The sequence below is a fragment of the Streptomyces sp. NBC_01384 genome, from assembly GCF_045040035.1.
Classification (GTDB): Bacteria; Actinomycetota; Actinomycetes; order Streptomycetales; family Streptomycetaceae; genus Streptomyces.
The window spans coordinates 7,798,036-7,855,706 of the sequence record NZ_CP109559.1 but is presented as its reverse complement, the minus strand read 5'-3'; the positions used below and the strand labels follow the sequence as shown (position 1 = coordinate 7,855,706).

The following is a 57,671-nucleotide window of genomic DNA, read 5'->3' as shown; positions in this document are numbered from 1 at the left end:
TCTCGGCGAAGACCTGCCCGACGCCGGTCTCGGCGTCCCAGAGGCCGACGCCGCGCAGGCCGGGCGTGTCGATGAGGACACCCCCGCCGGGGAGCGCGAGGAGGTTACGGGTGGTCGTGGTGTGGCGGCCCTTGCCGTCCACGTCACGCGCGGCCTGCACCTCCATCACGTCCTCGCCGAGCAGCGCGTTGGCGAGGGTCGACTTGCCCGCGCCGGACTGTCCGAGGAGGACGGACGTGCCGCCCGACAGTACCGCCGCGAGCACGTCCAGTCCCTCCCCCGCGTTGGAACTCACCGGCAGCACCGGCACGCCGGGCGCCGCCGTCTCCACGTCCTGCACAAGGTGCCCGAGTGTCGCCGCGTCCGACACCAGGTCGGCCTTGGTGAGGACGACGAGAGGCTGCGCGCCGGACTCCCAGGAGAGTGCCGACTTATGCAGCAGTGCCTCACCAGTCGAACAGGACATCGCAAGCGCGAGGAACCGCTCGATCCGCCCGAGGTCCAGTTCAAGCGCGAGCGACACACAGATGACGACGTAATCGATGTTAGTGGCCAGCACCTGACCCTCGGAACGCTTCGACGACATCGATCGTACGAAGGCGGTACGCCGAGGCAGCAACGTCCTCACATACCGCGGATCGCCACCTTCAGAGTCGACGGCAACCCAGTCACCCGTACATACGACCTTCATCGGGTCACGGGGCACAACGAACTCGGTATCGGCCCGGATGACGCCTGCCGGAGTGACGACATCGCACAGACCACGGTCGACACGTACGACACGACCGGGCAGCAGACCCTGCTCGGCATACGGGGCGAACTCGGCCTCCCAGTCCGCATCCCAGCCGTACAGGGCGAGAGGATGCGAAGAAGGAAGCTGAAAGGAAGAGAAAGACAAGGGGTGACCCTTCACAAGGGTGGCCCCGGCACCGCGCTCACTGGCGCGGGAAGAGAGAGGTCAGCCGGAGACCACGGAGGTGGACTTGATGAACTTCCGGATGCGGGCAGCGCCCATCTCAACGACAGCCATCAGTCACACCTCCTCAGTCACGCTCAGCCAACACCGGCAGCCACTGGCCGCCTCGGGACAAGGTAACCCTAGCCGCACGTCTCGGCGGAAGACCAACTCTTTTCCGCCGAGGAGCCCCGGTGCGCAGCGAAACCTCACGCTGCGAGGCGGACGTCTTCCTGTCCTCCAGGCACGCTCCCGGCGACCTCGACCACGGGCTTTCGGTAACTCGCCTCTACCCCAGAGCGCGTAGTGAACTCCACCAGTTCATAGCGAAGTACACACAGCGCTGGGCCGCCCGCCTGGGCCACCACCCAGCTCCTCGACCACGCCGTCCGCGCCGCCGCCGCACGCACCCGCGTCCACCACGAGGGCGAACCGCCGAAGCAACTGCAGCCCGCCGGACACGTCCCCGCGTCCCAGCCCCAAGACTCAGATCGGGCAGAGCGGTTGGTGTTCCGGTTCGGGCGACAGATCGACGTCCGGGCAATCCGCGGCACCGACTTCACCGGAGACGGCCCCGTCACCGACCGGCACGTCGCCGCCTACATCGCCAAGTACGCCACCAAGGGCGCCGAGACCACCACCGGCGCCCTCGACCACCGCCTCCGCCTCCTCGCCGAACTCGCCACCCACGACATCACCAACCACGCCCGCCGCATGATCCACACCGCCTGGCACCTCGCCACCAGGCCCCAGCACGCCCACCTCCGCCTGCGCCAATGGGCCCACATGCTCGGCTTCCGAGGCCACTTCTCCACCCGCACCCTCCACTACTCCACCCCCCTCGCCCACCTCCGAGCCGAACGCACCGCCTGGCGAACCGGTCAACCCGACACCCAGACCCCAGCCCCAGCGTCGGCTGAGCCCCAGGCCAGCCAGACGGACGGCAGTCCGGTCGATGACCGCGCCGGACACCCCACTGACCTGGCCCCCGGTCACCGCAACATCGCCGGTCAGCGCGTGGACTCGGACACGACGCTGGTCATCTCCCACTGGCAGTACGCCGGAACCGGCCTCCTGCCCGAACTCGAACACCTCGCCGACCTCCTGGCCGCGAAACGGCAGACCCGACCCGAGCAACCAACCCGAACCCGGCGCTCGAAGCGCTCCGGCGACCGCGCCGGTCACCCGGTCGGTCACTCCACTGATCGGCTGACCAGTGCTGTCCGGCCGAGGGCCGTCGCGTGACCGCCGGCACCGAACTCCTCACCGTCCCCCAGGTCATGGAACGCCTCCAACTCGGCCGCACCGCCGTCTACGACCTGATCCGATCTCGTCAGCTCACCTCCCTCACTCTCGGCCCAGCCCGCCGCATCCCCGCCTACGCGCTCGCCGACCTCATCCACACCCGACTCGAACAGGAAGCAGCCTGATGACCACGCCCCGCAACACCTCCGCCGCCTCGCGCCGTGTCCGTGCCAACGGCACCGTCCACCAGCGCAAGGACGAACACTGGGAAGCCGCCGGCTACGTCCTCGCCCCCGGAGGCACCCGGAAGCGCATCCGCGTCTACGGCACCACCCGGAAGGAGGCGCTGGCCAAACTGACGGAGAAGAACGCCACCAGCAAACGCGGCGTCCCCGTCGTCACGGCCCAGGGCAGCCTCGCGGCCTTCCTGACGTACTGGCTGGAGAACGTCGCCGTCCACCAGCTCCGTGAGACCACCCACACCCGCTACACCGCCGTCGTCGAGCAGTACCTCATCCCGGGCCTGGGCCGGAAGAAGCTCGCGAAGCTCAACGCCAAGGACGTCTGCACCTGGCTGAACGAGCTGCGGACCGTCTGCCAGTGCTGCACACGCGGCACCGACGCCGGAGGTGATCCCAACGCCCAGGCAAGCCGACGTCCGCGCTGCTGCGCGCTCGGGAACTGCTGCCGCAAGCGGCTCTCGCCGCTGACGCTCGCGTACATCCACTCCGTGCTCAAGTCCGCCCTGGAGCATGCCGTGCGTGAGGAGGAGATCCCCCGCCACGTGGCCCGCAACGGAACGCCCCGCCCACGCCGCTTTAACCCTCTCACCACCGACGAGGCCCGGCACTTCCTGGCGGCTGCCGACGGGCACCGGCTCGCCGCGCTGTTCGAACTCGCCATGCGCACCGGACTGCGCAAGGGCGAACTCCTCGGCCTGCACTGGGAAGACCTCGACGTCGGCACCGCCACCATCCGCCGCGCCCTCCAGCGCACCCGTACCGGCGGTCTGACCACCCTGCCGACCAAGACCATCAGCTCCGAATGGCGCATCGCACTGCCGGGCTCCTGCATCGCCTCCCTTCGCGCACACCGCGCCCGGCAGGCACAGGAGAAGCGAAGCGCCGGAACCGACTGGTAAGGCAGCAGCCACGTCTTCACGCGACCCGACGGGCACCCGATCGAACCCGCCACCCTCACCCGCCACTTCAACGCCCTGCTCCGCGACGCCCGCCTGCAGCCCATCCGGTTTCACGACCTCCGCCACTCGACGGCTACGTTCCTCCTGGAACATGGCGTCGAAAAATGGAGTACGCGCGGGGTACTGCATCTTCCAAATACCAGTACCAAAATTTCCTGCGCACTTCAGGGTTCCCGGATTCTTCCCACGCGGCACCACCAGCTATGGCCACTGAAGCGAAAAAAGACGGTTCCCAGTCCTCGGAATCCATGTCCATTTCGCTCAGCTCGGGATCGGCCAAAAATCCTCCGGCAAGCACATCCCGGTTTACTGCCCAACAAGCAAGGCCCGCTGCAACTGCCGGGAAGTACTCATGCCCCAACCTCATCTTGTTATCAAGAAACGTGTTGAGAACATTCAGCTCACCTCGATGTTCAGTCAAGGACAGCGCCGGGTTCTCTAGGGTGGCCTCGGGGCAAGGTGAAGCAAATGGGAGATCTTCTGTGAAACGACTCCTCCAGACTGGCCACGCTTTGACCGCACAGGCAGCAGACAGCCTCGTATATGACCGCCACTGGTCTTGGCCCACAGCTCGCTGAAGCTCGTCGTGAAGTTGACGCCTCAGCGGATGCTCCAGCTCTCCGTCAGTGGAAACTCTGTCAAGGTACGGGCGGCAGATGTCTTCCACGATCCTGTCAGGCATACAATTCCCCTACGGTTGCGTCCAGTTCCCGTCGGTGTCGAAGCGATTTAGGCCGCTGGGATCTGTTACCTCCTGAGGCACCCCTCGGTGTTTAGCCAACGCCCTGAACCAATCGATACAGTCGTCGCACATATCTCGGTCGACCTCAATTGGCTCATTCGGGCGGGCGACAGCAGCCTGCCTCTCTGCGCGAGAGGCGAAGTATTGGCTGTCCACCCCATGGTCCCTGAATCCAGCCGGCGTACGCGCTGCCCCAATCTCGTCTGTAACCTCAAACACCTTCTCGGGTGCCACCCTCGTATAGCTCGGGCCTACCTTGGGTTTAGTAGCCCATCCGCTCAAGAAGCTAGCGTCATCCGCGTGTGCTGATGTCTTGCCATCCGGGACACTTGGTCTAGGGCCGGCACCGGGGATATTCCCGTTGTTGTTGTGGACCAGGACCGGTGTGTCCCCGGCCTCCACATAGTACGTGTGCTACGCGACCCCTCCCCACCTGCGTTTTCGCAGGTCATCGGCGGTTTCGTGCTCCGCTGGCGTCCGTGGCTGTGCCCTGGTGTCCGTGGCTGTTGCCGTCAGCGCTGCCGTCAGAGGTGCAGACCACCACGAAGCAGCGGGGCGGCCCGGCAACTCCTGGGCCGACGGCGGCTGCGGACCCTACACTGAGCGCATGACCGTACGCGAGGAAGCACACCGGCTGCTCGACGCGGTGCCGGAGGACCGGCTGCCCGACGCCATAGAGCTGCTGCGGCAGTGGGCGGAAGTGGAGCGCGGCGAGCGCCCCCGCCGCCGGTTCCGCACGACCGGCGTCTTCGACGGCGATCCCGACCTCGCGGTCCGCTCCAAGGAGATCGTCCGCGACGCCTGGGCCAGTGAGGAGCCCCGGAGCGCGTGATCGTCATCGACACGGGCCCCGTGGTGGCGGCCGCCAACCGCAAGGACGACTACCACCTGCAGTGCGTCGACCTGCTCCAGAACTTCCCCGGCCCGCTCCTGCTGCCTGCCCCACTGCTGACCGAGATCGGTTACATGCTCGCCAGTCGTGCCGGGGCCAAGGCCGAGGCCGATTTCCTGCGCGACGTCGCGGACGGCGTCTACGAACTGGTGCCCGTGACCTCCTCCGAGGTCAGCCGGGCCGCCGACCTGGTCGAGCAGTACGCGAGCCTGCCCCTGGGCACCGCCGACGCCTTCGTCGTCGCGGTCGCCGAGAAGTACCGCGCGGTCAACATCGCCACCCTGGACCGCCGCCACTTCAGCGTGGTGCGCCCGAGTCACCTCCCAGCATTCACTCTGCTGCCGTAGCCAGGCCGCCGCGCTGACGTGCCCGATCGCGCAGGGGTCGGCCGGGTCTTGGACCGGTGTCCTGTCCGGTGCTTCCCCCGGCGACCCGTTCGCCGGGCAGGCCGTCCTCGGGCGTCGGGGCGGGGTCGGTGCGCTTGCCGGTCCGGCGGCGCGGAGGCCGGGCGGGGAGGGGTCTGCCGGCGGCGGGCCGCCGGGGGCATCGCTCCCCGCTGGGGGCGGGACCGGTCGCCGCCCCCAGCACGCCTGCGCGACGGACGTGAAGGGTCGGCCCCCGGTCGGCCCTGTGCCTGCGATCCGGCCGTAGGACGGTCGTAGGCGACAACTTGCTGTGCGACGCGCAAGGACTCCACGCCCACAACTTGCTGTGCGACGCGCAAGGACTCCACGCCCACAACTTGCTCCCGGTGGCAACGGGTTGAGCCTCGCTCGCGCCCGGGTCCGGCCGCCCGCCAGCACCTCGCACGGGCGTCGGCTGCTCGCCCGACGGTGGTTCGGTCGGCAATGTTCGGTCAGTTCAGACGGGCGGGTACCGCCTTGAACCTCGTAGAGAAAATCTGAACGCACCGCCCTGACCAACGTCCCGGCACGGCGGGTCAGCGGCCCCGCTCGCCGCCGCCCGACTCCAGGGCCTCGACGCGGCCACGAAGGTCGGCAATCTGCTGAACAGCTACGGCCAGTTCCCGTTCCAGCGCCTCGACGCGGGCCGCCGCGCCGCCGACGGGTGCGGTCGCCTCCGGGCTGTCGAGGTCATCGGCGGCGACGTGGTCGTGGTGGGCGACGAAGGCGCCCTTGCCAGGGCGGGAGACCGCCCACCCGTCCTGCTTCAGCAGGGCCATGGCCTTCTGCACGGTCAGGCTCGCCGCCCCGAACTCCCGCATCAGCACGGCCTGCGTCGGCAGCGCGTCCCCCGGCCGCAGCCCACCGGAGCGGATCCGCTCCCGCAGGGCCTCGGCGATGACCTCGAACGTCAGCGGCACCGCGCTGCCTGCCGGCCTGCGCCCGCGCCGCCCCACAACCGTCACCGCAGTTCACCCCGCCCATCGCGCCCTCTACCACCGAAATCCGGCCCGTCCAAACCCGGAAACCGGCCCCACACTACCCGCGTCCCGCCACCCACCAGAAAGGAATCAGGAGGGATGCACTTGAATGCGCCCGTGGACCGATGTTAACGTCACGCACCCGCCGGTGATCACCACCGCGCCCCGCCGACCAGGCCCGCCCGGCCCCGGCCCCCGCGCCCAACTTCGAGGCGCTCCCGTTCCCCTGTGAGCCGATCACTTCGGCCTGCCCACCGCCCCGCGCCGTACCGCTTCCGCGCTCCCGCCGAAAGGCCCCTTCCCGCATGCCCGCACAGATCCCACTCCCGTACTCCACGACCGTTCCAGCCGCCCCGCGTCCCTCGTCTTCGGCGTTCACGACGCCGCCGTGTCCGGCGGGCGCCACCGTCTCGACGGCGGCGGGGCGGTCAGCGCTGGAGCGCCGCGCCAGGCTCACCGCCAAGCTGGCGAAGCTCGCCGCCACCGGCCAACTCGCACCCCTCGCACGCCAGATAGCCGGACTCGGTGGCTGCGCGCACCCGATCCGCCTCACCGGACACCGCACCCACCTCGACACCGCGACCGGCGAGATCCTCGACCACTTCGACTCCGGTCAGTTCCCGGCGGGCGAACTGCTGGTCCGCTGCGGCAACCGCCGCGCCACCCGCTGCCCCGCCTGCTCCACCGTCTACCGCTACGACACCTACCAACTCATCGCCGCCGGACTGCGCGGCGGCAAGACCGTCCCCACCAGCGTCGCCACGCACGCGCGCGTGTTCGTCACCCTCACCGCGCCCGGTTTCGGGCCCGTCCACAACCAGCCCGACACCGGCCGCTGCCACTGCGGCCACACCCACCTCGATGCCGACCCTGTCCTCGGCACCCCGCTCTACCCCGAGCGGTACGACTACGCGGGCGCGGTGCTGTGGAACGCGCACGCCCCGGCCCTGTGGGCCCGCTTCACCACCCACCTGCGGCGCGAGATCGCCAAAGCCGCCGGGCTCACCCAGCGCGCGCTGCGGCACCACGCCACGCTCTCGTACGCCAAGGTCGCCGAGTACCAAAAGCGCGGCCAGGTCCACTTCCACGCCGTCATCCGACTCGACGGTCCCACCGGCCCCGGCAGTACCCCGCCCGCCTGGGCCACCGTCCAGCTCATCGACCACGCCGTCCGCGCCGCCGCCACACGCACCCGCGTCCGCCCTGAGGGCGAACCGCCGAAGCAACCGCAGCCCGCCGGGGTCGAACCCGCCTCCTCACCTCAAGACTCAGATCGGGCGGGTCGGTTGGTGTTCCGGTTCGGGCGGCAGATCGACGTCCGGGCGATCCGCGGCACCGACTTCACTGGAGACGGCCCCGTCACCGAGCGGCACGTCGCCGCCTACATAGCCAAGTACGCCACCAAGGGCGCCGAGACCACCACCGGCACCCTCGACCGCCGCCTCCGCTTCCTTGCCGAACTCGCCGGCTACGACATCACTGACCACGCCCGCCGCATGATCCACACCGCCTGGCACCTCGCCACCAGGCCCCAGCACGCCCACCTCCGCCTGCGCCAATGGGCCCACATGCTCGGCTTCCGAGGCCACTTCTCCACCCGCACCCGCCACTACTCCACCACCCTCGCCCACCTCCGAGCCGAACGCACCGCCTGGCGAACCGATCAGCCCGGCACCCAGACCACCGCCTCAGCCTCAGCTGAGACACAGTCTGGCCAAACGGGCGGCAGTCCGGTCGGTGACCGCGCCGGACACTCCACCGACCTGGTCGCCGGTCACCGTCACGTCGCCGGTCAGGGTGCGAACTCGGACACGACGCTGGTCATCTCCCACTGGCAGTACGCCGGAACCGGCCTCCTACCCGAACTCGAACACCTCGCCGACCTCCTGGCCGCAAAACGGCAGACCCGACCCGAGCAACCGACCCGAACCCGACGCTCGGAGCGCTCCGGCGACCACTCCGGCGACCGCGCCGGTCACCCGGTCGGTCACTCCACGGATCGGCTGACCAGTGCTATCCGGACGGGGGCCGTCGCGTGACCGCCAGCACGGAACTCCTCACCGTCCCCCAGGTCATGGAACGCCTCCAACTCGGCCGCACCACCGTCTACGACCTCCTCCGCACCCGCCAACTCCCCTCCCTCACCCTCGGCCGAGCCCGCCGCATCCCCACCCACGCCCTCACCGACTTCATCCACACCCGCCTCGAACAGGACGCCGCATGACCACACCCCGCGACACCCCCGCCTCCCGCCGCACCCGCGCCAACGGCGACGGAACCGTCTACCAGCGCAAGGACAGCCGCTGGGAAGCCGCCGGATACGTCCTCGCCCCCGGCAACACCCGCAAACGCGTCCACGTCTACGGCAGCACCCGCAAAGAAGCGCTGGCCAAACTCACCGAGAAGATCGCTGCCAGCAACCGCGGCCTCCCCACCGTCAGCAACCAGGGCAGCCTCGCGGCGTACCTGACGTACTGGCTGGAGAACGTCGCCGTCCACCACCTCCGCGAGACCACCCACACCCGGTACACCGCCGTCGTCGAGCAGTACCTCATACCGGGCCTGGGTAGGAAGAAGCTCGCCAAGCTCACCGCCAAGGACGTCCGGACCTGGCTGAACGATCTGCGGACCGTCTGCCAGTGCTGCGCACGCGGCATCGACGCCCGACGCGACCCCCGTGCGCAGGCCGGCCGCCGCCCGCGCTGCTGCGCCATCGGCCAGTGCTGCCGCAAGCGGCTCTCACCGCTGACGCTCGCCTACATCCACTCCGTACTCAAGTCCGCCCTGGAACACGCCGTCCGGGAGGAGGAAATCCCCCGCAACGTGGCCCGCAACGTCCGCACCGGAACCCCTCGCCCCCGCCGCTTCAACCCCCTCACCACCGACGAAGCCCGACACTTCCTCACCGCCGCCCAGGGCCACCGGCATGCCACACTGTTCGAACTCGCCCTGCGCACCGGCCTGCGCAAGGGCGAACTCCTCGGCCTGCACTGGGAAGACCTCGACCTCGACAGCGGCACGGCCAGCATCCGCCGCACCCTCCAGCGCACCCACAGCCGTGGCCTGACCACCCTGCCCACCAAGACCATCAGCTCCGAGCGGCGCATCGCGCTGCCGGTCTCCTGCGTCGCCTCGCTTCGCACGCACCGCGCCCGGCAAGCACACGAGAAGGAGCAGGCGGGCTCGCGCTGGCAGGGCAGCAGCCGCGTCTTCACGCGACCCGACGGGCACCCGATCGAGCCCGCCACCCTCACCCGCCACTTCAACGCCCTGCTCCGCGAAGCCCGCCTGCGGCCGATCCGGTTTCACGACCTCCGCCACTCGACGGCGACCCTGCTCCTGGAACAGGGCGTCGAACTGGTCGTCATCAAGGAACTGTTGGGCCACGCCCACATCGGGGTGACCGCAACGGTGTACGCCCACGTCCGACTCCGCCTCCAACGAGACGCCATCGACCTCCTCGGCGACGCCCTCCGAAGCCCTGCCGAGACCATCGAGCAGCCCGACGACGGCGACGAACCACCACTTTGTGCAGCACCTGTCCGCTGACGTTGCCGTCAACTACTGCCGTCACCCCACGCCGAAGCCCCGCCAGGACGTACCTGACGGGGCTTCAAATTTGCACAGCTTACCATTGCGCCAGGCTAAGTAACAGGACCGGGAATGGAACTCGACGGGGAGCATTGGCCCCCATGACGCCGACGATGCATCCCGCCGAAACTCTACCCCTCAGTGACGTTACGGCCTTCTATCGTTCGGAGGCCCATAGTTGGCGGTCAGGACTGCGGCGTACGTGTCCGGAACAGGGCGTCCACCGAAAGCCATCGGAAGATACGACTCCAACGCGCCTGACACGCCCAGGAAGGGCCCAAACCGAGCGCACCATTCACTGCGCGCAGCTGCGTCGGGAAATCCCTGGAATACCGCCACCTCGGGATCCCTTTCACCCCAGCACCCCCACTTCGCGGATGCTCCGGTCAGCGCGACGACATTCGCCGAGATCGCTATCGACCCCAGGGCGTCGCCGTCCGGTTCGAAGCCGATCGCAGCCCAGTATTCGTCCTCACCGGCCTCGACAGACAGAGACACCACGGGGTATCCCAGGCCCTCAGGGACATAGAAATCGTCACATTTCGGCTCGAGAACTAGCAGTTCGACATGATCGTCTCCGTGCCATCGGGCCATCATGCAGAGCGCTGGCCAGATTTCCGGAGCGAGAATTACGTCGAACTCACAGAACAACGAGTCTCCCGCGCGCTCCCTAAAAACCTGGTCAGGGAATCTGGCATCAAGATCGAAGGTCACCGCGCTGCGGGAGCGGATGGCAATATATCCGTCACGGTCCGGCATGAGCGGACCCTCGCCTAGCATCACTCATCCCCCAGCCTGATCTTGATGTCGGCCTTCTTTGATCCCGGCCTGTAGTAGTCCGCTGTCCACCCGTCGACAGTCTTGGCCTTGCTCCGCAGGAAGTACCGTGCCCCATCCTTCTGATATTCAATGTTCGGCCCCCTTTCGAGGCGGGCCCATCCGTTGGCCTCAAGGTTCTCTCCGAATTCCGTGGGACCAACATCCGTCCGCACATTCTTCATGCGGGCCTTGGGCTCTGTCGTGTCCTCGTATTTCGATGCGGTCCGGCAGTTGCTGTTGTGAACGAGAACCGGCGTAGCCCCCGCCAGCACATAGTACGTGTGGAGGTCACCGATCGTCAGGTCGTACGTCGTCGTGTGTGCGTGGTAAAGGCGGACCGCGGTGACCGTTGCCGTGCCGGTCGGGGTCTGGAGGGCGTCTTTGGGGTGGAGGTCCTTGGCGTCGACGAAGGCGGACCGGGTCTGGTCGTAGAAGGGGTGGTGGTAGGTGGTGGTGAGGGTGCCCCCGCCGGAAGAGGTGGCGGACGGGGCCTCGGCCACGGTGGCGGCGGTCAGTTGCTGGCGGTCGGCGGGGGTGTGCGGGTGGGGGATGCCGGCGGCGGTGGTGATGACGGCCGCGGAGGCGGCGAGGCCGAGGGCCGCCCTGGTCAGGATTCGCTTGCCGAGGCCGGACTTGGGCTTCGGCGCCGGCTTCGTGGGCACGATGGTGACGTCCACGAAGTCGTGGTCGGTGTGGGTGACGATGACCCGCGTGACGGTGTGGGACTGGGTGCCCTTCGCACCGGGGACGGAGTCCTTGATCTTGTCGCCGGCCTTGACCTTCTCGATGGGCCGCGTGGAGCCGTCGGCCATCACGACCTCTGTGGTGCCGGTGAAGCTGTGGGTGGCTCCGCAGCCACTGCGGCCGAACAGCTTCCCGCCCGCGGTGGCGAGGACACCGCCCGCGGCACCGCCGATGGCACCGGACGCCGCGCCGTCGGCCGTGGCGGCCGTCGCGCCGGACCAGGAGCAGTCGGCGTGGGTCTCGGAGCAGGTGAGGCCGTAGTCGGCCGCGCCGGTGGCACCGCCGGATATGCCGCCGATGGTGGCGCCTTCCAGGGTGTTGGTGACGAGTTTGGGCAGCGCGTCGCCGAGCGCGGACTCCGCGAGCTTGCCGCCGAGGGCTCCGCCGATGCCGCCACCGATGGCACCGCCCACGGCGCCCAGCACGGTGGAGGTGGCGAAGGCGCTGACCGAGCAGGCCCCCTTCTGTCCGCCCATGCACTTGCTGCCCTGGTCGACGAGACCGGCGGCCGCTCCGGCGAGCGCGCCGCAGGCGACGGCGCCGGGGATGGCCAGGCTTCCTCCGCTGCCTGCGGTGACGGCGGCTTCGCAGCCGGCGAAGACCACCGTGGACACGGCGAACGACGCGATGGCGGCGGCGTGGTTCTTGAAGTAGGTCGTGGCGGCGTTCACGCGCTTGGCCACGGCCTGGTAGGTGCTGTGGGCGGCGTGGCTCACGAAGTTCGACGCGGTCCGTCTGAAGCTGGAGACCTTGCGTTTGATCGCGGCCTTCGCGTCGGCGATCTCCCTGTTGAGCTGGGCGATCTGCCGGTTGAGGCTGGCGATCTCGCGGTCCAGTGAGGCCATTTCCCGGTCGAACGCGCGCGATGCGGAGTCATAGGCGTCGCTGGCCCATCCGCTCACGGTGTCCCAGGCGTTGGAGAGCTTGTCCGAGACCCAGTCGTATGCCTCGCTGGCGTAGTGGGTGGCGGCGTGCCAGCCCGAGCTCACCGCGCTGGTGAATCCGTTCCAGGCATGACTCGCGGCGTGGCTGACGCTGTTCCAGGCGTCGCCGAGCCAGCTCTGGCCCGTGGGGTCGGTGCGGGTGAGGGGGTTGTCGTCGACGTAGGCGAAGGGGTTGGCGGCGGCCGAGTTCGGCACGGGGTTCAGGGACGCGGTGTCCTTGTTCATGAACTGGCCCGTGGCCGGGTTGTACCAGCGGGAGGCCATGTTGACCTTGCCGGTGGCGTTGTCGGTCCAGCCCGACTGGTAGCCGAGGTTGCCGCTCGGGGTACCGGTGGTGCCGGTGACGTTGCCGAGGGGGTCGTAGCCGGTGGATGCGGTCAGGGCCGAGCCGGTGCCGGTGAAGTCGCCGACCACGTCGCCGTGCTGGTCGGTGTAGGCCAGAGCGGCCGTCGCGGGGGTGCCGCCCGGTGTGCCGATGCCCACCAGGGCGTCGCCGGGTGTCCAGGTGTAGGTGCTCGTGCCGTCGGACGCGAGGTTGTTGCCGGTGCCGGAGTAGGTGAAGGTCCTGGTCGCCCCGCCGTTGGCGGTGTTGGTGATGACCCGGCCGAGGGCGTCGGTGAGGTAGGTCTGGCTGCCCTGGGTCAGTTGCTGGTCGAAGGCGTCGGAGGCGAAGTCGGTCGCGCCGGAGGTGCCGGACTGGTGGGTGAGGGTGCCCCGGGCGCTGTAGGTGTAGGTGTTCTGTCCGTCGCCGGTGAGCTGGTCGCGGGCGTCGTAGGTGTAGACGTCGGAGCCGACGCGGATGCGGTTGCCGGAGTCGTCGTACGCGTACGCGGTGGTGGTGCTGCCGTTGTTCCAGGAGGTCAGACGGTCCGCGTAGTCGTAGCTGTAGGTGTTGTTCGTGGCGCCGACAAGTCCGGTGGTGGTCTTGCTGGTCTCGTTGCCGTTGGGGTCGTATCCGTAGCCGATGGAGGCGACGGTGCTGCCGCCGGGGGTCTTGAGCGTGTCGCCGGTCAGCCGGTGCAGGTGGTCGTAGCCGTAGGAGCGGGTGTCTCCGCCCGTTCCGTACTGGATGCTCGCCAGTTGGTTGAGGGTGTTGTAGCCGTAGGTGAGGCGGGTGCCGGTGGCCGGGTCGGTCAGGCCGGCGAGCCGGTCGTTGTTGTCGTAGCCGTAGGACGTGGTGCCGGCGGCATCGGTGCGCGCCGTGAGAAGTCCGTCGCCGTTGTAGGCGAAGGAGCCCGTTCCGGCCGATCCGCCGGTGGTCAGCAGGTTGCCGCGGTCGTCGTAGGTGAAGTTGTCGTCGGTGGCGGCGGTGGTCGTGCCGATCGCGGCGGTGACCGCGCTGCGCATCCGGTTGTCGTGGTCGTAGGTGAAGGTGCGGTCGGCGGTGGCCGCCTCGGCTCCGGCGCCGGACTGGGAGGTGACGTTGCCGACGTTGTCGTAGCCGGTGGTGACGCTCACTCCGCCGGGGGCGGTCCGGGTGACCGGGCGCCCGTCGGCGTCGTAGGCGGTGGTGAAGGTCGAGTCGGCCGCACCGGTGTAGCTGTAGGTGGAGGTGGTCACCGCCGGTTCGACGGTCGACTCCGGCAGGTTCCACGGGTTGTAGGTGTAGTAGGTGCTGTTGCCGCGGCCGTCGGTGAAGCGCGTGCCGTTCCCGGCGGCGTCGTGGCCGAACGAGGTCGTGATGGAGTGTCCGTCGTCCACCGGCTGGGTCTCGCCGGTCACGTGTCCGAGCGCGTCGTAGGTGTAGGTGCTGGTGTGCTGACGGGCGTCGGTGGCCGACAGCAGCAGACCGGCCGCGTCATAGGTCGCCGACTGCGAGGACAGGACCGTGCTGTGGTCGGTGTCGAGCGAAGCGACCCGCACGGGGTTGCCGAGCTGGTCGTAGGTGACGGTGTTCTGGGTGTTGTCGGGGAGGGTGACGGCGGTCTTGCGTCCCTGGCCGTCGTACGCCGTACGGGTGGTGTTGCCGGCGCCGTCGGTGACCTGGGTGCTTTCGCCGACCGCGTCGTAGCCGTAGCCGGTGGTGACGCCGTCCGGGGTGGTGGCAGAGGCGAGGAACGCGCCGCCGGGGTTCAGGGAGGAGGCCGTGTAGGAGTTGTTGGTGGTCAGGGCGGTCGCCGTCGGGTACCGCTCCAGGGCGGTGGCGGTCAGGGGCCGGCCCAGGTAGTCGTAGGTGGCCTGGGTCTGGCCGCCTTCGGGGTCGGTCCGGGACTGCACCTCGCCGTTGGCGTCGTAGACCGTGTGGGTGACGCCGTTGTTGGCGTCGGTGGTCTGGGCCAGATCGCCGAGCTGGTCGTAAAGGTCCGTGGTGGTGTGCTGGAGCGGATCGGTGACGCTCTTGACGTTGCGTGCGTCGTCGTACTGGTAGGACGTGGTCGCGTCGTTGATGACGGTGGAGCTGCCCGGCGGGGTGTAGTCGGGGAGTATCCGGGAGTTCACACGGCCGACGGCGTCGTAGGTGGTGGTGACGGTGGTGTCGATCCCGTTCGGGCCCTCGGCCTCGGTGGGCTCGCCGAAGGTGTCGTAGCCCGTGTAGCTCGTGGGGTGGACCAGGCCCGGCGCGCCGCCGTTGGACTCGGCCTGGACCGCGGGGGCGGTGGTGACGGCGAGGTTGCCCGCTTCGTCGTAGCTGAAGTAGGTGGTGTTGGTGTCGGGGTCGGTCATCGACAGCGGCAGGCCGCGCTGGTCGAGCTGCCAGCGCGTAGTGGCCTGGTCCGAGGAGGACGTGGTGCCGCCGTTGCGGCCCTCGGAGTACAGGGCCGAGATCTCGCCGGCGGACAGGGCCCGCTGGTAGACCTGCACGTTGTCGACCGAGCCGGCGACCGCGTCGGTGACGGTGCCGCCCGCGGTCTCGGTGCCGCCGATGGAGAGCGGGCCGGTCCCGCTCCACGGCGAGGGGTCGCTCGTGGTCGCGGCGAGGGCGCCGTTGACGTACAGCTTCAGCGTTCCGGTGCTCGCGTCGAGCTGACCCACCAGGTGCGTCCAGGTGTTCAGCGCCGCGTGTGCCGGGGCGACGGCGTCGTAGAACGCCGAGGGCGAGGCGAGGTCCTGGCTGGCCGCGTGGAGGCGGAAGCTGTTGTCGGGCAGCGAGTACTGGAGGTAGAACGACGCCCGGTTGGTGCCGCCCTGGGCCACGAACGTCCGGTACGTGGAGGCGTCGGAGAGGTTCACCCAGGCGGAGACGGTGTAGGAGGAGGCGGTGTTCAGCACGGGCCCGTTGGTCGCGATGACACTGCCCGAGCCGCCGGCCGATCCGTTGAAGTGGGCCGCCCCGTCCGACCAGGTGATCCCGGAGCCGGCGGTGGCGGTGTTGCCGTTGCCGGAGTTGTCGGAGACCGAGCTGCCCGAGTTCTGGTCCAGCCTCCACCAGGCGTTGGGGTGGCTCACGCCGTCCTCGTGCACCGACTGGCTGGTGAGGTTGCCCATCGGGTCGTAGGTGGAGCTGGTGGTGTGAGTGGTGCCGGTGCCGTCGGTGAGGGTGGTGGTGGCCACCTTGTCGTCGGGCGTGTAGGAGACGGTCGTGGTCCTGTTCACGCCGGTGGGATCCACTGTCGTCGCGGTGACCCGGTCGGCGGCGTCCACTGCCGAATTGGTGGTGGTGGCACCGTTGTTGATGACCTGCGAGGTCAGATTGCCTGCCGCGTCATAGGTGTTGGACTGCTCGACGAAGTACTGGTGCCCGGTCGGGTCGCTGCGGGTGACCGTGGCCGTCAGGCCGTTGTCGGTGTAGGTGTACGACGTGACGTTGCCCATGGCGTCCGTCAGGGACTGCAGCCGTCCCGACGGGTCGTAGGCGCGGGAGGACTCGACGAGGTCGCGCGCGGCGGACGGGTTGACCGGGTCGCCGATGTAGTTCTTCAGGGTCTGGGTGAGCAGCTTGCCGTTCGGGTCGTACCCGTAGGACAGCACGTTGCCGGCCGGGTCCTGGACCGTCGCCTGGTTGCCGTACCCGTCGTAGGTGTACGTCGTCATGCCGCCGGCCGCGTCCGTGCTGGTCTTCACCTGGTCGTACGGGGTGTACGTGTACGACTGGGTTCGTGAGGCGTCCCCGCCGCCGAGGTCGGCGACCGTCTGGGAGGAGATCATGCCGTCGGCGTCGAAGACGGTGCCGGTCGACTTCTGGTGGGTGGCACTGGTGACCCGGTTGGTGACCGCCGGGTCCACCTCGCCGGTGATCTGGGAATCGCCGTCGTAGGTGTAGGTGGTGGTCAGGCCCGCCGGGTAGCTGTCCGAGACGGCCTTCTTGGTCAGCATCCGGCCGAGGTTGTCGTAGGTGAACGACGTGACCTGCCCGTCGGGGTCGGTCATGGAGGCGATGTCGCCGTTCTTGAAGTACGAGATCGTGGTGGTCGCGCCGCCCGGGGAAACCGTCTTGTATGGAAGGCCCTTGGGGGCGAACCCGCCGTCGGCGGCCGCGACAGTGGTGCCGTCGGTGTACGCGATCGAGGTGCTACGGCCGTGCGGGAATCCGGGCACCGCCGGCGTGGTGACCCCCGTGCTGTTGCCCGCGGCGTCGTAACTGTACGACGTGAGGTAGGTGTTGTCGGAGCTGGACGAGGAGCGTGCGTCGCGCACCGTGCTCGGCAGGTCGTTCTGCGGGTTGGGCGTCAGCTGCGCGCTGGTGTCGTCCGGAAGGTAACTGGTGTACGTCGTCGAGCACTTCAGGGAGGCGAGGTTCTGACAGGTGGCCCTGGACACTTCGTTGCCGCGCACATCGTGGCCTATCGCCGTGACGTTGCCGTCCGGGTCGATGACCATGTGCTCGAAGCCGCCGGTGTCATAACCGTACGTCGTCTTGTTGCCGAGGCCGTCGATCTGCGCGACGGCCCGGTAGCCGTTCAGCGGGTCGTACTGGTAGGTGACCGTCTTGCTGCCGGGGTCGGTCACCCGCACCGTCTCCAGCGGGGCCGTCCCCGAGGAGTTGCGGCCGGCCGCCCAGTGGGCGGCCACGTCGTCACCGGAGAGGGCGTGCTGGTAGAGGGTCACTTCGGCGATCGAGCCGGTGAAGTAGCTGACGTCGCCGGGTGAGGCGATCCACGACTTCGCGAAGCCGGCCCCGATGTAGAGGTGGTTGTTGCCCTGGTCGTTCGGGGCGCCGGAGTAGGTGCCCTGCTGGTTGCCGTCCAGGTAGAGCGTCTGGGTGCTGCCGGACACGGTGAGGATCACATGGTGCCACTTGTTGTCGGTGACGGTGCTCGTGGAACCGAAGGCGGTCGCGCCGCTGCCGCTGCCACTCCAGAAGTGGCCGTGGACCTTGTTGTCACTGCCGACGTAGAGGACCGGGGACCAGCTGCCGGAGGCGCCGGTCGCTCCCGCGACGGCGACCGACTGGTCACCGACGAGGACGCCGGGCGTGCTGGTCTTGAACCACAGCTCGACGCTGCGCTCCGTGTAGGTGTGTAGCAACTGCACGGGCAACTGCACATAAGAGGATGTGCCGTTGAAGGACGCCGCCGTCTGGTCGGAGAAGGGGCCGCTCACCCCGAGCGTCGTGTTCGCGTACGTCCCTGATCCGGAGTTCTCCTCGTCGACCGCCTCGGAGGCGCCCGCCGACTCACCGAGCCGGTAGTAGCCGACGGACCCTGAGCCCAGAATCGCGGCGCGGTAGACCTGGCTGGATCCGGTCACGGCCGGCGCCGCCATGGACCAGGAGCCGCCGTTCTCGTCGACCAGGTGCGTGGCGGCCGTCGTCGTGGGGTCGTACGTCACCGACGCGTAGGTCTTGCCCGAGGGGCGGGTGACCGTGCTGAGCAGGCTGGCCGGCGTGGTACCCGCCTTGTAGAGGGTGGTGACGTCCGCCTGGACCAGGGGGCGCCCGAAGAAGGAGGCGTCGGCGATCGACCCGTTGAAGTAAGTGCCGTAGATGGTCGACGAGTTGGGGTGCGGCTGGTCCGGCCAGGTGGATCCGAGGTAGCCGGTGCCCAGGTAGGCGTGGGTGAACAGCCAGGGCATGTTGCCGGTGAACCCGAAGGAGCCGTAGCCGGCCGAGGTTCCGACCTGGCTGCCGTCCAGCCACATCGTCTGCTTGGTCCAGGAACCGGAGAGGACCACGTGGTGCCACTTGTTGTCGGCCACGGAGGCCGACGTGGTGATGGGTGTGGTCGTCGTGCCGTACCAGAACAGGCCGTTGAGCTTGCCGTCGGTGCCGACATACAGCGACGGCGTGAAGTCGCCCACGGTCGCCGTGGCCTGTACGGGCATGTCCGAGGAGGAGAACAGCACGCCCGCCGTCGCCTTGGCGGTCTTGAACCACAGGGAGATCGTCTGGGAGCTGGAGTTGCCGAGGCCGAGGTCCGGGAGCTGGACGTACGAGGACGTCCCGTTGAAGCCGGCGGCGGTCGAGGTGCTGCCGGCCAGCGGACCGGCCTGGCCCAGGGTCACATTGCTGTACGTCGCGTTGTCCACGCCCTCGCGGGGCAGGACGGCGCTCGCGGCCGTGGTGCCGGAGGCCTCCGACAGCGGCCAGAACGAGTTCGGGTCCAGGTCCAGGGTCTGGCTGTGCTCCTGCGAGGCGCTCGTGTAGCCGTACCGGGTGCAGCCGGTCCCGTTGGCCGTGTCCGTCGGCGAACAGACCTTGGTCAGCTGGTCACCGGTGTACGAGTACGCCCAGGTCAGCGTCCCGGACTGCCCCGCGGTCACCGGGTCGGTCGCCACGGTGGCGACGTGCGGGCTCGTCGCGCCCGAGGGGGTGTTCCAGGTCAGGTGAACGGCGCGCTGCGAGACCGCCGAGGCCATCGCGGTGATCTGGCTGCCGGTCCAGGTGAAGTTCTCCGCACGGCCGTTGGCGTCGGTGATCGACGCGATGCCGTAGGCGCCGGAGCCCAGCTGGTGGGTGAACGTGTAGACGGTGGCGTTCTTGTCGGTGAGCGTGTAGCCGCCGCCGCTCACGCTCTTGAAGGTCGCGAACCGGCCTTCGGGCGGCGAGAACGACCCGTCGGAGTTCTTCCCGTACCAGATGGCCGAGCCGTCGGGATAGGTGACGTACACCGCGGTCACGGCGCCCGTCGAGTCGTACTGCTCGGTGGCGCGCGCGTCGAACACGCTGGACCAGCCGGCGCCGAACGCCCCGGCGGTGCGCGGGTCACGGGAGTTGTAGTCGCGGATCACGGTCAGGGACGGGCCGGGAGTCGCCACGTTCGCGTCGGTCGCCGACGTGGTGTAGTTGCCGACGGCCGGGTTGTAGCCGTGGCCGTCGGTGTTCTGGGAGAGGCCGGAGGTGACCACCGGCTGGGGCACCTGCGTGGTGAACTGCTGCCACTGCGGCCCAGGGGAGTAGTTGGTGCCGTCGTAGGCCTGCACTTCCCAGTAGTAGGCCTTGCCCCAGGTCAGCTTGTTGGCCGGCACGTTGTAGTAGTTGGCCGTGATGTTGCCGGAGTCGGCGAGCTTCGTGCCGGAGGTGTTGTAGACCTGGAAGTCGTACTTCTGGGTCGTCGTCAGGTTCGGGTCGATGTGCGCCACCGCGGACAGCTGCGGGGTGAGCGTGGTGACGGACGCGTTGTTCACCGGGCTGGCACTGACCACCTGCGGCAGCATGGCGCCGGTGTAGGTCAGCATCAGGCTCGGGGCGTACGTCGCATCGTAGATCGAGCCGAACTGCTTCCAGTGCAGGGCGTCCGAGGTCGACGCGTAGACGGCGAGCCCGTGGTCGCTCGACGCGCCGGCCGCCGAGGCCCAGGTGTTGAAGGTCGACGCGGACAGCGTGACCGTCACCCAGTCGCCCTTGCTGAGGTCCCCGCTGCTGTTCGCGCACCCGTTGGGCGTGTTCGGGGTGGCGTTGCCGATCGACGAACCGTGAGAGGGCCCCGGGTAGGAGGTGATCGAGGAGGGCGTCCAGGCCGAACTGACCGGCGCGACGTCGAACCGTTCGGCCGTGCAGGTCGATGACCACACGTCGTACAGGCTCAGCGAGGCCGCCGAGACCGAGACCTGCGAGCCGTCCAGTCCGAGACCGGGGAACTGGAGGTAGGACACGGCGGAGTGCGGGCCCGAGTCGTAGGAGCCGACCTTGATGGCCTGCTCCATCGAGTGGTCGCCGGGGCTGCCCGACTCGGCATAGGTGGTGATCGCCTGCTCGTTGTCGAACGAGGGGTCCACGGTGACCGGGAAGACCCGGCCGGGGGCGTGCAGCCACGCCGCGTCCAGCGTCACCCGCAGCACGGGACGGTCATCGGAGGTCGTCAGGGTGTAGTGGACGGCGTGCGTGGTGGCTCGCTCGCCCGAATGCCGGTCGACGTGGGAGTCGTAGGCGTAGGCCGGGGGGATCTCGCCGGCGTTCTTGCCGGAGGAGTCGCGCAGCGCGATCGAGCCGTCCTTCAGCTCGACGGGGGTGAGGCCCTTCAGGTCGAGCGGGAAGTCCCATGAGTGGGCCGCCCGGGAGGAGGCGAGGACGATCGACTCCTTCAGCCCGGTCGCGGTCGGCTGAAGGTTCAGGTCGGTGTCCGGCAGCACGTCCGGGTAGGAGACGGTGGATCCGGAGACCTGAGGCGCGACGGGCTTCGCTCCGGACAGGCCGTAGGACAGCTGCCGTCCGCCGCTCATGGTCAGGCGGGCCAGTGCGGCATCGGAGCCGGTGGCGGCGAAGTCCGCCGCGGGCGAGTTGGCCTTCTCCGCCCAGCGACCGTGCGCGCCGCGCACGACGTGGGTGTCGATGGGCTGCCAGTCCCCGGCCGGGTCACGGTAGTTGACCGGGAGCAGGGAGTAGCTGCGGCTGTAGGAGCCGTCCGCGTTCTTGAAGTAGTTCGACGTCGCGGTGGACTTGGCCGCCACTCGCCTGCTGGTCCTGGCGTTGAACCCGAGCCGGGTGGCGCTCGGGCCCTTGGCGACCTTGCGCGTGTAGGGCTTGGCGGGGGGGAGTTCACCTCTGCCGTGGCCGGGCTTGTGTCCGACGCCGCGGTGGGCGCGGGTCGAGGCCGCCGACGCGTGGTGGCTGCGCCCGGCGGCGGACCCGGACCGCTGGCGCGGCAGATGCCCCCAGTGCGGGGAGGCCGGGTCCTTCAGCCAGCCCAGCACGTCGGAGAAGCTGGGCACCGACAACGGGGGAAGCCCGCGGCCGTCCGCCACCGCCGACTCCCCGGTCAGCGCCATCGCCAGGCAGGCCAGCACCAAGACGGTGGCGGCGCGAACGACCCTGCGGTGCAGGCGTATCCGCCGGGCGGAACGACGGAAACGACGAGAGCGCATCACAGCTCCTGACGAGAATCAGCACATGATCACCAAGCGGGCCGACTCAACAGCATCGGGAGCGGTAAGCACTAGATCAGCTGGAACTCCATTGACTGTTTTTTAGATTCACCTGGGGATAACGAGAATCAAAGACATCAACAGGGTTACAGGCGGGTGAATTCATTCCTTCGATGATGCATCGACCGCGGCTTCCATCGCTCTCGCCACGGCGGTACGCGTCTTTGAAGTGGCGGCGATGAAACTGACGTTGTGCAGGGTGGATCCGGAACCGACGGTGATGAATCGGGATTTGGGCGAACTCGGCGCCAATTTCCGTACCGCCGAGGCGGGCGCCTTGCCCACCGCCAGGACGAGGTCGCAGCGATGCTGGATCAGGGTGTTCGCGTAGGCCTGCGCGTTGGCCTCCGTCTCCGGCCCGGCGACCGCCAGGTAGCCGGCCTTGGCGTGAGTCGCGAGGGACGCGTCCTGCATGCCGGCCCACACCGGTGCAGCCTGGGGGCCGGTGATCCCCTTGGCGTCCGTGAGCAGGCAGGCGGCGAAGGACGTGTACTGACGGGCTCTCGGCGCGGGGGTGGTGTCCCCGCCCCCGCCCGACAGGCCCAGGGCCACCACCGCCCCGGCCACCGCCGCCGCCGCGGCTCCGCCGCCCCAGGCCCAGAGCTTCTTCCGCATGCGCACCCACCCCTTCGTACCAGCGCCGACCGGTCGTCGCCGCAAATGGCGCGAGCATAAACCAGCCTGCCGGTGACCGGAATTGCGAGGACCGGCATGGCGGGGGGCCTGAATCGCATGCCGCTGTTCTTCAGAAATTCACCGGACGACGGGTTTCACGCAGAGGATCCGCATAAGTGAGCGGCCGGGCACCCGCTACCGATGAATGCCCGACCACTTCCGTTCACCTGTTCCGACGAGAACGAGATGTTCAGTGCCCGGCGGACCCTTCCGGGCGTGCGTGGCGCCTTCGACAGCCGCGCGGAACCCGCCCTCCGCAGCCTCCTGTCCCGGCACCCGGTGCACCTCACCGACGACGACCACGACCTCACCACGCTCGCAGAGCACCTGAGGTCGGCCAGACAGCCGTCGGGCTGCCGCGCGCACGCATCGCTGACCCCGGCCGGCCGGTGCAGACCATGCTCGTCCCGGCCACCGTGAAGGTCCGCGGCTCCGGCGAGGTGCGGGCCTGATGTCCAGGGGCCACTGCCCCATGCGGGCCTCTTGACAGACGCCCAGGGCGGCGAAATCGTTCGCAATAGCGTTATTCGAGGCGGGCTGGGGGCGGTCGCGACGAGCGGCCTTCTGAACGTGCACCGAGGCCGGCTTCTGTGACGGCGCGTTCGGTCCGTGGATTCGTGTGTGGTCCCGGACGGGTGTCGGGGTGGCACTACTGGTGAGTCCACGGGCCATGAGGTCGGTCATCGCGAGGCGGATCAGGGCTTCGGAGCGGTGGGGGTGGGTCTCGTGGTCGCGGGCAAGGCGGCGGTGACGCATCGGCCGGCCGAAGGTCCGCTCGATGGTTCAGTGCCTTGGGATGACCATGAATCCCTTGGTGCAGGGGGCGTTGGACCACCAGGACGTCGATGCCCGGGCGGGCGCCGTGTCCCGGTACGGGGGAAAGGAGGGGTTCCGGTATGGGGGAAAGGAGGGCTTGGGGTGCTGCGGAGGGTTCCGATCCGGTGGCCTGGGGAGTGAGGACTGTTCGTGCTCCGGCGCGGGCCACGGGCCGAGAGCGGACGAAGTCCTGTAGATCACATGCGAGCACACCGAAGCGCACACTAGAAATACTTGACTAAGCAAGTATATGGTCCTGGATGGGGACAGTTGGGGAAGAGGGCCGCGCGCCTCCGGGAGAGCTGTGCTGCCATCGCATGTGATCGCTCCACGGCTCGACAACATGCCAAGCGTGTCGTTGTTTCCGCCGGTCGACCGCCGTCCGGCGCGGACGCGCGTCGAGGTGTCCGGCGGCACCACAGTGATATCGATGTCATCCACCCCTGGAAGGAAGTGCCGTGGCACCGGTGCTCGTTGGGCTCCAAGGTCTGCTGGCGGGAGAGCGCATCCCGATCCTCGACACCCGCGTCACCTTCGGACGCAACGCCGAGAACACCGTCGTCATCTCCAGTCTGAGCGTCTCCCGCTTCCATGCGGAGATCGTCTTCGACCAGGACGAGGGATACGTACTGCGCGACTGCGGCAGCAGCAACGGCACGCTGGTCAACGGAGAGGAGGTGGAGTCCCGGCTGCTGCAGGCCGGTGACGAGATCACCATCGGCGACCAGGAGTTCCGCTTCGAGGTGGCGGACGCCATGGAGACCCTCATGGCGCTCTCCCTGCCCCGATCCGTGACCCACCCGGAGGAGAGCGAGCAGGGGTCCGTACTGCGGGTCACCGTTGTCGGCGGGGGCCCTGTCGGGCTCTCCTTCGCCCTGCTCCTTGAGCACTTCCTCGGGGCCCAGGCGAAGATCACCGTCTACGAGGGCAGGTGGCGCAAGGACGGCCGTACCGTCGTCTGGAAGGGCCAGGAGGAAGGCAATGTGCGGCGCCAGCAGGTGGTGACCGTGCAGAGCCGCCAGTACCTCGCATGGCCGGAGGAGGTCCAGGCGCGTCTCTTCGACCCGGAGCACTACACCGAGATGTGGCCGTCCGGCCCGGACTCGATCGGAAACCACCACCCGCGCAACATGCGTATCGCCTACATCGAGGACCGGCTGCTGGAGCTGGCGAACGAGAAGCGGGACCGGATCCGGCTCATACCCGCCCGGTTCGACCCGGCGGAACAGCAGGACGCCCTCGCCGGGCAGCATGTGCTCGCCATCTGCGACGGCGGGCGGTCGCGCACCCGGGAGCACTTCGCCGCCCGGTTCGGCAAGGCCGACGAGTCCATCTACTCCCTCGACGGCCGCCATCTGCGGGACGTCGTCCTCGGCCTGCGGGTGAAGTCGGACCTGTCCGACCCCATGGCGATCCTGCTGACGGTCGCGCAGAACCGTTTCCTGCTCAACTCGCTGCGCGGGGAGGGCTTCCTCAACATGCGGCTGACCGACGCCGAGCTGGGGGAGGTCGTCGGCATCGACCCGGTCCGCCGCGTCTTCGAGGAGTGCATCGCCTCCCGGCCGTGCCTGATGAACCGCGACGAACACGGCGACTTCCAGTGCTCCACACACGGCACGCTGTTCCTGCCGGCCCTGATCAAGGGATCGTCGCTGTGGAAGCGGGTGTACGAGGGGCTGCGGCTGTTCGACGTCCAGGCCGAGCACCTGACCGCGGTCACCAGCTTCCGCCTGGACATGGTGCAACGCCCGCTCTTCTCCGCCGAACTGCTGCCCCCGACCGTCAACTCACCGGGTACCTACGGATTCCTCCTCGGTGACGCCGCCAACGCCATCCACTTCTGGCCGGGCCGTGGGCTCAACAGCGGTCTCGCCTCCGCCGTTTCACTGGCCCGCTCCCTCAACGGTGCCTGGAACGGGAGGCCCTTCCGGGACGCGGACTTCCTGCGGCACGAGGCCGCCATGTCGATGCTCCAGTACCGGCACAAGAGCCGCGCGTGGAAGGCGATGGTCACCACCGACGACCAGGGTGTCACCTGGGCGATCAAGGACATCATCGACCACGGCATCGACGGAATCACCGAGGAGCCCGACCGGGAGGCGGACACCAGGACACTTCTGGAGCGCATGCGTGCCATTCGCGAAAGGCTCGCCCCCCGTCTGCCCGGAATGCCGGACGACGAAGCGATCCTGGAACGGCTGCGCACCCTGGAGCCCACCACGCTGCGCATGCTCGTCCTCAGTGGCGCCTGGGACACCTTGACCATGGGCGGCGAAGAAGTCGACATCGACATCTTCTACGGCCAGGACTCCTCCGCTGCCGCCGCAGCCGTCGAAGCACTGGAGCCGGCCGCCCAGCCATAGCCCAGAACCTTCGCCCGGCACTGGCAAGACGTGCGCCCTCTCCTGAGGTCTGTGGCGCATGGCCGACAGGTTCGGCGGCACCGGGCTCCGTCCTTGATCTGGGCGGCCGCGGTCGGCCAGAGAGCGGGCTCCGTCGGCCTCGGCGCGCCTGCCGACGGTGCGGTGTCGAGGTCGGCCAATACGGAGCCGAGTCTGGCGGACCACGATCGCCCTGCTCGCTCCATCCCTGACCCGGACATGTTCACGTCCTCGGGGCGCGGGTCATGCCATGCCGTAGAGCGCCTCCAGGTCCACCAGTTGGATATCAGGGTCAGCATGTGCGGCCGCGTATGCCTTGTCGTTGAAGCCTGCGCCGCTGAGACACATGAGTCGGGTACTGGTGGTGTCGTAGCGTCCCGCCTGGGTGATGAGGTCGCGGATGTGCTGGAGGCGCTCGATGTGGGCGATGCCCATGGTGTCGTTCCATTTGGCCTCGCCGATGGCCAGGAGCGGTGGCTTGGAGCCGTCGGCGATGCCGATGACCGCCACATCCACCTCGTGTCCGACGCGGGCCCTGGGATCGTGCACCACGCCGTGTCCGACCCGGGCAGGCAGACCGCCGATCAGTTCTGGGTCGGCGTGGTGCAGCGCCCAGTCGCGGCAGACCTGTTCGAAATGAGGGCCGAGGACGTTACTGGTGAAGCGGCGGCGGCTGGCCTGCCAGACCCGGGCTGCGCTGCCGGGGCGTTCCAGCTGGTCCCAGACCGGTCGCATGATGGCGTGATAGAAACCGATCAGCGGTTCGGCGATGCGGTAGGTGGGCCGGTTGTCACGGAAGGCGTCGGCATCTCGGTGCAGCAGGCCCGCGTCTTCGAGGACATTGATGGGGTGCGCAATGTCGGTGGCCTTGCGTTCCAGGTACCCGGCCATACCCCCGCGGGTGGCGTTGCCGTCGGCGACTGCGGCCAGCACGGACAGATACAGGGCGGTGTCTCGCAGGTCGGGCTCTTCCGCGAGCAGATAGCGGGCCTCGCGGAACAGAGGGGTCTCTGGGTTGAGGACGGTGCGGACGACCCAGTCGTCGAAGTCGTCGGCTCCGTTCGGGGTGTCGCCGCGGGCGAATTCCCGTCGATACGCAGGTGTACCGCCGACGACCGCGTTGACCTGCAGGGCCAGGCGCGGGTCTGTGATGTTCCAGAATTCGGCGGCCAGGCGGTGGTCGAGAGGGCGGACAACCAACTCCAGCCCTGCCCGGCCTCGCAGGGGGGCATTGCCGGACAGCAGCCTGCCCATGAACGACAGTGCCGAGCCACACAGCAGGAGTCGGGTGCGGGAGCCGCTGCGCTGGTCGCGCAGGGTCCGCAGCGCCTCTTGGAGGATCGAGGGGAGCTCCGGATTCGCCTTGGCAAGGTACGGGAACTCGTCGATCACGACGGGCACGGGCCGCTCCGTGCCCAGCGCGAGGAGCGCGTCGACGGCCTCGGCCCAGTCGGAGAAGTGGTACGGACTGGCAGGGCGCACATGCGCGGTGAGCGCAGCGCTGATACGCCGCAGGGACTCGGCATCGGCGGCCTCGGTCGCCCCGAAGTAGAACCCGCCTGCGGCACGGCAGGCCGCGTCGAGCAAGAAGGTCTTGCCCTGTCGGCGCCGCCCGGAGACCACACCGAGCGTCGCGCCAGGCTGTTCATCTTCGATGAACCGTGTCAGCGCCGACCATTCGTAGTCGCGGTCGAACATCTCGACGGGCTTGTCCATGCCCCTCCCATTTCCAGAAAGTAGAACCACACATCTATAAACTGTACCCCTATATCAATAGTGATCGCTGTATCTGTCCAGAGGGCTGGGTTTCCGCGCGCCGGAGTCCGCTTGACTCCTGGCGGGGAAGCCGGTGCAACTCGGTTGGGGGGGAGACACATGCCAGTGAAGTTCGGGCTGTGGCGGGTGGACGGCAAGCCGGTGCGGGTCGCCGCACCGCCGCTTCCAGCGCTTGGGCCGACGGCCCCGGAAGGGCACGCGGACGGGACGGCCGACGCCCTGGTACGCCTTGTCCGCCCAGCACTTCAGCCCTGCGGCGGCGAGCGCGTCGATGATCCCGATCTCGCGTGCGGCCGGTCAGATCGTGGGGGGAACCGGGCAGGGCCGCGGGAAGCCCACAGCAGCCGACCGAAGGGATCGGTGAGGACCTGGACGTTCATGCCGTGCCGCTTGTGCTTGTGGGCCGGTCGTCGGCGGACGTGGGCCGGATGGCCCCTGGGCCGGCTGCCCGTCCCGGCGGGAGGCTGGTGAGTAGGCAAGCGGTGGCCCCGGCCCGGCGGCCGCGGGCGGATCGACGGCAGGTGAGGATCATGAACCCTCGGCACACACGTGCGGCAGCCCTGGCATCCCTCGCTCTGGCGGGCGCGGTCGCCATCGGCGCGTGCGGCGCAAACGGCGGTGCCACCGGCACCGGCACCACCCCCGCGACGTCGACCGCCACGACACCCGGCAACACCCCCGCCAACCTGGCGAGCGGTGTGCCCACCCCCTCAGGACCGACCAGCGGCTGGGGACCGGGCATGTGGAGCGGCAACAGGGGCCCCAGCATGATGGGCGGCAGCGGAGGCTCCTGGGCGCCCGGCATGATGGGCGCCGGCATGATGGGCAACTGGTGGCTGGCGGGCAACGGCCACCAGGTGAAGAACCTCGACCAGGCCCGTGAACGGGCCACCGCGTTCGCCGGCCGTCTCGGCCTGCGGGTCGGCGAGGTCATGCAGTTCACCCGTAACTTCTACGCCCAACTGGAGACCACCGCCGGCCACGCGGCCACCGAGGCGCTGGTCAACCCGGCCGACGGCGCCGTACAGATCGAGTACGGGCCGGCGATGATGTGGAACACCGCCTACGGCATGCACTACGACAGCCGGAGCAAGACCACCATCTCGGCCTCGCAGGCCCGCGCCATCGCCCAACGGTGGCTCCACGACCGCGGCACCACTCTCGCGGCGGGCGACCCGGAGTCCTTCCCGGGTTACTACACCCTGCACACCCTGCAATCCGGGAAGATCACCGGCATGCTGTCGGTCAACGCCACCACGGGCCAGGTCTGGTACCACAGCTGGCACGGCGACTTCATCGCGATGAGCAGCCATGGATAGCCGGCCGAGCATCTGGGCAAGTTCCCGTCCAGCCGCCCCTGCCGGGGGGCCGAGCATGTCTGCCGCTTCCCCGCGCGGCGACGTGCGCACGGAGCCGAGCGATCACCGCCGCCTGCGCATCGGTCCGAACCGCCTGGGCACGCTCAACGGCTGTCCGCCCGCGGGGAGACGCAGACGCCCCGTCAGACCGGGGGTCGTACGGGGCGGTGAGCGGCGTGAGCGGTGTGCGCGCCTACTCTGACGTTCAGCGCGACCGAGTCGCCTTCGGTGAGGTTGTCCTGCGGGATCGTCCTGGTGAACGTTTGGGCCTTCTTCCCCGGTGCCTTACACGTGACGTCGACCGTGAGGCTGAACTTCGAGTCCAACGGGGCGTCGAGGCTGATAGGGCCGAACGTCGCCCTGCGGTTGGTCGGGTTGTTGGTGGGACCCGACGCATCGTCCTCGTCGCTGTCCAGCGACACCCGGGTGGGGACGGAGTTGCTGGGGGCCGGGAACGCGGCCTTGCAGGTCACCTTGCCGCTGAAGGACACCGTCCCGACCAGGGGCGCTGCCGAGGCAGGACCGGCCGTCAGGAGACCTCCGGCCAGGACCGCGGTGACGATCGGGGCCATGGTCGCGAGAGTACGAGACCTGCGGGAGACGCGGGACGTGCGGGACGTGCGCGTACATGGGACCACCTGCTCGTTGGCGTACGAGTAGTTCTGTGGGGGCCGACCCGGACGCCGACATGACAGGCGTGGCTCGGAGAGCGCCAGGTTTCGCGGGGTCGTCCGTGAACCGGGCCAGGGTTCAGCCACCGCGCTTTGACCAGCTGATTCGGCAGCCCCCAGGCCCTTCCCTCACCACATTCCTACAACGCCTCCCGGCCCGCAACCGGAACGGATTCCCCTGTACCGCGCGGGTACAGGGGAATCCGGGCAGCCGCGTGACCTCGCGCCTTGCTGTACTGCTCCAGCGGCTGCCGCACCCCGGTCAGCGTGCGTCAGCTGCCGGTCGTACAGCCGGTGTTGTTGAGGGCGAAGTCCTGCGGGGACGAGTTGGAGCCGTGCCAGGAACCGTTGAAGCCGAAGGTGACGGTGCCCTTCGCGGGGACGGTCTTGTTGTAGTCGGCGGCGGTCGTGGTGACGTGGGAGTCGTCCTGGACGAAAGTGCCGTCCCACATCTGGCCGACCCGCTGACCGTCCTTGAAGGTCCAGCCGAGCTGCCAGGTGGCGAGGGCCTTGGTGGAGGTGACCGTGACGCTGGCCTGGAAGCCGTCCGGCCACTCGCTGACGATCTCGTACTTCACCTGGCAGTCCGCCGCCGGACTCTTCGTCGGGCCCGTTGTCGGGCCCTTCGACGAGCCCTTCGTCGAGCCCGTCGTCGGGCCCTTCGACGAGCCCTTCGACCCGTTCCCCCCGTCCGCCTTGCCGGCGGGCGACGAGGACTCACCCTGGGCCACCGGATCGGAGCTCGCCGCCGGCCGCGACGTCGAGTCCGCCACCGCGGGCGAACCCGACGAACCCGACGAACCCGAGCGCAACGAGGGGCCCGAGTCCACGACCGGCTGCCGGTCCCCCGACTCGCCCTGTACGGACGTACCGCCGCCCTTGGAGTCGCCGAAGGGCATCAGCGACACGGTGAGCGCCACCGCGGACACGACGACGGCCGCGACCAGAGTCCCGGTCCTGCCGATCCGCGGCCGGGTCGGCTTGCCCTCGGCAAGGCCCGTGTCCACGGTCGCGTCCGTGCGTCCGCCGATCAGCCCGGCTTCCGCGGCCCGGCGCCGCCGTTCCAGATACGCGAGGCCGCCCCAGCCGATCACACCGCTCGAGAGCGCCGCGGGCAGCCCGCCGCCGTGCAGCCGCAGACACGCCGCCGCCTCCGCGCACTCCACACAGCGCGCCATGTGCCGCGAGAGGTCCTGGGGCGTCTCGGCACTGGGCGAGCGGGTGACCGCGTCGAGGAGCCGCGCGTAGCTGCGGCAGTGGGCATCCATCGGCGTGTCGAGGTGGTTGCGGTGACAACGGTCCCGGAACAGCGCCCGGACTTGGGCGAGTTCCGTGGCCGCCGCGACCGGATCGAGGCCGAGCCGCCGGGCCACGGCGGGCAGCGGCAGCGATTCGACCTCGGCCAGCCACAGCAGCGCCGCGTCCGGCTCCTGCATGTCCCTGAGGCCGCGCAGTGCGAGCGGGCGGTGCAGCGGCGGCCCGATGTAGCGGGCGGCCTTGTCGGAGTGGAGCCACAGCCGCAGGTCGGGGTCGAGCCGGTGGCCCAGCCCGTTCGTCTCCCAGGCGGCGGCCACGGTCCGGACCGAGGTCAGCACCAGCGGAATGCGGGGCAGCCTGAGCGCCCTGCGCCCGGTACCGGTACTCTTCGATGCCGCGGTGGCGGCGCGCAGTTCATCAATGCCGTGCGTGAACGCCTCGGTCGCCAGCCGCGTGGCTGCGGCAGAGCCGGACGTGCACAGATCGGCGTACGACAGGACCGCGTCCCAGCACTCCGAGAGCAGTGCTGCCTCGGCGGCGTTCTGGGGGGTCGGCAGGTCGGGCATGGGGGGCTCCTGCATCAACTGCTTCCATGTGCAACGTCAAGCAATGCCAAGCAACTTTAGGCAACGCCAAGCGAACGCCAAGCAACGCAAATGACAACTCACCTTCTTTACGAGGGAGTTGATGACCGTCTCAACGACGGAGCCCGAGCCTTTCACGACTCTTACACAACTGACAAGCGAGGTATTCAATTAGCGTGCCAAGCGGTTGCGGGCAGCGGCGCGCGCCGCCCGTCCGATGCGCGAAGCCTCCGACCGCACGGGGCCTCCCTCCTGTTGTACGGAAGGGAGGCCGAGACGTCTCGATCGCGGTCGACTTTTACGGAATCTTCGGTCCAGGGGCTTCCGCCACCGCGGGTTCCCGCGCCGGGAGACTGTCCATGAAGGAGCTCACCGAGAAGACGGCGTGGCCGGCGCCGGGCGGGCCGTATCCGGGCGGGGAGGAGAGGCCGAAGTCCTCCATGGTGGAGCGGTAGGCCTCCAGCAGCCGGATGTGGTACTCCAGCGGCGCGCCCTGCGGGTTGGCCTTGCCGAGCGGGGTGGTGGGCTCCGGGCACCAGGTGGTGAAGCGGGGCGTGATGCCGTGCGACATGAAGAAGCGCAGACCCTCGGTCGTCGATGCGATCGCCTCGTCGACCGTGGTGAAGCCGAAGGGCTCGGCCATCTCCACGCCCGCCACGAAGTTGGGGATCACGTTGCGCGCACCGAAAATCTCGGCGGAGTCGAGGATGCGCCGGTGCCACTCGTCCCTGCCGACATACCGCTCCTTGCCCGGGCAGTACAGCTCGAAGAGCCGCCGGTCCCACACCTCGTAGTTGGGGTGGTAGATCTGCACGCCGTAGTCCTTGAACCGCTGTACGTCGTCCCGCGGCAGTGCCTGGGCGACGACCTTGCCGATCCACCGCCCCGGGAAGCGCTCCTCGATGGCCTTGGCGTAGTGCCCGTAGAAGTCGGCCTCGTCGCGACCCTGCAGCTTCGAGGTGATCGCACCACCGGTGAGCGTGTACGCGGTGGACACCTTGGCGGTGTCGTACCGGTCGATGATCTCCAGCGCCTCGAGGACCTCCTCGACGTCCTTCACCCCGGTGTACGGGCGCCCCGCCGCCTTGTGCTGGCGCCAGTTGTGATTGATGTCGCAGTACTGGCACTCCTCCTTGGCGCCGAAGTACTGGCAGACACGGAAGACGGTGAGGTAGATCAGGTACCCCCACTGGATGGTGGGCGCCACCTCCATCACGGACTTCCCGTTGGAGAGCGTGTGCCGGTAGTACTCGGGCATCGGCGGCACCCCTACGTCGGAGATCCGCTTCCCGTCGAGGTAGAGCCCGAGCATCCCGTCCTCGTCGGAGGCGACGCGGTAGGGCGAGGCGGGATTGACCCGTACGGACACGACGGTTCGCCGCAGGTCGTACGGCCCGCCGGTGAGGATGATCTCCTCGGGCGGGCGCCGGAGTGCGGCCTCGCCGAGCTCGGGCAGGGTGCCGTGGTCGAAGGAGAAGATGAAGTACGACTTCGGCTTGACGTCACCGTCCTCGTTGTCCGAGAGCGCCGAGTCGTCGAAGGCCACACCCCCACGGAGCAGGTCCTCCTTGAAGACGGCTTCCCGTGGTACGTGCGGGAACCGTTCCATCAGATCCTCGACCAGCGCGGTGCGGCTGCCGTCCATCCCGTTTCTCCTCGCTCCCGACTCGTTCCTGACGCGTGCCCGGCGTGTTCCCGACGTGTTCCAGTCTCCGTGCTCGACTCCTCACGGTATGCCCCTGCCTGTGGGTCAGCCGTGCCGGGTCCCCTCGCGCCGCGCGATGTGTGCGGGCGGGGCCAGATCGGGAGGCAGATGGGGTCCCCCCCGGACGGAGTCTGGGGGAGGGTCGGGCTCGGGCGCGCCCCAGGCCGCCGTGAGCGGCAGGGTTCCGGCCCAGAGTCCGAGCGGCGGCGTCGGGCCCGTTCCCGTCGTCGGGGGCGCCCGTACGGGCCTTCACGGAGGCCTCTTCGAGGGACAGCGCGAGCAGGGTGGTCGCGGGCACGGGCGGTCGCCGACTACGGACGAGGCGACAGCGAGCGCTCGCTACCGTGGGTGTCGCCGAGCGAGAGGGGGCCATGGACGGGGTCGGTCCGGAAGCCGGCCGGCCCGTCGGGATAGTTTCCAGCCGTGGCCACCGCACGGCCGCGCACGGAAACTTCCCGGGGAGGGACAACAGGGATGACAGGAACCCTGACCAACTGGGCCGGCAACATCACGTACACCGTCAAGGAACTGCACCGCCCGCACTCCCTCGACGCGCTCGCGACGCTGGTCGCGCAGAGCGCGAAGGTGCGCGTGCTGGGCAGCGGGCACTCGTTCAACGAGATCGCCGAGCCCGGCGACGACGGCGTCCTTCTCTCGCTCACCGCGCTGCCCCCGGCCGTGGACGTCGACTCGACGGCCCGTACGGTACGGGTCGCGGGCGGCGTCCGGTACGCCGAACTGGCCCGCCGGGTGCACGAGCACGGGTTCGCCCTGCACAACATGGCCTCCCTCCCGCACATCTCCGTGGCGGGCTCGGTGGCGACCGGCACCCACGGCTCGGGCGTCACGAACGGCTCCCTCGCCTCCGCCGTGCGCGAGGTCGAGATCGTCACGGCGGACGGCTCGACCGTCACGATCGGCCGCGGCGACGCGCGCTTCGACGGCGCCGTGACCTCCCTCGGCGCACTCGGTGTCGTCACCGCCCTCACCCTCGATCTGGAACCGGACTTCGAGGTGAGCCAGCACGTCTTCACCGAACTCCCGCTGGCGGGGCTCGACTTCGAGACGGTGGCGGCGTCGGCGTACAGCGTGAGTCTCTTCACCGACTGGGGGCGCCCGGGCTTCCGGCAGGTGTGGCTCAAGCGGCGCACCGACCAGCCGCTGCCCGACTTCCCCTGGGCCGCGCCCGCCACCGTGGCGATGCACCCCGTGCCGGGCATGCCCGCCGAGAACTGCACCCAGCAGTTCGGGGTGCCGGGACCGTGGCACGAGCGGCTGCCGCACTTCCGGGCGGAGTTCACCCCGAGCAGCGGGGCCGAGCTGCAGTCCGAGTACCTGCTGCCGCGTCCGCACGCGCTCGCGGCGCTCCAGGCCCTCGACGCGATCCGGGAGTACATCGCGCCACTGCTGCAGATCTGCGAGGTGCGCACCGTCGCCGCCGACCGTCAGTGGCTGAGTCCCGCGTACGGTCGCGACACCGTGGCCCTGCACTTCACCTGGGTCGAGGACACGGAGGCGGTGCTGCCGGTGGTACGGCGGGTCGAGGAGGCGTTGGAGCCGTTCGACCCCCGGCCGCACTGGGGCAAGGTGTTCACCGCGTCCGGGGAGGTGCTGCGCGGGCGTTGTCCGCGGCTGGGCGACTTCAGGGCCCTGGCCGAATCCATGGACCCGGCGGGCAAGTTCACCAACGCCTTCGTGCGGGACTTTCTCCACCCCCTTTCCTAACCCCTTGTCGAAAGTCCGTCCCGGGCCATAGCCTTGCGCCGCGCCGGGGCCGACGAGCACCGCTGCGCGGTACGGAGGATCGAGGTGGCAAAGCAGGTGAAGCGGACATCACGCGACATCCGTACCGCTAACCGCTACGAGGTGCTGCGCCAGATCATCGCCGCGTCTCCCACCTCCCGGCAGGAGTTGGCGGCCGCCACCGGACTCAGCCTGGCCACGGTCGCCACCCTCGTCGGTGAGCTGCTCGACCTCGGGATGCTGACCGAGGTCGGGTTCGAGGACTCCGCGGGGGGCCGCCCTCGGGGACTCGTAGCCGTCAACGCGTCGGGGGGCGCGTTGATCGGCGTCGACATCGCGGAGACGTACGTCCGCGTGGAACTGTTCGACCTGGCGCTGAACGTGCTCGCCCGCGCCACCGAGGACATGCGCCCCGGCGAGAGCCGCCCGGAGCAGGTCGTCGGGCATGTGGCCGCGGCCGTCGGGGCGGTGGTCGCGCAGGCCGGGATCGAGGGCGCGCGTGTCCTCGGTGTCGGGGTCAGCGTGCCGGGCCAGGTGGACCGCGACACGGGGATCTCCGAGTACGCGCCGAACTGGGACTGGCACGATGTGCCGCTGCTCGACCTGCTCTCCGAGCACATCGCCTACCCGCTCTACCTCGACAATCCCCTGCGCGCCTGCGCGGTCGCCGAGCTCTGGTTCGGCGCGGCCCGCGGACGCGGGGACGCCGTCGTCGTCAACCTCGGCACCGGGGTCGGCGCCGGGCTCGCGCTCGGCGGAGGACTGCACCGCGGGGTCAGCAACAGCGCGGGCGAATGGGGCCATACGACGCTGGTGCTGGACGGGCGGCCGTGCCACTGCGGTAACCACGGCTGTGTGGAGACGTACGTCGGGGCGCCCGGAATCATGCTGAATCTGCGGGAGTCGAGCCCCGAAAGCCCGCTGCTGCACCCCGAGGACCAGACCGCCACCATCGACGCGCTGTCCCGCGGGGTCGCCGGGAACGACCCGGTGGCGCTCAAAGTGGTCCGCGACACCGCCCGTTACCTCGGCGCGAGCATCGCCGACCTGGTCAACCTCCTCAACCCCGAAGTCGTCGTGCTCAGCAGCTGGGTCGCCGCCGCGCTCGGCGAACCGCTGCTGCACGAGGTGCGCGAGGCCGTCGCCCGGCACGCGCTGAGGCGGCCGCTGGCCGCCACCGAGATCGTCCTCTCCCCCATCCCCACCGACCCGGTCTGTCTGGGCGCCGCGACCTTCGCCCTCGAAGGAGCCCTCAACTCGGTGGGCCAGAAACCCGCGGGCGGCAGGACCGCTCCGCGCCGCACCACCACAGGCACCAACCCCCGCACCACCGCGGGCACCACCCCTCGTACCACCCCAGCAAGGAGCCGTACCGCACCACCTTCATGACGACGGAAGGGATGCACATGACTCGCCCCGCTCACCCCCACAGACGGTCACTCCTGGTCAGCGCAGCCGCAGCGCTCGTCCTCCCCGTGGCCCTCATATCCGCCCCGCCGGCGGGAGCCGCGGACCCCACGGCCACCACCCCCACAACCCCCACCCCCGCAGCCGCCGAAGTCTCCCCGCACGCGGCCCAGACCATCGACAACATCGGTGCGTCCGGCGCCTGGTGGGTCAACGACCTCCAGCACTTCTCCCCCGCCGTCCAGGCCCGGGTCGCGAGACTCCTCTTCTCCTCCGGCGGCCTGGACCTCAGCTCCTACCGCTACAACATCGGCGGTGGCGGCACGGCGGTCACCACCCCCGCCCGCGCCCCCGAGGACTTCCTCAAGGCCGACGGCTCGTACGACTGGAGCAAGGACAAGGGCGGCCGAACGTTCCTCAGGTACGCGGCGAAGTACGGCGTCGAGGACCTGATCGGCTTCGTCAACAGCGCACCCGCCGCGTGGACGACCAACTCCCAAAGCTGCGGCGGGCAGTTGAAGCCGGAGAACACGGCCGACTTCGCGCGGTACATCGCGGACGTCACCGACCACTTCGCCCGGCAGGGCGCGAAGCTGGACTACATCAGCCCCTTCAACGAACCCAACAACGACTTCGGGAGCTGCGGCCAGGAGGGCATGCTCGTGCCCGTCGCCCAACGCGACGACATCGTACGGGCGTTGGGCGCCGAGCAGCAGGCACGGCACCAGAAGACCGGCATCATCGCGGACGAGTCCAGCAGCACGGTCAGTTTCAACACCGAGGTCCCGCAGTGGATGGCGCAGCCGGGCACGGCCCCGTACGTGTCGAAGCTCGCCCACCACACGTACAACAACCCCGGCGACGACCAGCTGGCGAAGATCAACGAGACGTCGAAGTCCGTCGGCAAGCAGCCCTGGGCGACCGAGATCTGCTGCTTCGGCAAGGGTGGTACGGGCTGGGCGCAGGAGTACGACCCGACCATCGACGGCGGTCTGAACCTGTCCCGGATCATGTACAAGGACTTCGCGACCGCCCACGACTCGGCGTTCCAGTGGTGGACGGCCCTGTCCAGCATGGTCGGCACCGACCCGCTCGCCAAGAACGACGACGGCTGGAACGACGGCCTCATCTACTACGACCCGGACTACGCGGCCAACGGCAACCAGACGCTCTACATGACCAAGCGCTACTACACGCTCGGTCAGTACAGCAGGTTCGTGAAGCCAGGGGCGGTCGCGCACGACGTCACGGGCGCACCGAGCGGCGTCGAGGTCAGCTCGTACGAGAGCAAGGGCAAGTGGGTGGTCGTGGTCAACAACCACAACACCACCGACACCGCGCTGAACCTGCACTTCAACAGCAAGACGCCGGTCCGCGCGACGCGGGCCGTGCGCACCTCCGCCACCGAGGACTGGGCCTTGGTCGCCAGGCCCGCCGTGAGCGGCGCCACCGCCTCCACCACGCTCGCCGCGCGCTCCGTCACGACATACGTCTTCGACCAGAAGGGCCACGGCGGCTCGGCCCTCACGGGGGCCTGGCAGGGGCAGCAGTCCGGCAAGTGCCTGACCGCGGACGCCTCGGGGGCCGCGATCGGCACCTGCACGGGCGCGGACGCCCAGGACTGGGCGTATGACGTCTCCGGAGCGCTGGAGGGCACCAACGGGTGCCTGACGGCCGGGAGTTCGGGCCTGACGACCGCGGACTGCACCGGGGCGGCGGATCAGCAGTGGCAGCTCAACGCCAATGGCCAGATCGTGAGCGAGGCGTCCGGGAAGTGTCTCGACGTGAGCGGTCGGGCGACGGCCGACGGCAGCAAGGTCATCGTCTACAGCTGCAACGGCGGGACCAACGAGGTCTGGTTCCGTCAGTGAATTCAGAGGCGTTCATCTCTTAGGGGCCTGGTGGGCCGCCGGTCGGCGGCCCACCAACTCGCCATGCCCACACCCCGGTTCGACCTACCGAACGTCACACAACACTTCGAACAGACTTCGCCCAACCCCTTGCCGAAGCCTTAACAGAAAGTTAGCGTCCCGCACCGCACAGCGATTTCGAGCCGCAGCCGTACTCGAGACAAGGACGTCACCATGTCGGCAATGAGCAGCAACTGGGACCGTCGATCCGTACTGCGAGCCGCCGCGGGACTGGCCGCGCTGGGCCCGCTGGCCGCCTGTGGAAGCAACAACGGGCGCTCCGGGGGCGGGAGTTCGGGCAAGTCCATCAAGCAGTACTTCCACGCGTACGGGGAGGCCGGCGTCGAGGACGCCCTCAAGCGGTACGCGAAGGGCTACGACAAGGCCGCGGTGAACACGCAGTGGATCACCAGCGCGGACTACGAGAGCAAGCTCTTCGCCGCGCTGCTCACCGACAACGCCCCCGATGTGTTCGAGTTCCACCCGCAGATCCAGCTCATCAAGAGCGGTCAGGTGGCGGACCTGAGCGACATCATCGATCCGGTCAAGTCCGACTTCAATCCGGCCGACATCGCGTCGCACACGGTGGACGGCAAGATATACGGCGTCCGGATGATCGACGACCCGCAGTTCTTCTTCTACCGCAAGTCCGTGCTGGAGAAGGCGAACATCAAGCCGCCGACCACGCTGGACGAGCTGATCGAGGCCGCGGCGAAGCTCACCACCGGCAAGGTCAAGGGCCTGTTCATCGGCAACGACCTGCACGCCGTCATCAACCCGCTGATCTGGTCGTCCGGCGCCGACACCCTCGACGCGAAGAACCAGATCGCGTACCACACGGAGGGCGTCAAGGAGGGCATCAAGAAGATGCGCACGCTGTTCACCAGCGGCCACCTTCTCCTCGACGCCCCGACCGACTACTGGGACCCCTCCGCGATCGTGCAGGGTCTGACCCCCATCCAGTTCTGCGGTATGTGGGCCATGCCGGTCATGCAGAAGGCGCTCGGCGACGACCTCGGGATCTTCCCCTTCCCGAAGGTCACCGACTCCGGCAAGCAGTCGGTCGTCAACGGCGGCTGGTCGATGTTCGTCAACGCCAAGGGCAAGAACGTCGACCTGGCCAAGGAGTACGTGAAGTGGCTGTGGATCGACCAGAAGAAGTACCAGGAGGACTTCGCGCTGTCGTACGGCTTCCACATCCCGCCGCGCGCCTCGATCGCCGCGTCCGCCACCAAGCTCAAGACGGGCCTGCCCGCTGAGGGCGTCAAGCTCTTCAACGACTTCGGGCACTTCGACAACATCGGCTGGACCCAGGCCATGATCACCGCGCTGGAGGACGTCTTCGCCAACTGCGTCCGCAAGAACGGTGATCCGGAGGCCGCTCTCGACGGGGCCGACAAGACGGTCAACCGCGAGCTCAAGAAGCTCTTCGGATAGCCGAAGGAGACCGACGGACGGGTTTCGACATGTCGACCACCACCAAGCGCGGTGTCGCGCGCCCCGCCTCGGCCAAGGCCGCCCCGGCCAGGCCGCGGCGGGGGCTGCGGGGCAGCAGCACCTTCAACTTCTGGCTCTTCACGAGCCCTTTCCTCATCGGTCTGACGGTCTTCGTCTATGTGCCGATCGGCTGGAGCCTCTGGCTGAGCTTCTTCGAGGCGCGCTTCACGGTGACGCCGAGCAAGTTCGTCGGTTTCGACAACTACTGGCAGATGCTGCAGGACAGCAAATTCACCGGCTCGCTCGTCACCTTCACCGTGTTCGCCGCGTTCATCGTGCCCACCACCTGGGCGCTCTCGCTGGGCCTCGCCCTGATGGTGAACCGGCTGCGTTTCATGAAGGCGTTCTTCCGGTCCGTCTTCTTCCTGCCGACCGCGTGCAGTTATGTCGCCGCCGCGCTGATCTGGAAGATGTCGATCTTCAGCGGGGTCCGCTTCGGCCTGATGAACACGATCCTCGGCTGGTTCGGCGTCGAGAACATCGCCTGGCTCGCCAACCCCGATCCGCCCTGGTACTGGCTGGTCATCGTGACGCTGCGGCTGTGGCTGCAGGCCGGTTTCTACATGATCCTGTTCCTCGCCGCCCTGCAGAACATCCCGCCGGAGCTCTACGAGGCCGCCGCCATCGACGGCGCCAAGCCCGGCTGGCAGACCTTCCGTTACATCACCCTGCCGCAACTGCGGGCCACCTCGACCGCGGTGATCCTGCTGCTGGTCATCGCCGCCTATCAGGCCTTCGACGAGTTCTACAACCTGCTGGCGAAGACGACCTGGGGCCGGCCGCCGCTCGTCGAGCTGTACAACACCGCGCTCGGCGAGAGCCAGGACTACGGCGCGGGCAGCGCCGGCGCCGTGATCCTCACCCTGCTGATCCTCATCGTGACGCTGGCGCAGGGCAAGTTCCTCGGCTTCGGAAGGGGTGACGACAAGTGACCGCCACCGTGCCTCCGGTTACTCCGGTCGACAAGCCGCGCCGCATCAAGCGCGGCAGCGTCATCGGCAACACCGGCCTGTACGTCTCCATCGGCGTCGCCGCCCTGCTCTTCCTGGTCCCCTTCTATCTGATCGTCCGCAACGCGCTGTCGACGGACCCCGAAATCACCGGCGAGAACTGGAAGTTCTTCCCCTCGAACCCCCAGTGGAGCAACTTCACCGAGCCGTTCCACGACACGACGGTCGAGTTCGGCCGGTCCCTGTTCAACTCAGCGGTCGTCGCCGTCCTGATCACCTCGGGCACCCTGCTGGTCTGCTCGCTCGCCGGATACGGACTGGCCCGTATCCCGTACAAGCACGCCAACAGGATCTTCTACGTGGTCCTGGGGACCCTTATGGTGCCGCCCGCCGTCACCTTCGTACCGAGCTTCGTGCTGGTCTCCTCGCTCGGCTGGGTGGACAGTTACCGGGGTCTCGTCATTCCGGTGCTCTTCAGTGGTTTCGCCTGCTTCCTCTTCCGGCAGTACTTCCTGGGGTTCCCCAAGGAGTTGGAGGAGGCGGCGCGCGTGGACGGGCTCAGCTACTGGGGCGCGTACTGGCGCATCGTCGTACCGAACTCCCTGAACTTCTTCGCCGCGATCGCGACCATCACCTTCATCAGCGGCTGGAACGCCTTCCTGTGGCCGCTGGTCATCGGCCAGGACCCGAGCGCGTGGACGGTGCAGATCGCGCTGTCCTCGTACATGACCAACCAGACCGTCAACTACCACCTGATCTTCATGGCGACGGCCATTTCCATCCTGCCCCTGGTGTTCGTGTTCCTCTTCCTCCAGCGCTGGCTGGTGCAGGGGGTCGCGCAGACGGGCATCAAGGGCTGATCTAGGAGACCGATGTCTTTCCGCACCACTACTGCCATTGACCACGTCGAGGACGACTCCTTCGCGGCGGAGGGGTACGACGCCGGGGACTGGGCCGAGGTGTCCGTCCCCGGTCACTGGGTCCTCCAGGGACACGGCTCACCGATTTCGGCATCGGTGCGGTGCTCGGCCCGGCGCTGGTCGCGTGGCTGGGGCCCGACGACTACCCGTACGTCTTCGGGGCGTGCGCGGTGCTCGCGGGAGCGCTGATCCTGTGCACGGGCGGGGTGCGCGGCCAGGAGCCGCCCGTCACCCCGAGTCGCCCGCCAGTGGTGGTCTGCTCTCCCGCGTCCTGGTCGGCTTCCTGCTCCTCTACATCCTCAACGTCGGCGTCGAGGCGGGGGTCGGCGGCTGGGAGCCCACGCACCTGGAGACCGTCGGCTACAGCGCCACGCTCGCCGCCTCCGCCACCTCCGTGTACTGGCTCATGATGACCGCGGGCCGCTTCCTGGTCGTCCCGATCACCCTGCGGTACGCGCCCGAGCGCATCCTCGCTGTCTTCCCGACCGGGCTGCCGTGGCTCAGCAGGGCCCTTCCCCAGGCGAAGAGGGCCGGCGCCTGGGTGATCGCCGCCTCGATGACCGGTGGGGTGACGGCTCCCCCGCTGCTCGGCGTGGGCATCGAGGCGTCGGGGATTCACGCGGTGCCGTGGCTGCTGACCGCACTGTCCGCGGCCTCGATCGTGGCCACCGTCCGGCTGATCGCACTGACCCGGAGGGCTTCCGTATGAGCGACAGTATCCAAGTCCGTGGGTTGTCCCGGACCTTTCACACCACCATGCGCCGCCCCGGGTTGTCCGGCGCGATCAAGTCCCTGATCAAACCCGAGCGGGTCGCGAAGGAGGCCGTCTCGGACGTCACCTTCGACGTGGCGCCCGGTGAGCTGCTCGCCCTGCTCGGGCCGAACGGCGCCGGTAAGTCGACCACCATCAAGATGCTCACCGGCATCCTCACCCCGACCTCCGGCGAGGCGCACGTCGCGGGGGTGGTCCCGTACCAGGAGCGCGAGCGCAACGCGCGCAACATCGGAGCGGTGTTCGGGCAGCGCACCCAGCTGTGGTGGGACCTTCCGGTGCGCGAGTCCTTCGCGATCCTGCGGGACCTCTACGGGGTGCCGGAGCGGGAACACCGCGTCCGGCTGGGCGAGTTCGACGAACTGCTCGCCCTCTCCTCCTTCTGGGACACCCGCGTACGTCATCTCTCCCTCGGCCAGCGGGTGCGCTGCGACCTGGCGGCCGCGCTGCTGCACGACCCGCCGGTGGTGTTTCTCGACGAGCCCACCATCGGCATGGATGTGGTGGTCAAGGAGCAGGTGCGCGGCTTCCTCAAACACCAGGTGGAGGAGCGCGGCCGGACCGTGCTGCTGACCACGCACGACATGACGGAGGTCGAGCGGCTCGCCGAGCGCGTCGTGCTCGTCAACCACGGACGGCTCGTCCTGGACGGCACGCTCGACGAGATCCGCCGCAGGTTCGGCTCGACCTGGCAGGTGCGGGCCACCCTCGCCGATCCGTACGCCCCCGTCGGAGCCGATCCGCTGCCGGGCATCGCGCTGCTGCGGCGCGAAGGCCCGCAGGTGGTGTTCGGACCGGACGGGCCGGGCGCGCCGACGGTCCACCAAGCACTCAAGCTCGTCATCGAGCGGTACGAGGTGACGGACCTGGCGATCGACGAGGCCGACCTGGAAGACGTGATGCGGGCGGCGTACGTCCAGGCGGGGGCGGCATGAGCGTCTTGGTCCCGGGCGGCCGGCGGGCCGCCCGGGTCACCCCGCTCGGCGAGCTGCACACCCCGCCCCGGATGACCGCCGCGCTGCTCCGGCTCACCGTGCAGGTGGTGCTGGTGGCCTCACTGTGGCGCGGCCTGTACGCGACGACCGGCACCACCGCGGGCCTCACCCGCGACCAGGCCGTCACCTACGCCGTGCTCGCCGTACTGGCCGGCCGGGTAAGGGAGTTGGACCAGTACTCGGGCCGGGACACCGTCCAGCAGCACATGCACTTCGGCACCATCGTCTACTGGTATCTGCGCCCGCTGCCCCCGCAGCGCTACTACGCGCTGCGCGCGCTCGGCGAGCAACTCTACGGATTTGTCTGGGCGCTCACCGGATACGTGGTCTGTCTGGCCGTCGGCGTCGTACAGCCGCCCGAGTCGGCCGCCGTGGCCGGGCTGTTCACGCTGAGCGTGCTGCTCGGCCAGTGGGTCCTGTACTACGTGATGCTCATCATCGACCAGCTGTGCTTCTGGACGCTCCGCAACGGCGCCGCGATCATGATCCTGATGTTCGCGCAGAACCTGCTGTCCGGGGTGTACGCGCCGCTGTGGTTCTTCCCGGACTGGTTCATCACACTCAGCCGCTTCCTCCCCTTCCAGGCGACGCTCAGCGTGCCGCTGTCGCTGTACGTGGGCCGGATTCCGGTCTCGGAGGCGGGCCGCGAACTCGCCCTGCAGGCCGCCTGGGTGGTGGCGCTCGCCCTGTTCACCCGGCTGCTGTGGCGGCGCGCCGCCCTGCGCGTGATCTCACAAGGAGGCTGAGCGTGTCATTGCGTGCCCTGCGGACCGTGTGGCGCATCACGCGCCTCAACTTCCGCGCGCAGCTGGAGTACCGCTCCGAGTTCCTGATGATGATCGCGATCGGCGCGGTCTGGCAGGTGTCGGTGATCGTGTTCGCGACGGTGCTGCTCACCCGGTTCACCGGGATGGGCGGCTGGGCGAGCCAGGACGTCCTGCTGATCGCCGCGACCCGGATGCTGGCCCACGGTCTGTTCGTGCTGTTCCTGGGCCGGGTGCACGGCCTCGGCCACCACATCCAGGAGGGCGTGATCGACACGTACTTGGTCCGCCCGATGCCGGTCCACCGACAACTCCAGCTCGCCTACTTTCCCACGAACGCGATCGGCGACCTGACGGTGGCGGTCGGTCTGATGATCGGCGCGCTGACCCGCAGCCACCTGGACTGGAACGCGGCCCGGATCACGTACCTCGTCGTCTGTGTGCTGGGCGGCATGCTCCTGGAGGCAGCCCTGTTCACGGCGGTGGCCTGCGCCTCCCTCCGCTTCCCGGCCGCCACCTACTGGGGCCGCTGGCTGGAGGAGCTGCTCGGCACGTTCGGCAGCTATCCGCTCAATGTGCTGCCGCGCGCGGTCGGCGGCTTCCTCACCTTCGGGCTGCCGCTGGCCTTCGTGGCGTACTTCCCGGCCGCGGTACTGACCGGCCACGGCGACGACTCCGGGGTGCCGTACTGGCTGGCGGCGACCTCCCCGCTGGTGGGACTGCTCGCGTATCTGGGCTCACGGCTGCTGTGGCGCTGGAGCCTCGGGCACTACACGGGCGTGAACGGTTGACAGCCGCTCCACCGCTGCGGGGCCCGCGTCACGTTCCCACGAGGGTGGGGCCTGGACCGGTCACCGGATGCTGTCGGTGAATCCCGTCGACGGCGTGGGCGACCAGCCTTCGGCACGAGGTCCCCTGTATGTGGCCGCGGGAATGTGACACTTGCCGTGCGAGTGTCACATTCCCGCGGCCGGCACCCCACCCGCGGCGGATTCGCCAACAGCGTCCGGTCACTGGCCCGAGCCCCGCCATCCCGTCGAGGAGATCCAGTTGCCCTACGGACAGCTGATCTGCGTGTCCCCGGTGTCCGTCGCGCACATGTCCGTGCCGAAGCCGCCGTTGGCGGTGTCGTTGCCGGAGACGTTGTCGACGGTGTTGAGGGTGTCGTTGCCGTAGTTGCCGATGAGGTTGTCGTTGCCGGGGCCGCCGTCGAGGCGGTCGTCGGCGAAGCCGCCGTCGATCCGGTCGTCGCCGTAGCCGCCGTAGACGGTGTCGTTGCCGTAACTGGCGTTGACGGTGTCGTCGCCGCCGAGGGCGCAGATCACGTCATTGCCGAAGGTCCCGTTGAGGATGTCGTTGCCGCTGGTGCCGATGACGGTGCAACCGCGGGGGTTGTCGACGGTGGTGGTCGCGGTGGCGGTGTTGTTGCCGGGGGTCGGGTCGGTCTGGGTGGCGGTGAGCGTGGCCTTGTCGGAGAGGGCGCCGGTGGCGCGGGGTTCGGCGACGACGGTCACCGTGGTGTGGGCGCCGGGGCCGAGGATGCCCAGGGCGCAGGTGGCGCCGGTGGCGGAGGTCGTGCAGGTGCCCTGGCCGGGGGTGGCCGAGATCACCGTGGCGGCGGGGCCGGTGAGGGCGTCGGTGAGGGAGGCGCCGGTGGCGGAGGTGGTGGTGCTGTTGTTGGTGACGGTCACGGTGTAGGTGGCGCGGTCGGTGATGCCGACCGTGGCGGTGCCCGTCTTGGTGACCGACAGGTCCACGCCCGGGGGCGGCGGCGGGGTGCCGGTGCCGCCGAGGTAGCGGACCATTTCGCGGTCCTCGCCATTGCCGCCGAACGCGACGGTCCTGCCGTCGGCCTGTACGGCGACGGAGCTCGCCTCCTCGTAGCCGCCGAAGTCGGTGACCGTACGGCCGCCCGTGCCGAAGCCGGTGTCCAGGGTGCCGTCGGCGTTGTACCGGTCCACCACGAAGTCGCCGGCCCGGACGCCCGCGGCGACGATGCGGCCGTCGGGCTGGAGCGCCACGTCGTGCGCCTGCTCGGCGGTGCCGCCGAAGTCGGTGGTCACGCGACCGCCCGTACCGAAACCGGCGTCGAGGCTGCCGTTGGCGTTGTAGCGCGCCAGTGCGAAGTCGGCGTCGGTGGATCCGGCCGCGACGATCCGGCCGTCGGACTGCACGGCGACGCCGTTCGCGAAATCGTAGTCGCCGAAGTCGGTGCTCACGCGACCGCCCGTACCGAAGCCGGTGTCGAGGCTGCCGTCGGTGTTGTAACGGGCCAGCGCGAAGTCCATGCGGGTGCTTCCGGTGTACCCCGCGACGACGATCCGGCCGTCCGGCTGAAGCGCCATGTCGTTCCCGATCGCGCCCTCGGCGAAGGCGGTGAGGACCTTGCCAGTGCCGCCGAAGGTGGTGTCGAGGTGGCCGTCGGTGTCGTAGCGGGCCACGGCGAACTCACCACCGCTCTCGCCCGCGGCGACGATCCGGCCGTCGGGCTGCACCGCGACCGCCTCGCCGGCCGAGGAGCCGTCGTGGCCGAAATCGGTGCGGACCCAGCCACCGTCGCCGAAGCCGGTGTCGAGGGTGCCGTTCGCGTTGTAGCGGGCCACCGTGAACCAGCAGCAGCCGTTGTCCGGGATCTCGCTGGTGCCGACCACGACGATCTTCCCGTCGGGCTGGAGCGCGGCCCCGGCGGCCCCGTCCTCGCCGCCGGAGAAGTCGGTGACCACCTCTCCGCCGCTGCCGAAGGAGGTGTCGAGGCTGCCGTCGGCGTTGTGCCGCATGACGGAGAAGTCGGACGTGTTGGAGCCGACGGTCACGATCTTGCCGTCGGGCTGGAGAACGAGGTCTCCGCCTCCCTCGGCGGAACCACGGTCGACGACAACCTTGCCGCCGCTGCCGAAGGAGGGGTCGAGATCGCCGGGCGCGGCGAACGCGCCGCCGGGCAGGGTGACGACGAGCGCCAGCGCCGCGGCGAGGGCGAGACCGGCCCGCCCCAGGAGCGAGCGGCCCATGAGCGAGCGGCTCCGGTGCGCGTGCCGGTGTCGGGAAGTAGGCATGAACATGCGCCCAGCTTCCGGACATACGTATGAGTGTCCCGGACGGCTGGCCAGCGGTTCCCTCATGTTCACCCCGATAGCGTCTCTAATCAGCCAAGCGATCGCTACGCGTGATCGACCGGACTCAGTCCGAACGCGCGAGCCGCAATTCGCGCGCGGTCTGCCCGTAGTGGGACTTGAGGGCGCGCGCGAGATGCCGGGGGTCGTGGATGCCCCAGCGGGCGGCCACGGCGCCGGTCGTACGGCCGTCGTGCGCCGGGTCGAGCAGATCACGGCGGACGCGTTCGAGGCGTTCGCCGCGCAGCCAGGCGGCGAAGGGGACGCCGGTGCGGCGGAAGAGGCGGTGCAGCTGGCGGGGCGAGATGCCGTGCGCGGCCGCGACCGACTCGACGCACAGGGACGGGTCGGAGATATTGGCCAGGGCGTAGACGCGGATGCGGTCGACCAGTTCGGTGGCCGTGTCCATCCGGCCCTCCTCGCTCTCCGTGAAGGCCGCGAGGAGGAGGGACACCAGGGCGTCGCCCACGTGGGCCTGCGCCGGTCCCGTCAGTTCGTCGAGATGGCGGCCGAGGCCGAGCAGGAACGTGGAGAGCACCGCCTGCGCCCCGCTGTCCGCCGGCAGCCGCCGGGCCGCCTGCCGGGCGACGGTGTCGGCGTGCGGCCCCAGCTCGCCGCGCGCGATGCCGACCGCCATCACATCGCACCCGTCGCCTACAGCGAGGCGGTACGGGCGCGTCATGTCGAAGACCACGAAGTCGCCCCCGTGCGCCCAGGATTGACGCCCGCTCTGATCCACGGTGGCGGGCCCCGGCGACCGGTGCAGCGTCAGCTTCAGCAGCTCGGGGTCGGTGGACGTGATCGCCCGGGACGTACGGGCGACGACATGCCCGGAACCCCTGATCCGCGCCACCGCCGCGCGCCCCACCGCCGCCGCGTCGATATCGGCGCGGAACGCGTCCGCGTCGGACGCCGTCACGGCGAGCGGGGCGAGGATCGTGGAGGCGGCGGTCTGTAACTCGCCGACGGATGCGTGGTGGACGTGTAAGGCACCCTCGTTCATGGAGCGACTCCCCTGTCGGTATATCGATTGACGTACGTCAGGGGTTACCCAGTTTCGGGGCACGAATCGGCGACGGTCCGGGCGCGATGTGGAGACTCGCGCCGCCGTCGCTTGCGTAGCGTGGTGACACGGGGGAGCAACGTCGGCTGGAACCGTCACCACAGTTCCAGCCGACTGCCCTCAGCGCCTCAGTGGTCCGCGCAGCACGGTGTCGGGTCCGGCACCTCGAACGGGACCAGCGTCCCGCCCGCGGCAGGCATCGCCGCCAGCACCAGGTGCCCGTCGCGCCACTCCGGGCGCACATGGTCGCGCGTGACGATCCGCCGCTCCGGCTCGGGAGCGTCGGGCGCGCCGAGTACGGCGACACGGTCCACCGCGGAGTCGGCCAGCAGCCGGGCGACGGTCACCGTCCCCGTGAGGGCCTCGGCCCCGGGGTAGCGGACGGCACGGCCCCCGGCGCGCGCGGTGTGTTCGGCGGCGGCCAGGGCGGCGCCGGCCGCGAGCTCGGCGGGACCGTGGCGTTCGGTGCCGAGGGCGAGGCCCAGGGCGGCACCGGACTCCCGTGCCACGAGTCCCTGCCAGGCCGTACGGGCCGCACGCTCCGAAGGCACGGCGAAGGACAGCGCCGTGTGCGGGCGCCCTCCTTCCCGTACATGGTGCGTGCAGCCCACCACGTCGTCTGCCAGGCCGAGTTCGACGGCCAGCCCGCGCAGCAGGTGGTCGGCCTCGCGCAGGGAGCCCGCGAGACCGGTGTCCACTCCGACGACGTACCGCTCGGTCACGACGGCAGGACCCACACCGGGTTGGAGTAGAACCACAGGTCCTTCCACGGGTCCGCGTCGCCGACGACGTCCACGGCCGGGCCCGCCGGGTCGACCGCGGCGCCCATCAGACCGGTGGCGGAACGGTTGCCGTCGGTGCCGCGCAGGCGGACGTACACCGGGCGGTCGACCGCACCGAGGTCGTAGGTGAGGCGCACGGCGCCGGTGGACTTGTTCACCTCGTACGACTGGACGACTTTCGCGGTCGGCGCGGTGAAGGTGTCCTTGTCGGCGACGGCGCCCGTGACATCGCCCTGGATGACGTCCACGCGAGCCAACTTCGGTACGAAACCGGCCCAGTTGGGACCGTCGGCGAGTGCGATGTCGACCGTCAGGGTGACCTTCTGCCCCCTCTTGACGTGCAGCGCGCCGCCGAGGGTCGCCCAGCGGCTGCCGCCCGCCACCCGCGCGTCCAGCCCGCTGATGAGCTGCCCGTGGTCGACCCACACCCGCCCGGCACGGATACCGTCCATGACGGCGGCGTAGGAGAAGCCGTCGGCGCCGACGTGCGTGCGGCTGAACTGGCCGGGCCAGTAGTCGCCCTGCGTGAGGTCGACCTTGCCGCCGTAGACCGGGTCCGTGTGCTTGCCGTTGGCGAGGAAGTCACTGTCCGGGCCGCCACGGACGGCGGTGTCCGTGTACACCTGGTGGGAGTCGGAGTTGGCGGTGATCCACCAGGGCTTGCCCTCGGCGAGAAGGCTGTCCCACAGGCCGCCGACCGTGGCGGTCATCCAGTCGAAACCGCCCCAGGTGCGGTAGCTCTCCAGCGGGTAGCCGGCGAAGGAGTCGGCGCTCGGGCTGTTGTCGTAGATGCCACGGGCGCGCCCCATGCCGAGCGGCGCGGCGATACCCCCCGCCTGGTGCCCCGGCGCCCCCTCGAAGCCGACGGCGATCTGACGGCCCGAGCCGGTCGCGTCGCGCCAGCCGCGAATCTCGTGCGGCGAGTCGACACCACGCCGCGCCGGGTGGTTGGCAAGCATCAGCGCGTCCTTGACCTTGCGCCGCTGCACCTGCTCCGCGAGGAAGTTGAGGCCCGCGATGGCAAGCGCCTCGTTCGCGGGCGACGACCCACTGGCGCCCTTCACGCTGCCGTCGTAGGAGGTCTCGAACTCCTTCAGAACGCTGACCTCGTTGTTGCCGGGGTGAACAAAGACGGTGCCGTGCTCGGCGCCCGGGATGTTCCACTCCAGGCCCTGGAAGACGAGCGTGTCCTCGTACTTCTCCCGGGCCACCTTGATGTCCGGGTTAACCTTGTCGACACCGATCTTGGCGTGCGTCTCGCTGCCGTGGTCGGTGATGACCATCCAGTCCAGGCCGTGCCGGGCGCCCTGGCGGACCTGGTCGACGACGCGGTACTTGGCGTCGCTGCTGTACTGGGTGTGGATGTGGTGGTCACCGGACAGCCAGAGGAAGCCGTTCTGTCTCCGACCGCCGGTGGAGGCGGAGGCGTACGCCGGAGCGGCCGCCCCCTGCGCGAGCACGCCACCGGCGGCCAGACCCGCACCGAGCAGCCCCGCACGGCGCAACAGCGAACGGCGCGACCGCTGGTCGGGGGTGAGCTCCGAGTCGGGCACGGAGGTGTCGAAGGCGGCGGGCAACGCGGCGCCCGTGCCCTCGTGGTCGTGGTCGTGGTCGTCGTGATGGTGGTGGTGATGCCCGTGCTCGTGTCCGTGCGTGTGCCCCATGACCGCCTCCTGAGTTCCACAGCACCCCTTCGGGCGCGTGCCATGAGGAGATTCGACGCGAAACATGAACACTGAACGGCCGGTATGTGATCTCCGGGCGACCTGGGCGGGGCAACTGGCCCCAATCGCTCAACTCACGTCAGCCGAGGGCCCGTTGCACCAAAATCTCCGCCCAGACGATTTTGTACGCCAGTCCCGGCCGGGGCTCCACACCCCACCGCTCGGCCAGTGCGGCGACGAGCAGCAGCCCGCGCCCGCCCTCGTCCGTCGGGTCCGGGGACCCTTGGAGCACGGGCAACCGCTCGGTCCGCCCGTCCGCCACCTCCACGCGTACGACTCCGCCGCGCAGCACCAGCCGCACACGGAAGCTGCGCCCACGCACCCGCCCATGCCGCACGGCGTTCGCAGCGAACTCCGCGACGACCAGCGTTACGGTTTCACTGGCCTCGCTGTCGTACGCGAACCCCCACACGTCCATCCGGTTCGCGACCAGCCGCCGCGCGAGCCGGGCCCCTCGCGGGGTGCAGCTGAAGAGCTGGGTGAACATACGTACGGTGACCGGGTCTTGGGCCTCAGTGTCTCCTCGCATGACCCCAACGGTCCCTGGGGAAACGGCTGTCCACCAGCGACGCCACTCGTACGCCGCGTTCTGTAGGGGTTCACGCAGTGGACAGTAGGGGTAACCGTCCGTGACCATACCCGGTATGACCAACAGCACCACGAACGAGCCCGAACCATCGGACAGCCTGAAGACGTTCGGGCTCGTCCACAAGGCCTGCCGCAAGCGAGCGGGGCTGACGCAGGAGGAGTTCGCTCCCCTCGTGGGGTACCAGCCATCGACGGTGGCGTCGATCGAGCAGGGGAGACGGCTGCCACCTCGGGTGTACGTCGAGAGGGCGGAGGAATTACTCGACGCGTTCGGTGTACTGCGGGCAGCGGCGAAGTACGCCACGCGGCAACCGGGGCTGGCGTCCTGGTTCCGTGAATGGGCGGAGCTGGAGAAGGAGGCGATCAGCGTCTCTAGAACTCTGTGTGTGCCTGTGGTTTCCAGGCTTTTCGGGCGCGGCGTGGCCGTGTGCGGTCGCCGGTGTGGGGTCCGAACCTCGGGGTGAGGGGGTGGACCTCGGTGGCGTGCAGGTGGTGGAAGCCGGTCCGCTCGGCGGCGCGGGTGCGCCGTCGACAGGTTCTGTTCGAGAGCCGCATCCGGCCGGATCGAAGAAGATCTGCTTCGATCCGGTGGGGTGCGGGTACTCCATGACCTGGCACCGGCCCGGACAGGGCTGGTGCCTGTGTGTCATGCCCCGCCGGACGCTGGACTGCCCCCGAGGTGGGGGTGGTGGCGGGGACCGTACGCACATCGGGCGCACGGCGGGAAGTCTTCGGGCCCGGGGCGTGTGCCGGGGCAGCACGCCGGGCGGGCTGGTATTGGGGGCCGGTGGGCCTGCTGGGCGTGGGGTGCCCCTTGCCCGGGGTGGCCTTCGGTCCGCGCGGCCGGGGTGGGGTCATCTCGGCGCGGCGCAGTCGGCGCAGGCGGCGGGTGGCCTTCTTCGGGTGGCGGACCAGAGCCACCGTGCCCTCCATCGTGGTGCGGATGGTCCGGGCGCCGGTGGCGCGGTCGGTGAGGGTGTGGGCCTGGGCGAGCAGGCCGCGGGAGACGATCCGGCGGGCGGCGGCGTGATCCCGGTCCATGGACAGTCCACACCCGGTGCAGTGCGCCCACTTCCAGCCGCGCTCGGCGAGCCGGTCGGGGGCCGGATGGTGGGTGAGCTTGCCGAGGCAGCCGGGGCACAGCTTGGAGGTGCCCCGGGCCGGGACGGTGACCACCACGATCCCCGCCTTCGCACCCAGATGCCGCATCGCCTCGGCCACCGTGCCGCGCACCTGCCCGGACAGCCGGGCGTTGCCCTTGCGGTGGCCGCGGGCTTCCAGGGTGGCGAGGTCTTCCAGGTAGATGACGCTCGCGCCGAGCGCTGCCGCCTGGTCGACGGCCCAGCGGGCGGCAGCCCAGGCCAGCGCGTCGTTCAGCTGCCGGATGCGGGCACATACCCGCCCGTGCTCGACCTCCAGTACCCGGGCCCGGTCGAGGTGTTCGCCCCAGGCCGGGTGCGGGGAGCCGAGCCCGTCCGCGAGGGCCCGGTAGTGGTCGCGCTTGGCGGCGAGGTGCTCGCGGTGGCCGCGCAGCCGGTGCAGGGCGGCACTGACCGTGGTGGCGTCGAAGACCAGGGGACGGCCGTCGGTGACCACCCGCTTGGCCGGGCCGTGGCCGGTCAGGCGGCCCAGGACGCCGGTGAGCAGGGTGTTGACACCCCAGTCGAAACCGAGTGCCACGGTATGCCCGCTCGCCCTGGTGGCCGGGGCGGGCCGGGAGTGCGGCAGGTCGACGGCGATCCGGCCCGTGCGGGTGGTGCGCAGGGTCGGGGTGTGCAGCACCGCGTCGGGTGTGATGGTGCCGGGCAGCCGGATGTCGATCACGTGCCAGGCCCAGTCCCGCCCCGTGGCGGGGGCGGCGCGCAGGGGGAGCTTGACCCGCAGCCGGGCGGTGGCCTCGTCCACCCGGGCCAGGGTGACCTGCTGGCGGTCCATCGCCGCAAGCAACACCTGCCCGGCCACCCGGGGCGGGCCCTCCAGGACGCACAACCCGGCGGGCAACTTCCCGTGCCCGGTTACATACGCGCGGATCTGCCGGGTGCGGTTGCGGATCTCCGCACCACTCACCCCGGCGGGCAACAGCTTTCGCAGCGCCGTCCACTCCGCCTCCGTGCGCCGCCGCGGATCATCCGGCCAGGTGGCCAGGACCGCGGCCACGATGGTGCGCCGGTGCAGGGCCAGCCGCAGGGTGCGCGCGGCATACTCCTCAGCACCCCGGCGCACCCGGTCCGAGACGTACACCCCCGCCGGGGACGGCACATCCTGGGGCCAGTTCAGGCGGCGCAGCGCCATCCACCCCTTGGACGGCAGCGTCTCGCCCCGCTCATCCACCCCGGCGGCCAGCACATCCAGGGAATCCTCATCCCACCGGGCGGCCACCAGAGCACCGGCCAGCTCCCGGCTCAACTCCGCGAGAAAACCCACCCGTTCCAGCAAGACCCGCTGCCCGACCCGCTCACCACTGCCCTCCAGCACACCGGAGAAGGCGCTGCACGTGGCCGTCGCCATCAGCCTGGCCATGCCAGCCACCCCGCCTTTCCCGTACCTGTGCCGGTCATCTTCAGCAGCGGCCGCATCCCGGCACTCCGATCGGCCTAACGAACGACCATCACACAAGGACACGGCCTTCCCGCACCCTCAGGGTGCGGGAAGGCCGGGAAAGTACGGGAAGACCACGACCGTCGGCATCCGACGAGGACGAGACGCGGAACACCCGCGTCTCTCAAAGGAGACGGAAACCACAACTGACCAGGATGGAAGCAGTGGCGGATCCTGAGGATCCGCACCGATGACACGAAGTAGCAGCAACCAGCCTGCTCAAGCCAAACACCCAACAGTTGAAGACCCTGTACACGTTCGAGAGCCGACTCGTCCCGGGCCTTCTCCAGACGGAGGGATACGCGCACACCCTCTTCAACGAGCGGGTGCCCGTGCTGACCGACTCACAGATCGAAGCCCAACTCGCCGCCCGCGAACGCCGTCAGCGACTGCTCACTGAGCGGCCCAACACGACGTTCGGCTTCAATCGTCGAGGAGCACATCATCCAGCGGGGGACCGGCGGTCCGGAGGTCGCGCGCGGGCTGATCGACTCGATCCTGGCAGTTACGGAACTGCGCAATGTGGAGCTCCAGTTAATGCCGATGGCCTGCGCCGTCCACGCTGGCCTCGACGGCCCCATCCGGCTGGCGGAGACACCTGAACACGAGTGGTTCGGGTACTGCGAGGCGCAGCGAAGCGGCCAGTTCATCGCCGACCCGAAATCGATCAGTGTGCTCCACATGCGCTATGCGAAACTGCGTTCACAGGCCCTCACCCCGGACGACTCCCGGAGCCTGCTGGAGCGGATGCGCGGAGCATGATGAGCACCACGGAACTGGCATGGTTCAAGAGCACCTACAGCGGCAGCGATGGTGACGACTGCGTCGAAGTGGCCCTCTCCTGGCGCAAGTCGACGTACAGCGGCGACAGCTCCGGCGACTGCGTCGAGGTCGCCACCTGCCCCACCACCATCCACATCCGCGACTCCAAGAACACCTCCGGCCCTCAACTCACCCTCTCCCCCACCACCTGGACGGAATTCCTCGACTTCGCCGCAGACAGCGGGCGCCGCTGACGCTCGGCCCACCGGACGGCGAACGGCGCCACCAGGCCCGTAAAAGCGAACAGCGCTCCGACGACGTACCACCCGGGGCGGCCCCAGGTGATGCACAGCGCGATGAGCAGGCCTGGTCCGAGCGCCTCGGCCAAGCCCGCGCCCAGGCCGAACACGCCGAGGTACTGGCCGGTGGCACGCTCCGGGGCGAGGGCGAAGGACACCTCGAAGCCCGCGGCGGAATGCCACAGCTCGCCGACCGCGTGGACGACGACGGCGGTCATGAGGAGCGCCGCCGCGGCCCACGCGGGTGTCCCCGCGGACAGGGAGATCAGGGAGCAGGAGACGAGGAAGGCCACGCCCGCCCGCCGGTAGGCACCTCCGCCGGCCGTGGGGGAATCAACGGTGCGGCCGGCTCGTACCTGGAGTGCGATGACGATGCCGGTGTTGATGAGCATGGTGCCCGAGATGAGCCAGCGTGGCGCGGCGGTGGCCTCGATCAGCCAGAGCGGGAGCGCCACGGTGAGCACCTTGAACTGGATGGCCATGATGCCGTCGAGCGCGGTGAGCAGGAGGTAGGGGCGGTCTCGTAGGGCGGTCCAGCGGGGGCCTTCGGCGGTGGGCCCGGGGGTGACCGGTGGCAGGAGGACCAGGATGGCCGCGGAGGCGGCGAAGAAGACGGCGTTGCCGATGACCATGAGCTGGTAGGCGGTGAGGGTGCCGACCTGGACGGTCCAGCCCGCCAGCAGTGCGCCGAGGGAGATGCCGACGTTGGTCACGGCACGGAGGTAGGCGCGGAATTCCTGGGGGCGGTTTCCTCCGTAGTGCCTGATGAGCGGGGAGCGGGCGGCGAGCCCGGCCGCCTTCGCCCCCGTGGCCACGCACACCGCGAGAACGAATGGCCAGAAGCTGTCCGCCCACACGAAGGCGGCGGTCGCCAGCGCCTGGACGACCAGGGTGGCCACGTAGACGCCGCGTGCTCCGTGCGTGTCGGCGAGATGACCGGCGGCGATGCCGAGGGCGAGCGAGACGAAACCGGCGATACCGAGGCCGAGACCCACCTGCGCGGCCGGGAGGTGCACCGCCTGGGTGAAGTACAGGACCCCGGCGGTCAGATAGAGGCCGCTGCCGACGGTGTAGACGAAGTTCGAGGCGGCGATGACGCGTCGAGGTCCGGCGTCCGGTATCAACTGGGGCATGACGGGGCTCCGCGTTCAGGGCGGGTGGTAAGGACCCGTCCAGCCTGTTGCATATTACTTGCAAGAACAAGAGGAACGCACTTGCGAGACTCCCCCCTTGACAGCCACACCTCCCCTGACAAGGCTGAACCGGACATGAACCCTTCCCAACAGCCGCCCCAGTACGGACCGTTCACCGAATCCACGGCCGAGGCCGCGGTGAAGGCTGCCTGCGGCGAAATCGGCGCACCCCCCCCCAGCGATCTTGAGCTGCTGAGGATCGGCGAGAACGCTCTCTTCGCCGACCCGGCGCGGGAACTGGTCTACCGAGTCGCCCGTTCCGACATGCTCACCGCGAAGGTGGACAAGGAACTGGCCACCGCCCGCTGGCTCGTGGCGCAGGGGTTCCCGGCGCTCCCGCCCCGGGACGACCTGCCGCAGCCGATCGCGGTGGAGGGGCGGTTGGTGACCTTCTGGGAGTACGCGCCTCCCACCACCCTCCCCGCACCCCAACTCTCCGACCTGGCCCGGCTCCTGCGCGCCCTGCACGCACTGCCGGAACCGGACTTCGCCGTCCCACCCCTCAACCCCTTCCCGTTGATGAGATGGAGGCTGGAGCAGGCCGAGGGGGTGGCGGAGGCCGACCTCGCCTTCCTCTACGCCGCCTGCCAGGACGCGGAGGACGACTTCCACGCCCTCGTCGCCGCGGACCCGGCGGCGTACGGGCTCGTGCACGGCGACGCGCACCGCGGCAATCTGCTGCGGCGCGGCGAGCGGGTGCTGCTGATCGACTACGAGGCCGTCGCCATGGGCCCGCGGGCCTGGGACCTGCTGCCGACGGCCACGGCCGTGGACCGGTTCGGGCTGCCGCCCGCCGAGTACTCCGCCTTCGTCGACGTCTACGGAGCCGATGTGACGAAGCACCCCGGCTATCGCACTCTGCGCACCGTGCGGGAGCTCGGCATGACCACCTGGCTGATGCAGAACGTCACCCATTCCCCGTCCGAGGCAGCCGAGTTCGCGCTGCGCATGGAGTCGTTGAGGAGGGGTGACCTTGGCGCCCGCTGGCACGCCCTCTGAGCCCGAGAACGCACCGAACGCGCCGAACCCACCGACCGCGCCCTTCGCGCCGTACGTCTCACGCGACGGCACCCGGCTGACGACGGTGTACGCGACCTCGTGGACGTACGCGCCGGGCGGCACCGCGGACGGAGACGGTGGCCCCAGCCACCCGTCGGGCCTGCTCAAGCTGGGCCGGCTCGCCACCTTCTACGAGCAGCACGCCGATCAGTTACCGCAGGTGCTGCTGCGCGAGCGGCTCGATCCCACGGCGGTGGTCCCCGACCGCTGGAGCGCGACCGCCGAGGCAACCGGCGTCACGGCCGCCACGCTCTGGTATCTGACCGCGCCTTCCGGTCAGATCCTGCTGGCGCTCACCTTCGACGTCGACGCTCCCCTGATCGCCTGCATCCCCCTCCTCGAAGACCTCTACTACGCGGACCTCACGTGCGACGGCGTCGGACTGGAGCAGCTCGCGGCGTCCAGGGTCGGCGCCACCACACCGGGGCTGCTCCAGGAGCGTCACCAGCTCGTCTTCCGCGCCTCCCCGACCACGGCGGACGTCCCGTCGGCCGACACGGTCCAGCGGGTCATCTACCGGGCCGATCTCCCTGCCCGCCCCGAACACAGTTCCAT

General features: G+C 69.4%; 38 protein-coding genes and 7 pseudogenes (2 of these 45 only partly in view). 26 read left to right on the top strand and 19 right to left on the bottom strand.

Features of this window, described 5'->3' with window-relative positions:
• A protein-coding gene (gene rsgA, locus OG747_RS35665; RefSeq protein ID WP_405883463.1) for a ribosome small subunit-dependent GTPase A crosses the window boundary here: on the bottom strand, positions 1–898 show its 5' portion. It extends 257 nt beyond the left edge of the window; 898 of the gene's 1,155 nt are visible here — the first part of the coding sequence; its start codon is at positions 896–898; its stop codon lies beyond the left edge, outside the window.
• Between the two features lie 405 nt (positions 899–1,303).
• Here rsgA and OG747_RS35660 point away from each other — a divergent pair.
• From OG747_RS35660 to OG747_RS35650, 3 genes and pseudogenes are all read left to right on the top strand, one after another.
• Positions 1,304–2,200: pseudogene (locus OG747_RS35660) on the top strand (replication initiator); the annotation flags it as partial.
• A complete protein-coding gene (locus OG747_RS35655; protein ID WP_405883462.1) occupies positions 2,197–2,385 on the top strand; it encodes a helix-turn-helix domain-containing protein in 189 nt (62 codons plus the stop codon). The pseudogene OG747_RS35660 and the gene OG747_RS35655, both read left to right, overlap by 4 nt.
• Positions 2,385–3,503, top strand: a pseudogene (locus tag OG747_RS35650) (tyrosine-type recombinase/integrase); the annotation flags it as partial. The gene OG747_RS35655 and the pseudogene OG747_RS35650, both read left to right, overlap by 1 nt.
• On the opposite strand, the gene OG747_RS35645 reads toward OG747_RS35650, so the two are convergent.
• The gene (locus tag OG747_RS35645; RefSeq protein WP_405883461.1) at positions 3,475–4,083 is read right to left on the bottom strand and encodes an Imm5 family immunity protein; all 609 of its coding nucleotides are present in this window, start codon (positions 4,081–4,083) and stop codon (positions 3,475–3,477) included. The pseudogene OG747_RS35650 and the gene OG747_RS35645 overlap by 29 nt on opposite strands.
• A 667-nt stretch (positions 4,084–4,750) precedes the next feature.
• On the opposite strand from OG747_RS35645, the gene OG747_RS35640 reads away from it, so the two are divergent.
• Both OG747_RS35640 and OG747_RS35635 read left to right on the top strand, forming a co-directional pair.
• A complete protein-coding gene (locus OG747_RS35640; RefSeq protein ID WP_405883460.1) occupies positions 4,751–4,975 on the top strand; it encodes a hypothetical protein in 225 nt (74 codons plus the stop codon).
• Positions 4,972–5,382 (top strand): PIN domain-containing protein, encoded by a 411-nt coding sequence (locus tag OG747_RS35635; RefSeq protein ID WP_256904575.1) that lies wholly within the window; start codon positions 4,972–4,974, stop codon positions 5,380–5,382. Before OG747_RS35640 ends, OG747_RS35635 begins: the two co-directional genes overlap by 4 nt.
• A gap of 593 nt (positions 5,383–5,975) precedes the next feature.
• Here the strand turns inward: OG747_RS35635 and OG747_RS35630 are convergent.
• The gene (locus OG747_RS35630) at positions 5,976–6,404 is read right to left on the bottom strand and encodes a GntR family transcriptional regulator (protein WP_405883459.1); all 429 of its coding nucleotides are present in this window, start codon (positions 6,402–6,404) and stop codon (positions 5,976–5,978) included.
• Positions 6,405–6,724: 320 nt separating this feature from the next.
• Here OG747_RS35630 and OG747_RS35625 point away from each other — a divergent pair, with 320 nt between their 5' ends.
• From OG747_RS35625 to OG747_RS35615, 3 genes are read left to right on the top strand one after another with little or no spacing between them, the layout of a single operon-like run.
• Positions 6,725–8,458, top strand: coding sequence for a replication initiator (locus OG747_RS35625; RefSeq protein ID WP_405883458.1), 1,734 nt, complete (start codon positions 6,725–6,727; stop codon positions 8,456–8,458).
• Positions 8,455–8,643 carry a helix-turn-helix domain-containing protein gene (locus OG747_RS35620; protein ID WP_405883457.1) on the top strand — a complete coding sequence of 63 codons (189 nt, stop codon included), beginning with the start codon at positions 8,455–8,457 and terminating at the stop codon, positions 8,641–8,643. The genes OG747_RS35625 and OG747_RS35620 overlap by 4 nt, the downstream gene beginning before the upstream one ends.
• Complete coding sequence (locus tag OG747_RS35615) at positions 8,640–9,968, top strand: tyrosine-type recombinase/integrase (RefSeq protein ID WP_405883456.1); 1,329 nt, start codon at positions 8,640–8,642, stop codon at positions 9,966–9,968. The genes OG747_RS35620 and OG747_RS35615 overlap by 4 nt, the downstream gene beginning before the upstream one ends.
• Positions 9,969–10,157: 189 nt before the next feature.
• Here OG747_RS35615 and OG747_RS35610 read toward each other — a convergent pair whose 3' ends face one another.
• From OG747_RS35610 to OG747_RS35595, 4 genes and pseudogenes are all read right to left on the bottom strand, one after another.
• On the bottom strand, positions 10,158–10,769 hold the full coding sequence (locus OG747_RS35610; RefSeq protein ID WP_405883455.1) for a hypothetical protein: 612 nt from the start codon (positions 10,767–10,769) through the stop codon (positions 10,158–10,160).
• Positions 10,770–10,789: 20 nt separating this feature from the next.
• Entirely contained in the window at positions 10,790–21,697 is a 10,908-nt protein-coding gene (locus OG747_RS35605; RefSeq protein ID WP_405883454.1) for a LamG-like jellyroll fold domain-containing protein, read from the bottom strand.
• Between the two features lie 162 nt (positions 21,698–21,859).
• Entirely contained in the window at positions 21,860–22,372 is a 513-nt protein-coding gene (locus OG747_RS35600) for a hypothetical protein (protein ID WP_405883453.1), read from the bottom strand.
• A gap of 699 nt (positions 22,373–23,071) precedes the next feature.
• Positions 23,072–23,297, bottom strand: a pseudogene (locus OG747_RS35595) (IS5/IS1182 family transposase); the annotation flags it as partial.
• A gap of 409 nt (positions 23,298–23,706) precedes the next feature.
• On the opposite strand from OG747_RS35595, the gene OG747_RS35590 reads away from it, so the two are divergent.
• On the top strand, positions 23,707–25,611 hold the full coding sequence (locus tag OG747_RS35590) for an FHA domain-containing protein (RefSeq protein ID WP_405883452.1): 1,905 nt from the start codon (positions 23,707–23,709) through the stop codon (positions 25,609–25,611).
• A 261-nt stretch (positions 25,612–25,872) separates the two neighbouring features.
• Here OG747_RS35590 and OG747_RS35585 read toward each other — a convergent pair whose 3' ends face one another.
• A complete protein-coding gene (locus tag OG747_RS35585; RefSeq protein WP_405883451.1) occupies positions 25,873–27,345 on the bottom strand; it encodes an ATP-binding protein in 1,473 nt (490 codons plus the stop codon).
• A 240-nt stretch (positions 27,346–27,585) separates the two neighbouring features.
• Positions 27,586–27,803: pseudogene (locus tag OG747_RS35580) on the bottom strand (transposase family protein); the annotation flags it as partial.
• Positions 27,804–27,935: 132 nt separating this feature from the next.
• On the opposite strand from OG747_RS35580, the gene OG747_RS35575 reads away from it, so the two are divergent.
• Positions 27,936–28,724: a hypothetical protein gene (locus OG747_RS35575; protein WP_405883450.1), complete on the top strand. Its 789-nt coding sequence runs from the start codon at positions 27,936–27,938 to the stop codon at positions 28,722–28,724.
• 182 nt (positions 28,725–28,906) lie between these two features.
• Here OG747_RS35575 and OG747_RS35570 read toward each other — a convergent pair whose 3' ends face one another.
• From OG747_RS35570 to OG747_RS35560, 3 genes are all read right to left on the bottom strand, one after another.
• The gene (locus OG747_RS35570; protein WP_405883449.1) at positions 28,907–29,335 is read right to left on the bottom strand and encodes a hypothetical protein; all 429 of its coding nucleotides are present in this window, start codon (positions 29,333–29,335) and stop codon (positions 28,907–28,909) included.
• A gap of 371 nt (positions 29,336–29,706) precedes the next feature.
• A complete protein-coding gene (locus OG747_RS35565; protein ID WP_405883448.1) occupies positions 29,707–31,257 on the bottom strand; it encodes a cellulose binding domain-containing protein in 1,551 nt (516 codons plus the stop codon).
• A gap of 316 nt (positions 31,258–31,573) precedes the next feature.
• Positions 31,574–32,920: a radical SAM protein gene (locus tag OG747_RS35560; RefSeq protein ID WP_405883447.1), complete on the bottom strand. Its 1,347-nt coding sequence runs from the start codon at positions 32,918–32,920 to the stop codon at positions 31,574–31,576.
• A 534-nt stretch (positions 32,921–33,454) separates the two neighbouring features.
• On the opposite strand from OG747_RS35560, the gene OG747_RS35555 reads away from it, so the two are divergent.
• The 11 genes and pseudogenes from OG747_RS35555 (at position 33,455) to OG747_RS35505 (ending at position 44,729) form a co-directional block, all read left to right on the top strand.
• Positions 33,455–34,705 (top strand): FAD-binding protein, encoded by a 1,251-nt coding sequence (locus OG747_RS35555; RefSeq protein WP_405883446.1) that lies wholly within the window; start codon positions 33,455–33,457, stop codon positions 34,703–34,705.
• 96 nt (positions 34,706–34,801) lie between these two features.
• On the top strand, positions 34,802–36,112 hold the full coding sequence (locus OG747_RS35550) for an ROK family transcriptional regulator (RefSeq protein WP_405885869.1): 1,311 nt from the start codon (positions 34,802–34,804) through the stop codon (positions 36,110–36,112).
• An 11-nt stretch (positions 36,113–36,123) separates the two neighbouring features.
• Positions 36,124–38,001, top strand: coding sequence for a glycoside hydrolase (locus OG747_RS35545; protein ID WP_405883445.1), 1,878 nt, complete (start codon positions 36,124–36,126; stop codon positions 37,999–38,001).
• Positions 38,002–38,214: 213 nt separating this feature from the next.
• A complete protein-coding gene (locus OG747_RS35540) occupies positions 38,215–39,477 on the top strand; it encodes an ABC transporter substrate-binding protein (RefSeq protein WP_405883444.1) in 1,263 nt (420 codons plus the stop codon).
• Positions 39,478–39,506: 29 nt separating this feature from the next.
• A complete protein-coding gene (locus OG747_RS35535) occupies positions 39,507–40,469 on the top strand; it encodes a carbohydrate ABC transporter permease (RefSeq protein WP_405883443.1) in 963 nt (320 codons plus the stop codon).
• Positions 40,466–41,347 carry a carbohydrate ABC transporter permease gene (locus OG747_RS35530; protein ID WP_405883442.1) on the top strand — a complete coding sequence of 294 codons (882 nt, stop codon included), beginning with the start codon at positions 40,466–40,468 and terminating at the stop codon, positions 41,345–41,347. The genes OG747_RS35535 and OG747_RS35530 overlap by 4 nt, the downstream gene beginning before the upstream one ends.
• Before the next feature lie 12 nt (positions 41,348–41,359).
• The gene (locus OG747_RS35525; protein WP_405886113.1) at positions 41,360–41,596 is read left to right on the top strand and encodes a hypothetical protein; all 237 of its coding nucleotides are present in this window, start codon (positions 41,360–41,362) and stop codon (positions 41,594–41,596) included.
• Positions 41,494–42,116, top strand: a pseudogene (locus OG747_RS35520) (MFS transporter); the annotation flags it as partial. The gene OG747_RS35525 and the pseudogene OG747_RS35520, both read left to right, overlap by 103 nt.
• Positions 42,113–43,114, top strand: a complete 1,002-nt coding sequence (locus OG747_RS35515; RefSeq protein ID WP_405883441.1) for an ATP-binding cassette domain-containing protein — start codon at positions 42,113–42,115, stop codon at positions 43,112–43,114. The pseudogene OG747_RS35520 and the gene OG747_RS35515, both read left to right, overlap by 4 nt.
• Positions 43,111–43,920, top strand: coding sequence for an ABC transporter permease (locus OG747_RS35510; RefSeq protein WP_405883440.1), 810 nt, complete (start codon positions 43,111–43,113; stop codon positions 43,918–43,920). Before OG747_RS35515 ends, OG747_RS35510 begins: the two co-directional genes overlap by 4 nt.
• A 2-nt stretch (positions 43,921–43,922) precedes the next feature.
• Positions 43,923–44,729 carry an ABC transporter permease gene (locus OG747_RS35505; protein WP_405883439.1) on the top strand — a complete coding sequence of 269 codons (807 nt, stop codon included), beginning with the start codon at positions 43,923–43,925 and terminating at the stop codon, positions 44,727–44,729.
• Positions 44,730–44,993: 264 nt separating this feature from the next.
• Here the strand turns inward: OG747_RS35505 and OG747_RS35500 are convergent, their stop codons facing one another.
• The 5 genes from OG747_RS35500 to OG747_RS35480 form a co-directional block, all read right to left on the bottom strand.
• Positions 44,994–46,946: a calcium-binding protein gene (locus OG747_RS35500; RefSeq protein ID WP_405883438.1), complete on the bottom strand. Its 1,953-nt coding sequence runs from the start codon at positions 46,944–46,946 to the stop codon at positions 44,994–44,996.
• A 169-nt stretch (positions 46,947–47,115) separates the two neighbouring features.
• Entirely contained in the window at positions 47,116–48,051 is a 936-nt protein-coding gene (locus OG747_RS35495; RefSeq protein ID WP_405883437.1) for a helix-turn-helix domain-containing protein, read from the bottom strand.
• Positions 48,052–48,239: 188 nt separating this feature from the next.
• The gene (locus tag OG747_RS35490) at positions 48,240–48,833 is read right to left on the bottom strand and encodes a hypothetical protein (RefSeq protein WP_405883436.1); all 594 of its coding nucleotides are present in this window, start codon (positions 48,831–48,833) and stop codon (positions 48,240–48,242) included.
• Positions 48,830–50,557 carry a PHP domain-containing protein gene (locus OG747_RS35485; RefSeq protein WP_405883435.1) on the bottom strand — a complete coding sequence of 576 codons (1,728 nt, stop codon included), beginning with the start codon at positions 50,555–50,557 and terminating at the stop codon, positions 48,830–48,832. The genes OG747_RS35490 and OG747_RS35485 overlap by 4 nt, the downstream gene beginning before the upstream one ends.
• Positions 50,558–50,696: 139 nt before the next feature.
• Positions 50,697–51,146 (bottom strand): ATP-binding protein, encoded by a 450-nt coding sequence (locus OG747_RS35480; protein WP_405883434.1) that lies wholly within the window; start codon positions 51,144–51,146, stop codon positions 50,697–50,699.
• Positions 51,147–51,261: 115 nt separating this feature from the next.
• Between OG747_RS35480 and OG747_RS35475 the strand changes: the two are divergent.
• Positions 51,262–51,591: pseudogene (locus OG747_RS35475) on the top strand (helix-turn-helix transcriptional regulator); the annotation flags it as partial.
• On the opposite strand, the gene OG747_RS35470 reads toward OG747_RS35475, so the two are convergent.
• Complete coding sequence (locus tag OG747_RS35470; RefSeq protein WP_405885867.1) at positions 51,578–52,414, bottom strand: zinc ribbon domain-containing protein; 837 nt, start codon at positions 52,412–52,414, stop codon at positions 51,578–51,580. The pseudogene OG747_RS35475 and the gene OG747_RS35470 sit on opposite strands and share 14 nt — an antisense overlap.
• Positions 52,415–54,048: 1,634 nt before the next feature.
• On the opposite strand from OG747_RS35470, the pseudogene OG747_RS35465 reads away from it, so the two are divergent.
• A pseudogene (locus OG747_RS35465) lies at positions 54,049–54,565 on the top strand (DUF5753 domain-containing protein); the annotation flags it as partial.
• Positions 54,562–54,819: a DUF397 domain-containing protein gene (locus OG747_RS35460; RefSeq protein WP_405883433.1), complete on the top strand. Its 258-nt coding sequence runs from the start codon at positions 54,562–54,564 to the stop codon at positions 54,817–54,819. The pseudogene OG747_RS35465 and the gene OG747_RS35460, both read left to right, overlap by 4 nt.
• Here OG747_RS35460 and OG747_RS35455 read toward each other — a convergent pair.
• On the bottom strand, positions 54,750–55,997 hold the full coding sequence (locus OG747_RS35455; protein WP_405883432.1) for an MFS transporter: 1,248 nt from the start codon (positions 55,995–55,997) through the stop codon (positions 54,750–54,752). The two genes, OG747_RS35460 and OG747_RS35455, sit on opposite strands and share 70 nt — an antisense overlap.
• A 135-nt stretch (positions 55,998–56,132) precedes the next feature.
• Here OG747_RS35455 and OG747_RS35450 point away from each other — a divergent pair, with 135 nt between their 5' ends.
• Both OG747_RS35450 and OG747_RS35445 read left to right on the top strand, forming a co-directional pair.
• Positions 56,133–57,056: a phosphotransferase enzyme family protein gene (locus OG747_RS35450; protein WP_405883431.1), complete on the top strand. Its 924-nt coding sequence runs from the start codon at positions 56,133–56,135 to the stop codon at positions 57,054–57,056.
• A protein-coding gene (locus OG747_RS35445) for a hypothetical protein (protein WP_405883430.1) crosses the window boundary here: on the top strand, positions 57,031–57,671 show its beginning. The gene runs 883 nt beyond the window's last position; 641 of the gene's 1,524 nt are visible here — the first part of the coding sequence; it begins with the start codon at positions 57,031–57,033; its stop codon lies off the right edge, out of view. The genes OG747_RS35450 and OG747_RS35445 overlap by 26 nt, the downstream gene beginning before the upstream one ends.

Bases quoted from the DNA above. Each gene is read 5' to 3' on its own strand.
- OG747_RS35645 (WP_405883461.1), bottom strand. From the start codon at position 4,083: ATGCCTGACAGGATCGTGGAAGACATCTGCCGCCCGTACCTTGACAGA.
- OG747_RS35640 (WP_405883460.1), top strand. From the start codon at position 4,751: ATGACCGTACGCGAGGAAGCACACCGGCTGCTCGACGCGGTGCCGGAG.
- OG747_RS35625 (WP_405883458.1), top strand. From the start codon at position 6,725: ATGCCCGCACAGATCCCACTCCCGTACTCCACGACCGTTCCAGCCGCC.
- OG747_RS35615 (WP_405883456.1), top strand. From the start codon at position 8,640: ATGACCACACCCCGCGACACCCCCGCCTCCCGCCGCACCCGCGCCAAC.
- OG747_RS35610 (WP_405883455.1), bottom strand. From the start codon at position 10,769: ATGCCGGACCGTGACGGATATATTGCCATCCGCTCCCGCAGCGCGGTG.
- OG747_RS35605 (WP_405883454.1), bottom strand. From the start codon at position 21,697: ATGCGCTCTCGTCGTTTCCGTCGTTCCGCCCGGCGGATACGCCTGCAC.
- OG747_RS35600 (WP_405883453.1), bottom strand. From the start codon at position 22,372: ATGCGGAAGAAGCTCTGGGCCTGGGGCGGCGGAGCCGCGGCGGCGGCG.
- OG747_RS35585 (WP_405883451.1), bottom strand. From the start codon at position 27,345: ATGGACAAGCCCGTCGAGATGTTCGACCGCGACTACGAATGGTCGGCG.
- OG747_RS35575 (WP_405883450.1), top strand. From the start codon at position 27,936: ATGAACCCTCGGCACACACGTGCGGCAGCCCTGGCATCCCTCGCTCTG.
- OG747_RS35570 (WP_405883449.1), bottom strand. From the start codon at position 29,335: ATGGCCCCGATCGTCACCGCGGTCCTGGCCGGAGGTCTCCTGACGGCC.
- OG747_RS35565 (WP_405883448.1), bottom strand. From the start codon at position 31,257: ATGCCCGACCTGCCGACCCCCCAGAACGCCGCCGAGGCAGCACTGCTC.
- OG747_RS35560 (WP_405883447.1), bottom strand. From the start codon at position 32,920: ATGGACGGCAGCCGCACCGCGCTGGTCGAGGATCTGATGGAACGGTTC.
- OG747_RS35555 (WP_405883446.1), top strand. From the start codon at position 33,455: ATGACAGGAACCCTGACCAACTGGGCCGGCAACATCACGTACACCGTC.
- OG747_RS35545 (WP_405883445.1), top strand. From the start codon at position 36,124: ATGCACATGACTCGCCCCGCTCACCCCCACAGACGGTCACTCCTGGTC.
- OG747_RS35540 (WP_405883444.1), top strand. From the start codon at position 38,215: ATGTCGGCAATGAGCAGCAACTGGGACCGTCGATCCGTACTGCGAGCC.
- OG747_RS35535 (WP_405883443.1), top strand. From the start codon at position 39,507: ATGTCGACCACCACCAAGCGCGGTGTCGCGCGCCCCGCCTCGGCCAAG.
- OG747_RS35525 (WP_405886113.1), top strand. From the start codon at position 41,360: ATGTCTTTCCGCACCACTACTGCCATTGACCACGTCGAGGACGACTCC.
- OG747_RS35515 (WP_405883441.1), top strand. From the start codon at position 42,113: ATGAGCGACAGTATCCAAGTCCGTGGGTTGTCCCGGACCTTTCACACC.
- OG747_RS35510 (WP_405883440.1), top strand. From the start codon at position 43,111: ATGAGCGTCTTGGTCCCGGGCGGCCGGCGGGCCGCCCGGGTCACCCCG.
- OG747_RS35500 (WP_405883438.1), bottom strand. From the start codon at position 46,946: ATGGGCCGCTCGCTCCTGGGGCGGGCCGGTCTCGCCCTCGCCGCGGCG.
- OG747_RS35495 (WP_405883437.1), bottom strand. From the start codon at position 48,051: ATGAACGAGGGTGCCTTACACGTCCACCACGCATCCGTCGGCGAGTTA.
- OG747_RS35485 (WP_405883435.1), bottom strand. From the start codon at position 50,557: ATGGGGCACACGCACGGACACGAGCACGGGCATCACCACCACCATCAC.
- OG747_RS35480 (WP_405883434.1), bottom strand. From the start codon at position 51,146: ATGCGAGGAGACACTGAGGCCCAAGACCCGGTCACCGTACGTATGTTC.
- OG747_RS35470 (WP_405885867.1), bottom strand. From the start codon at position 52,414: ATGCGGCATCTGGGTGCGAAGGCGGGGATCGTGGTGGTCACCGTCCCG.
- OG747_RS35460 (WP_405883433.1), top strand. From the start codon at position 54,562: ATGATGAGCACCACGGAACTGGCATGGTTCAAGAGCACCTACAGCGGC.
- OG747_RS35455 (WP_405883432.1), bottom strand. From the start codon at position 55,997: ATGCCCCAGTTGATACCGGACGCCGGACCTCGACGCGTCATCGCCGCC.
- OG747_RS35450 (WP_405883431.1), top strand. From the start codon at position 56,133: ATGAACCCTTCCCAACAGCCGCCCCAGTACGGACCGTTCACCGAATCC.